Consider the following 57,671-nt stretch of genomic DNA (forward strand, 5'->3'; position numbering starts at 1 on the left):
ACACCAACATACCCAAAAGTCTGATCATGCACATGGGCATCATCAAGATGATCACGCGCATTCTCATGATGAATCACATCAGCACTAATGCTGATGTAATTTAAATGGCCGGCTTAGATTTCCCACTCATGATTACATTCGCGGCATTTCCATTTTTTCTGTGATTGCATAAAACCTTGCATTGAAATTTTGAAATCTGGCAGGTCGCGATAGAACATGAAGCCAGCAATCAAGCAAGCAATAAATACAACAACAGTCGCAGTTTGTAATGTAGTACCTGCACCGTCACCAAAAATCCACATTGCGATGCTGATAATCACCAACAGTAAAAGAATAAATACCGCAGGGATGAGGATAATCAGGCTTTTTGGCACGACAGGACGAGCAACAGGCTGGCCTGCTTGCGCAAGAGGCATAATTTTAGGGCTTTGACATTTTGGGCAACGGTATTGCATTGCAACTCCATAATTTTAATCTATGGTTTATTTTAATCAGAATGACGCAGAAAGCAAAAATACCGTAAATTTAAATCAGATAAAATTTAGGCAATAAAAAACCCAAGTCATAATGCTTGGGTTTTTTATAAGATGATTTGCATCACCTTGAATATGGCGTCCCTACGGGGATTCGAACCCCGGTTACCGCCGTGAAAGGGCGATGTCCTAGGCCTCTAGACGATAGGGACAATTTGAGGCAACTTAGAGTTGGTTGACACCATCTCTCGGTATGGGCGCTATATTAGGGGGATAACGCCCATCCGTCAACTAAAAAATCAATTAAGCTTCATCAACTGCATCATTTTTCGGCAGTTTTAAGCTTTCATTGAGTTTTTCCCATGCTTTTGTTTCTTTTTTACTCGGGCCGCCCACAATTTCAAGTGCATGACGTAAGCGAGCAAAGGTTAAATCAGGACCAATGGTTACCATCGATTGCATAACCGGTGTCGAAGATGTCGAACCAGCAATTGCAATAAAGAAGGTTGGCATGAAGTCACGAAGTTTAATGTCCATTTGATTCGCCAAATCCATAAGCGTTTGGCTGACGGTGTCATTGTTCCAAGTGAACATGCTTTCTAGACGCCAAATGGCAAATTGAAGGCTTTGACGCACTTGTTCTTCAGTCAATTTTTTGCTTTCAAACTGTTCTTTGCTGAGTGTTGGGAATTGGTTGAAATAAAAACCTGCCCAATTCACAGCTTCAGATAATAAATTAATACGCGGTTGAATCGCAGCAGCAATTTCTTCCAAGGTATTACGATCTGATTTCCAAGCCAGTAGGGTATCGAGCAATTGACCCGGTGTTAAACCTTTAATCCATTGACCATTTAACCAGTTTAGCTTTTCAACATCAAAGATTGGACCGCCTAGTGATACACGTTGAATGTCAAAGTGTTCAATCATTTCAGCCAAAGTGAATTTTTCACTTTCATCCGGCATTGACCAGCCCATACGGCCTAAGTAGTTCAATAATGCTTCAGGTAAAACGCCGATGTCTTTGTAGTAGTTAATTGACGTTGGGTTTTTACGTTTAGACAGTTTTGATTTATCTGGGTTACGTAACAGCGGCATGTGGCAAAGTACAGGCATGTCCCAACCAAAATATTTGTACAATAATTGGTGTTTAGGCGCAGATGGAATCCATTCTTCACCACGAATTACGTGAGTGATTTCCATTAAATGGTCATCAACCACGTTTGCCAAGTGATACGTCGGTAAACCATCGGTTTTCAGTAGAATTTGCATGTCAACTTGCGCCCAAGGAATTTCGACTTCACCACGCAGTAAGTCATTAAATTTACAAATCCCTTCTTCAGGTACTTTCATACGAATGACATGCGGTTCACCAGCAGCCAAACGCTGTGCCACTTCTTCTGCAGTGTGTTTTAAGCCACGACCGTCATAACGCGGTGATTCACCACGCGCTTGTTGTTCCGCACGCATTTGATCGAGTTCTTCTGCTGTTGCGAAGCAGTAGAATGCATGACCTTTTTCAACCAGTTCCAAAGCATATTGTTTATAAATGTCCATACGTTCAGATTGGCGGTATGGCGCATGAGGGCCACCCACATCTGGACCTTCTGACCAGTTCAAACCTAACCAACGCAATGAATCTAAAATCATTTTTTCAGATTCTGGGGTAGAGCGTAGTTGGTCTGTATCTTCAATACGAAGAATAAATTCACCGCCATGTTGCTTCGCAAAACATAAGTTAAACAATGCAATATAAGCAGTCCCAACATGCGGGAAACCAGTAGGAGAAGGTGCGATACGAGTACGAACAGTCATAATCAGCTTTTAATCAGAATGTAAATTGGGATCTATTATAACGAAAAAGCCTGATCACTTAATGCTTAATTCAACATTGAATGATCAGGCGTTTTTAGTGTTTTTTAGACGACAGTGGGGGAACTTGTCTAAAACAATAGCTTGGGCAGCATCAATATGCTGATGTCGTTATGAGTTGCTACCAGAGAAAATGGCTTGAACAAAACGAGAAAAACTTTGGTTTTGTGATGCAAAGAAACTTTGAGTCGGTGCAGCTTTAATAGACGTAAGTACTTTTAAATTATCGTCTGTACGGCCTTTGCCTTCAGATTTTTGCTGATTAATCGCTTTTTCGATCAATGATGTACGTTCAGCAGGCATCGTAAGTTTGTTATTCGATGCGGTGCTGGTTGCAGCACAAAAAGCAGTCTGTGCAGTCACGATTAAACTTAAGCCTAGGCATAGTGCGTATGAAAATTTCATGTCCAAATCTCCCCCTAGTTTTGGTGATGGAACTTTTTATTTGCAAAATAGTTTTAATATTTAGACTACGATTTAACCATCTTTCGTAATTAAAAAGTAGAACTACGTCACAATTTTTACAAAAAAACTAAAAAAGTCTGTACTAGGATTACCTAAATAGACTGTTTTCTCCAGATTTTCGGATGTTTTAGCAAACAACTATGAAGATAGCATGGAGATCGCTTCTGATTGTTGCTGTATTAGCAGAATTAAAGCTTTAAATACGTTATTTTTAGATATCTTTAAAACAGAAATAGATTTGAATTTATATTATAGATAGCTGATTGTTAAAGTTATTTTTGATTTATATAGTGCTCTCAAGATCAATTTGAGTTTGAGCAGATGAAAAAAATAATAGCATCGGGTATTTTCGCTTTATTGGGTGGGGTAGCAGTACAGGTATATGCCGCAAAAGATTTCTTAAATGTCTCATATGATCCAACACGTGAGTTTTATCAGGAATATAACCAAGAATTTGGACAATATTGGAAAAAACGTACAGGACAAGAGATTAATTTTAAACAATCTCACGGTGGTTCTGGCAAACAAGCTCGTGCAGTAGCAACGGGTTTACAAGCAGACGTTGTCACTTTGGCATTGGCCAATGATATTGATGAAATTGTGGCGACCGGACAAATCAATAAGAACTGGCAAAAGCAATTTCCACATAATTCTGCACCGTATACCTCAACCATCGTATTTTTGGTGCGCAAAGGTAACCCGAAAAAAATTAAAGATTGGAATGACCTGACCAAACCGGGTGTTGAAATTATTACACCAAATCCAAAAACAGGTGGGGCACCGCGTTGGATCTATTTATCAGCTTGGGGATATGCTTTAAAACAACCGGGTGGCAATGATGCCAAAGCCAAAGAATTGGTGAAAAAACTCTATAGCAATGTCAAAGTTTTGGATTCAGGCGCACGTGGTTCACTCACGACCTTTGCTGAGCGTGGCATTGGAGATGTGTTGCTGTCTTGGGAAAATGAGGCATTGTTGGCGACTCAGGGCTTAGGCAAAGATAAATATGACATTGTTTATCCGTCTATTTCGATTTTAGCTGAACCTTCGGTGGCTGTAGTAGATAAAACCGTCGACAAAAATGGTAATCGAAATTTGGCGAAGGGTTATTTAAACTATCTATATTCACCTAAGGGCCAAGAGCTGGCAGGTAAATATTTCTTCCGCCCTCGCGATGCAAAAGCCACAGCAAAATACGCTGTTCAATTCCCGAAAGTTCAAACCTTTACCATTGATAAAGTGTTTGGAGGTTGGGCAAAAGCGCAAAAGACACATTTTGTGAATGGTGCGATTTTCGATCAAATCTATAGTGAAAAGAATAAAGAGTAAGTCTGCAAATAAAGTTGATTGGTGTAAAAACGGATAATTGGGGTTATCCGTTTTTTTTGCATATGTAATGCATAAAAATCTATACATAGGGAATAAGTAGATTGTTTTTGTGTATTTTAATATGAAAAACAAACAATTAAATTCGTAGCGTTAGCTGTATTCAGCAAAGGGTCTAAACACGCTGCAATTGCGATTTATGACTTTATTTCATATATTTAGCAGTATTGAATATAACTTTATGCTGGCTGTTATGAAAACTCAATTTAAGGCGTGGCTCAGTGCTGCGTTGCTTGCCACTGGTGTTGCTTTCTCAGCGTCTGCTCAGGCCGCTGATCGTGAATTTTTAAACGTTTCTTATGATGCAACGCGTGAATTTTATGACGAATTTAATAAGTCATTTGGTGCATATTGGAAAGAGCGTACCGGTAAAATGGTCGCATTTAAACAATCACATGGTGGTTCCGGCAAACAAGCCCGTTCTGTAGTAGACGGTTTAAAAGGTGATGTCGTGACTTTGGCCTTGGCCAATGACATCGAAGAAATTGTAAAGTCTGGTCAGATTCAGCCGGGTTGGCAAAAAGAGTTTCCACATAACTCAGCGCCATATACTTCAACGATTGTCTTCATGGTGCGTAAGGGCAACCCGAAACATATTAAAGATTGGTCTGATTTAACCAAACCGGGCGTACAAATTATTACCCCGAACCCGAAAACTGGCGGTCTACCACGTTGGGTTTACTTGTCAGCTTGGGGTTATGCTTTGAAACAGCCAGGTGGTAATGAAGCGAAAGCCAAAGATTTCGTGGGTAAAATGTACCATAACGTAAAAGTGATGGACTCTGCGGCACGTGCATCGATGACTACATTTGCAGAACGTGGTATTGGTGATGTGTTATTGACTTGGGAAAACGAAGCTTTAGTTACTCAAAAAACTTTGGGTAAAAATAAATTTGATATCGTATATCCATCGATGTCGATTTTGACTGAGCCTTCAGTGGCGATCGTGGACAAAACTGTCGAAAAAAATGGTAATAAATGGTTAGCTCAAGGCTATATCAATTATCTTTATTCTCCATTAGGTCAAGAGATGGCTGCTCGTCATTTCTATCGTCCACGTAATGCAGCAGTTTTAGCAAAATATAAAACTCAGTTCCCACCTTTAAAAACTTTTACTATTGATGAAGTCTTTGGTGGCTGGGCAAAAGCACAACAAACACATTTTGTGAATGGTGCGATCTTCGATCAGATCTACAATAACAAGCGCTAATACATCGAAATCTATGATTTGAGATGTACAAAGACCTCCTTCGGGAGGTTTTTTAATGGATGGCAAAAAATAAAAACGGTTTTCTCTATGGAAAGTAATATTTCTGTACAAAAAGACGTTTGGAGCTTTGCTAAAACAAGGTAATAATGTGCAGTTACATTTTTAGCTGTGTTGAACGAACCCCTATGTCGCATATTTCTGTATTACTTCATGAAACTGTTGATGCTTTACTGGCAGATCGCAATACAGGAATTTTCGTAGATGGCACATTTGGGCGTGGTGGTCATACGCGTTTATTACTGTCTAAATTAGATGAAAATGCACGTGTTTATGCCTTTGATAAAGACCCACAAGCATTGGCCGTTGCAGCAGAATTAGAACAAGAAGATACGCGTTTTAAAATTATTCACGCCAGTTTTGCCGATTTAAAAGAAGAACTGCGTAGTCGTGGTATCGATTTGGTCGACGGTATTATGGCGGATTTGGGTGTTTCATCTCCGCAGCTAGACCAAGCAGAGCGTGGCTTTAGCTTTATGAAAGATGGCCCACTCGATATGCGTATGGATAACTCACAAGGTCCAACAGCCGCAGAGTGGTTGGTTGATATTGAAGAAGAAGATTTGGCCAATATTATTTTTAAATATGGTGAAGAGCGTTATAGCCGCCGTATTGCTAAAGCAATTAAAGCGGCAGGGTATATTGAAACCACAGCTCAATTGGCCGAAATTGTGAAAGTTGCCCACCCGAAATGGGAAAAAAATAAACATGCAGCGACACGAACTTTCCAAGCAATTCGTATTGCTATTAACAAAGAACTCGACGATATTGATATCTTCTTACCTCAAGCGGTGGATATGCTGAAACCTGAGGGCACTCTTGCAGTGATCAGTTTCCACTCTTTAGAGGATCGTTTAATTAAACAATTTATTCAAAAAGAATCTACACTTGCAGAAGACACCGGCTGGGGTTTACCACAAAAACGCGAAGATACCCGCCGCTTAAAAAAAGTGTCACGAATTAAAGCAAGTGAAGAAGAAGTTAAAGCCAATCCGCGATCTCGTAGTGCTTGGCTTCGTGTGGCAGAGCGTTTAGCTTAAAAGGCAAAGAATGAAAACCGAAGCAATCGAAAAAAACTCTGGTCAATCGCAGTCGAAGAAAATCATTACATACGGCATTTTATTGCTCTTGGTTTTTGTGAGTGCGATTATGGTGGTCTTTCAAGTCTTTGAATATCGCCAAGATTATCGTCAATTGAGTACCTATATGCGTGAAAGGGATGACCTCAACGCAGAATGGGGACGTTTGCTGATCGAACAACAAACTTTCGGTGCAACAGCCCAAATTGGGACACGTGCAGTTACCCAATTACGCATGTATTCGCCTCCTATTGCACAAACCGTTGTTATTTCATTGCCACAAACTCCAGAACAGAAAAAATAGGCTGCCGGTCACATGGTTGAAAAGAGAAACAAACAAACTCCGCGTAAAAAAAAGCAGTCTGTTACTGGTCGTACAGCCATTTCGGTGGAGATGTGGCGCTATCACTTGATGTGGGCAGTGGTTTTACTGTGCTTTATTGCATTGGTCGGTCGGGCTTTTTATGTACAAATCATCAACAAAGACTTTTTACAAAATAAAGCCAATGCCAAAATTTTAAGAACTGAAACCTTAAAAGCCATGCGCGGTGTAATCTATGACCGTCACGGCGTTCCTTTAGCCATTAGTACTCCGATCATGAAAATCGTGATCGATCCACGTGATTATTTTGACAATAAAAAACTCTTTGAAGAAATTACGGCCGAATTGGCTAAAGATCCAAACAATCGTAAGTTAAAACGTCAATTACCAGATAAAAATCTGAATTTAGATGAACTCGCTGATGCTGTAGGGATGGATCGTGCTGAATTGAGACGCAAAATGAATGAGCGTCCACGTTCACGTTATTTAGTTTTAAAGAAAGAAGTGCCACCACAACAAGCTGAATTGATCATGAAACGTGACTTTCAGGGGGTATATACCGAGAAAAACTATAAGCGCTACTATCCACAGCCTCAGCCAAACTCACAAATTATTGGTTTAACCAATAGTGAGGGTATGGGCATCGAAGGTTTAGAGATGCAATTGAATGAACGTCTTGCAGGCGTAGATGGTGCGCAGCAAATTGTCCGTGATAAAAAGGGCAACCGTGTTAAAGACCCTGAGATTGTGAAAGAAGTCGAGTCGGGCGAAAATATCACGCTCAGTATTGATTCACGTTTGCAATACATCATGTACCGTGAGTTGACCGCCGCAGGGGTGGCCAATAATGCACGTTCTGCAACCGCGATTGCCGTGGATGTCAAAACAGGTGAAATTTTGGCGATGACCTCTTGGCCGTCGTACAACCCGAACGATAAAAAAGGTGTTTTAAATAAAGATGCCATGCGTAACCGTGGTGCGATTGACTCTTTTGAGCCAGGTTCAACCATGAAGCCAATGACCGTGGCAATGGCGTTGGAAAGCGGCAAATACACGGCAAATACAGTTGTAAATACCACACCAGGTTCAATGCGCGTTGGGAATCATACTATTCGAGATACGCATAACTATGGCCCTCTGACTTTGGGTGGCATTATTCAAAAATCGTCTAACGTTGGTGTGGCAAAAATCGCTTTATCTCTCCCTTATGAAACATTACCAACGTTCTATCAACGTCTTGGCTTTGGTCAACGTTCAGCGGTGAAATTCCCCGGTGAAAGTGCTGGTCTGATTTTACCGAAGAGCAAATGGAATGTGTCAGAAGTAGCAACCATGGCTTATGGTTATGGTTTGAACGCTACAGTACTCCAACTGGCAGATGCTTATGCCATGATTGCCAACAAGGGCGTCAAAATGCCACTGAGCTTGTATAAGCTTGAGGAACAGCCGAAAGGTGAGCAGATTATTGACGCTAAAATTGCCGATCAAGTGCTTTTAATGATGGAAGCGGTGACTTTGCCAGGTGGTACGGCACGTCAAGCCAATATCCCGGGTTATCGCGTGGCGGGTAAAACTGGTACAGCACATAAATTACGTGCAGACCGTAAAGGCTATTCGACTTCAGAATATCGAGCACTCTTTGCCGGTGTTGCACCAGTGAGTGATCCACGTTTGGCCATGATTGTTGTAGTGGAAAACCCGACAGGTCAGTATTACGGTGGTCTGGTGGCTGCACCAGTTTTCGCTCGTGTAATGCAAGAGTCTTTACGTTTAATGAACGTACCATTAGATAAACCTTTAGACACTCCTAAGATCCAGTAATAGGTGATGAATGAAAATTACGTTTCAAGATCTATACACCGTTGAACAGCCCGCTGAATGGATGTCGCAATCCTTTCAGGGCTTCAATCTGGATAGTCGCAAAGTTACAGCAGGGCAAATATTTATTGCCCTGACTTCGTTTTCGCAACCTGAAAAAACAGCACAATTTGCACGTACAGCGTTAGAAAATGGCGCGCTGGCGGTCATTTCAGAAACTGATTTGGGTTTGGATCAAAGTGTCGTGATCGCGGATGTGCGTCAATTGATGGGGCAGTGGCAAAAGCAATATTTACAGGCGACTCAACCGGTTCAAGCTGCACGAATTTTGGCAGTGACGGGTACCAATGGTAAAACCACGATCTCACGCTTAATCGCTGAATTACTCATGCTGCAAGGCAAAAAATGTGCAGTGATGGGAACCACTGGTAACGGAATTTTACCGAATTTAGAAGCCTCATCTCACACTACTTTAGATGCGTTACATATGCAAAATGCGTTGCATACCTACGCGCTTGAGGGTGCAGAGTTTGCTGCCATTGAGGCAAGTTCGCACGGATTAGAACAAGGTCGATTAAATGGCTGTGCAATTGAAATTGCCGCTTATAGCAATTTAAGTCGTGACCATTTGGATTATCATAAAACTCTTGAAGCCTATGCTGAAGCGAAATCACGTTTATTTCAGTTTCCATCGCTCAAAGTTGCAGTCATCAATCTTGATGATGAACATGCCGAAGTGATGCTGAATGCCGCACGTCAAAATCCGGCTCAGCCAAAAATTTTGACCTATTCGACGCGTCAGGCTGCGGATTATCAAGTGACGGATATTCAATACAGCTTAACGGGCGCACAATTTAAATTGCGTACTGCTCAAGCTGAATTTGTGGTGCAAAGTCCATTATTGGGGCACTTCAATATTGAAAACATCGTGGCGAGCTTAATTTCAGCGGAACAAGCAGGTTTTGAATTATCTACCTTGATCGCAACTGCGCCAGAGTTAAAAGGTGCGCCGGGTCGTATGCAAGTGATCCGTGATGATGAACGCTTGTTTGTGGTGGATTATGCACATACACCAGATGCTTTGATTCAAGTGTTACAGACCTTAAAGCGTCATGTATCGCAACAGTTATGGGCGGTGTTTGGCTGTGGTGGTGATCGTGACCGTGGTAAACGTCCATTGATGACTCAAGCGGCATTAAACCATGCAGATGTTGCATTGATTACCTCGGATAATCCACGTACTGAAAACCCAGAACAAATTTTTGCAGATATGAAGGCTGGTATTGATTTCACTGGAAAAACTGTCCATGAAATCCATGACCGCCGTGAAGCGATTAAATTCGCAGTCAACCATGCGCAAGCGGGTGATATTGTGGTGATTGCTGGTAAAGGCCATGAAAACTATCAAGAAATTGATGGTGTTCGACATTGGTTTGATGATGTGGTGGAAGTGAAATCAGCGATTGATTCCCAGCATCACAACACTGACTCGGCTTATCCAGCGCAATAGGAAACAGATATGCATACTTCAACGACCAGTACGGTTCCGTTAGAACCATGGACTGCCGAACAGTTGGTTCAAGCGACACAAGGTCACTGGCATAACAATCAAGCGCCGACAGGTTCTGTAAAACGAATTTTGACCGACTCACGTCATGCAGAGCAAGGTGACGCTTTTCTTGCCCTGAAAGGTGAACGCTTTGATGCGCATGACTTCCTTGCTCAAGTGGCTGAAAAGGGTTGTGAAATTGCCATTGTGAGTCATCCGGTCGATGTGGATATTTGTCAGTTGGTGGTTGCAGATACACGTTTGGCGCTTGGACATTTGGGTGCATTTCGTCGTGCCCAAAACCCAGCTTTAAAAGTGATTGCCTTGACAGGAAGCAGTGGTAAAACTACGACCAAAGAGATGCTCGGGAGTATCCTTTCTCGTCTTGCACCAACATTAATTACGCGCGGTAATTTAAATAATGACCTTGGCGTACCGATGATGTTACTTGAGTTGCGTCCAGAACATCAGTATGCCGTGATGGAGCTTGGTGCCAGTCATAAGGGTGAAATTGATTACACCTCAAATTTGGTACAGCCTCAGGTTGCCGGTATTTTAAATATTGGTACTGCTCATATGGGGGAGTTTGGTGGGCGTGATGGCATTTGTCGTGCCAAGTCTGAAATTTATGCACATATAGCGAAAACAGGAACTTCGATTGTGCCTGCGGCAGATGATTTTACAGATGCCATTCGTCAAGCGGTGCAAACTGAGCAAGTAATGAGTTTTGGTCAGGGTGGGGATGTCTTTGCGACTGAGACGGAGCTTCAGGCTCAATCTTCACGTTTTATCTTAAATACGCCACAAGGTGCACGCCCTGTTCAACTGCCATTTGCTGGTGAACATAATGTGCAAAATGCCACTGCAGCCGCAGCTTTCGCATTATCGATTGGTGTGAGTTTAGATGATATCGTTGTGGGGCTTGAACATGCGACAGGTGCCAAAGGCCGTCTAAACTTTATTCAGCATAAAGATTATTTGTTTATTGATGATACTTACAATGCAAATCCAACCTCAATGCGTGCTGCTGCTGATGTACTTGCGCAGCAAGATGGCATCAAAGTGATGGTCATTGGGGATATTGGTGAGTTAGGTTCATCTGCTGCACAGCAGCACTACATGTTGGGACGTGATCTTGTCTCACACTCTGGTCTTCAATTTGTCGTTGCTGTCGGTGAGTTTTCACCTGCTGTGCAAGAAGGCGCGCGCAGTACACAATATGGTAAAAAATTACAGGCCTTTCTTACTCAAGAACAGGCTTTACCGTTATTAATTAGTCTAGTCAAAACACATCAGCCTCAGTCCATGAGTTTCCTGTTTAAAGGTTCTCGTTATACCCACATGGAAACTTTGATGGCTGAATTGATGGAGAAACTTTAATGCTGTTATGGTTATTTGAGCAGCTTGCGGGTTATCACAGCTCGTTTCAGGTTGTTCGTTATTTAACGCTTCGTTCGCTACTCAGTGTCTTAACGGCATTGGCCATTGGTCTGTTGCTTGGACCTGTGATGATTCGCAAATTGCAAGCTCTCAAATATGGTCAGGCAGTCAGTTCATTTGCACCTGAAAATCATGCCAAAAAAATGGGCACACCAACTATGGGTGGTGTGTTGATTTTACTGTCTATTGGTATTTCAACCTTACTTTGGGCCGATCTTTCAAACCCTTATGTATGGATTGTACTTGGGGTGATGGTGATTTTTGGTGCTGTGGGTTGGGCAGATGACTGGATTAAAATCCGTTATAAAGACAATGCAGGTCTGCCTGCGAAGAAGAAATTCTTTTGGACTTCTGTGGCATCTTTAGGTGCTGGTATTGCACTCTATGTGATTGCGACACAGCAAGCAAACCCAGTACATACCTCAAATATGTTGGATCTGTTGATTCCATTCTTTAAAGAAATTAGCATTCCGCTGTCCATTATTCCACTCGGTATTGGCTTTATTGTCTTTACTTATTTGGTGATTAACGGTGCATCTAATGCTGTGAACTTAACTGATGGTTTGGATGGTTTGGCAATTATGCCAATCGTTCTGGTTGCCGCAGGTTTAGGTGTATTTGCTTATCTGGCTGGTGATGTCCGTTTTGCTGATTATTTGCATATTCCTTATGTGAAATACGCATCTGAACTTGTCGTGATCTGTGCGGCGATGATCGGTGCTGGTTTAGCATTCTTATGGTTTAATGCGCATCCTGCTCAAGTCTTTATGGGTGATGTCGGTGCCTTATCTCTAGGTGCGATGCTCGGTACGATTGCAGTCATGGTTCGTCAAGAAATCGTTTTTGCCATTATGGGCGGTGTTTTCGTGGTTGAAGCTATTTCTGTCTTCTTGCAAATTGGCTCGCTGCGTATGCGGAATAAGCGCGTATTCTTAATGGCACCGCTGCACCATCATTATGAGAAAAAGGGATGGCGTGAAACGCAGGTGGTGATTCGTTTCTGGATTATTACAATTATGCTGGTAGTTTTAGGTCTAATGACTTTAAAATTACGTTAAGCAAATAAATAAACGAAACCGGCATTTGCTCCCACAGATGCCGGTTTTTTTATTTCAAAATATAGTGGAGTAAATGATGAACCTGTTGATGTGTCCTGTATGCCGTGAAGCATTAAAACTCACAGAGCGGACATGGCGCTGTGAAAATAATCATAGCTATGATGTTGCAAAACAAGGCTATGTCAATTTACATGTGGTTCAGCATAAACACAGTAAAAACCCAGGCGATACGCCAGAATCTGTACAGGCGCGTCGTGCGTTTTTGAGTGCCGGTCACTATGCACCTCTGCAACAGGCAGTGGTGGCTTTGATTCAAAAATTACGGGTTGAAAACTTGTTGGATATTGGCTGTGGTGAAGGCTATTACACCGATGCGATGCAAGCTGAAGTACTACAATGTGTGGGTGTCGATATTGCTAAAAATGCTGTGCAAGTCGCCGCTAAACTGAATAAAGAGGTGACTTGGGTGGTAGGAACAGGGGCGACCTTACCTGTGTTAGATCAATCGATTGACTTGTGTACGAGTTTATTTAGTCCTATTCCTAAAGAAGAAATCCTTCGTGTTTTAAAACCTGAGGGGCACTTGATGGTGGTCACACCTGCGCCAGAGCATCTTTATGCTATGCGTGAAGCCTTATTTGAAGAAGTAAAACCCCATGAACCGCATAAATTTGTGGAACAACTGGCGAATGACTTTGAATTGGAAAGTGAGCAAGTAGTACAGGCGAAAATGTCACTTTCTCAGCAGGATCTCAAAAACTTAGTTGCAATGACGCCTTATGCTTATAAAGTGAAAGCTGAGCGTCGAGAAGCTCTAGAAAAAAATGAACAATTTGAGTTGCAAGCGCAGTATCAAATTTATCTCTTTAAAAAGAAATAATGTATTTGAAGTGAAAAAAAAGCCCTCGTTTGAGGGCTTTTTTTATGCAGTATTTACTGAACTTGATCGATGAGATGATCAAGTGCGTCAGTTTTATGCTCTGCACCTTGTGGTTTAGGCTGCATTGGCGGAGGCGCAGTTCGAGTCGGTGCAAGATTGGTTTCAGTAGACCCAGGAAGGTCGTCAAAATCATTTTGCGAAGCCTGTGGCTTCGGTGCAACAGGTGCAGGACGATACAGCGGTTGAGCCATTGGCGGCGTTGCTGCATCTTGTTCAGGTTGACCTTGAGTCGCTTTAGCTGAATTACGGTTGATTGGATTCTTGGCATGGGTGTCTAAACGCACCCAAGCTTCAGGTGTACCTTTAAGTGATTTTGCCATAAAATCTGACCAAATCGGCAGTGCTGCAACACCACCATATTCACGTCGACCTAAGGTAGAAGGTTGGTCAAAACCGACCCAAGCTACAGTGACTAATTTTCCATTAAATCCAGCAAACCATGCGTCTTTTGCATCATTAGTTGTACCGGTTTTACCACCTAAATCTCCGCGACCAATTTTTAATGCCGCACGACCTGTACCGTGTTGGATCACGTCACGCAAGATGTTCGCCATATCAAAGGCCGAACTCGACTTCAAAATTCGCTGAGCTTGTTTATAGTTTGCTGCTTCAGTATCTGAAATTTTCGATTCAGCAGGTTTATTATCCTGATTAGTGACTTCAATCACTTCATCATCCGGCGTGGTCGGATCTGCTGATTCAACTTCGTCTTTTTGATTGATACATTGAATACATGCATATTCAGGATTGGCTTGATAAATCACTTTGCCATAAGCATCTTCAATACGGCTAATAAAGTGCGGTTGAATACGATATCCACCGTTGGCAAATGTCGCATAACCTGTCGCCATTTGAATCGGCAACACCTGTGGGGTACCTAAAGCAATGGTGTAGTTACGTGGAATTTGGTTTTCTTGTAAGCCAAAATCCATAAATAATTGGCGAGTACGTTCAATTCCGACGACTTGTAATAAGCGAACTGAAACTGTGTTACGTGATAAATAGAGGGCACGGCGTAGAGGTATCATCCCTAAATAGCGACCGTCAGAGTTTTTAGGCGTCCACTTGCCAATCGTAATTGGATTGTCATTGACCATGGAATACGGAGTCATGCCACGTTCAAGTGCTAAAGCATAAACAAAGGGTTTAATGGTTGAACCCGGCTGACGCCAGCCTTGTAGAGCACGGTTAAATTTAGATTGATAAAAATTATAACCACCCACAATGGCTTCAATACCACCATTATTGGGATTAAGTGCAATTAATTGACCTTGCGCTTTGGGAATTTGCACCAAAGCCCATGAGCTTTTGTCCGCATTCGGACGTAGGCGAATAATATCTTTTACTTTTACAATTTGAGAGGCTTTGCTAGGCGCATTGCCTACACTATTGGCATTGCGATAGGGGCGTGCCCAAGATAAACCTGACCATGGAACTGTCACACTACTGCCGTCTTGCATCAACACTACGATACTGGTGTTGTTGACTTTGGTTACTTCGGCAGGATAGGTGTTGGCATATGGAATAAAGTTTTTTAACGGCTCATCATGTGCTTCTGCACCACGCCAACCATGTCGTCTATCGTAAGCTTCGAGACCTTCTTGTACAGCCTGCTCAGCATAGGCTTGGCGTTGGCTGTTGATGGTGGTGTAGACTTTATAGCCTGAATCAGTCGCCTGTTCACCAAACTTTTCGACTAATTCTGAGCGAACCATTTCGCCTACATAGGGAAATTTATTGCTGACCCCACGGTCAGGCATATCGAGATTAATTGGTTCAGCAATCGCTTTTTGATATTCAGATTGATTGATATAACCCAATTGCAACATACGTCCTAAAATCCAATTACGACGCTCTAAAGCACGTTTTGGATTGGCTACAGGATTATATTTTGATGGTGCTTTGGGTAGACCTGAAATCATTGCCATTTGAGCCAAGCTCAAATCTTGCAAGCTCTTGTTATAATAAATTTTTGCAGCTGCAGCGATCCCGTAAGCATTTTTGCCCAAAAAGATTTTGTTGACATACAGCGTTAAAATTTCTTCTTTGCTTAGATTCTGTTCAATTTTTCGAGCAAGGAAAACTTCAGTCAGTTTACGTTTTAAAGTACGTTCTGGAGTCAGATAATAGTTTTTTGCAACCTGCATGGTAATGGTTGAACCACCGGTTTGCACATCTGAACCCGTAATACTTTCACTGACAGCACGTCCCAATCCTTTGAAACTAATTCCGCTGTGCTCAAAAAACGAAGAATCTTCCGCAGCTAAAAAGCCATGAATGAAATGAGACGGGATTTGGTCGTACTCTACAGGGACCGAAAGTTTGCCACCATATTCTGCAATCAGCTCATTATCAGCACTATAAACCTGTAATGGTTTTAATAATGGAGCCTTTTTTAAGATGGACATTTCAGGCAAAGACGGGGCAATATAGAGATACATGCCATAGAAACCCATTGGAATTGCGACCAAAATAATAATAATGGCCAAAAAAAATGGATGAACAAGGCCTGAACAAGATAGCTTTTTCATAACAAGTAAGTTTTAATAAGAGCTAATGGCAAACTAATTGGTGGTCAGTATATCCTTTCGATATACGGATTGTTAGATGAGTTATTGTATCTGTATAAAATTATAGACCAATGCTAATTAGTGGGTTAATTTTTTTGGGGATAAAAAAATAATAGGAATTATATTGTGCTCAGGTTATATCGTAAGCCAAATAAGGGGTTAATAGGAGTAGATATTAGTTCGACTTCTGTTAAGGTTTTGGAACTTTCTGTAAAGAGTGGGCGGTATTGGGTAGAAAGCTATGCTTTGGTGCCATTACCAGAAGGAAGTGTTGTTGAAAAGAACATATTGAATCCGGAAGCTGTCGGTGACTGTTTAGAGCGCGCAATTAATTTGGCCAATACGCAGACCACTAATGCAGCTTTGGCGGTTCCAACGTCGATGGTGATTACAAAAATCATCGAAATGGACGCAGATATGAACGATGATGAACGTGAAATTCAGATTCGTGATGATGCTGAGCAATATATTCCGTTCCCACTTGATGAAGCGAGCCTTGATTTTGAGGTCTTGCCAGATCGTCTGTCCAACCCAAATCGTGTCAATGTTTTGCTTGTCGCTACGCGTATTGAAAATGTTGAAGCGCGTGCGGAAGTCATTCAGCTTGCTGGTCTTACACCAAAAATTGGTGATGTAGAAAGCTTTGCAATTGAAAATGCATTTAAAGTTTTCTCAGATACTTTGCCAATGGGTGTAAATACCGTGGGTATTTTAGATATTGGTCATAGTATGACGACCTTATCTGTTATGCAGAATAACAAAGTGATTTATACCCGTGAGCAAGTGTTTGGTGGCAAACAATTGACACAGGAAATTCAAAATCGCTATGCATTGTCTTTCGAAGAAGCGGGTCGTGCGAAAAAAACACGTGCCTTGCCAGATGACTATGATGTTGAAGTCTTAGAACCCTTCTTAGAAGCTGTCGTTCAACAAGCAGCGCGTTCTTTACAGTTCTTCTTTTCATCTTCACAGTTCAACGAAATTGACCATATTTTATTGGCAGGGGGGAATGCCAATATTCCGGGGCTTGCAAAACTACTTCAACAAAAATTGGGTTACCGCGTCACGATTGCCAATCCATTCTTACAAATGGGTTTTTCACCTCAAATTGATATTAAAAAAATTGAAAATGATGCCTCATCACTCATGGTGGCATGCGGTCTAGCATTGAGGAGTTTTGATTAATGGCAAAAATTAACTTGCTCCCTTGGCGTGATGAGCTAAGAGAGAAACGAAAAAAAGAATTTATTGCACTTTGTATTGGGGCTTTCTTAATTGGGGTAATTGGAGTTGGTTTAACATGGTTGTACTTTGATCACAAATTAAAAGATCAAGAACAAGCGAACCAATTGATTATCAGTCATAACCAAAATTTAGATGTTCAATTAAAGTCTTTGGATGGTTTGCAAGAACAGCGTAATGCCATTATTGAGCGCATGAAGTTGATTCAAGGCTTACAAGGTCAACGTCCAATCGCGGTACATCTTGTAGATGAATTGGTTCGTGTGACACCTGCCAATATGTACATCACAAAATTTGAGCGTAATGGCGACAAATTTATGATCGAAGGGCGTGCGGAAAGTCCAAATACTGTTGCAGATTTATTGCGTAATTTGGAAGCATCACCTTGGTATCGTAATGCCTTCATGAGCTCATTCCTTGTGGCGGAAGAGAAAAAAGACAAAGCGCCGACGTCAGTGGTTCCTCGCGTAGAAGAATCTTATGGTGCATTTACTGTGACTGCTGATTTGGAGCAAATTGCGCAGCCGACCATTAATGATCCAGCAGCAAATGCAGGACAGTCAGCTTCATCGGCGCAAACATCTGACGCACAAACTGCAGCAAAACCAACTCCGGAGGCTGCAAAATGAGTCGTGATGAATTTGAACAATTGAATCAAGATGCTGTGGTCATTCCGAAAAAGAAAATGACTTTTGATAAGTTTGTACAGCAGTTCAATACGCTAGATCCGAATAACTATGGTAGTTGGCCAATTTCAGTCAAAATTACATGTTGGATTTTTATCATTATCCTTGTGGCAATTTTGGGCTATTTCTTGGCGATTAAAGGCAAAATTGAAGCCATTTCAAGTGGCAATGCACAAGAACAAAATTTGTTGAATGAGTTTCGTGAAAAAGATTCAAAACTACGTAATTTGCAACAATATCAATTGCAGTTGCAGGATATGGAAGCACGTTTTAATCAACAATTAGAACAATTGCCGAAAGAAACTGAAATTCCAGGTTTGGTTGAAGATATCAACTTAACAGGCGTGAATTCTGGACTGAAATTTAAAATTATTCGTCTTGAGCCTGAAGTGAAGCAAGAGTTCTTTACGGAACAGCCAATTCGTATTGAAGCAACGGGTGATTACCATGCCTTTGGTTCATTTGTTAGTGGCATTGCCGGGCTTTCACGGATTGTGACTTTGCATAATTTAACGATTACAGCAACTGAAAATAAAGAAAAGAACTCAGATATTCCAAAAATTGATTATGTCATTTCTGCGAAAACATATCGTTACGAAGGAAATACTGAAAGTGCTGCGAAAGCTGCAGATTCAGCAAGTACACAGGAGGCTCCAAAATGAAAATGAATAAATTGGCACTTTCTGTGATGGTTGGATTGGTATTAGCAGGTTGTGAATCACGAATTGATGTGGTTAATCAAGAGATGGCAAATATACGCAATCAAGCGCCACTAGCGATTGAGCCTGCGCCAGATTTTGTGCCTGTCGAGACTTTTAATTATGCAGCGCATTCATTAAAAAGTCCGTTCTTGCCAAGTTCATTGGCAGCAGAACTTAAAATCATGGCGGGTAAGCGTGTTTATCCAAACTTGAGTCGTCAGCCTCAACCTTTGGAAAGTTATGCACTCGAAACCCTGAATATGAAGGGTAGTATGCGTAACCAATCTGGGCAAATATTAGCCTTGATTCAGACACCTGATGGTGAAGTTGAGCGTATTCAACGTGGAAGTTATATGGGGCTCAATCATGGTCGAGTGGTAAATATTACCCCGACTCAAATTGATTTGATTGAGATTATTCCGGATGGGCGAGAAGGATATGTAGAGCGTCCTAGAAGTCTCATATTAATTGGACCAGCACCTTAAGCTTAAAGGAATAAAAATGAAGAATAGTGTACAAGATTTTATTTTTGGGGATGGCAATACAATGAATCATGTGTTTCGTCAGTTTTCGATGGGGGCTGTTGCAATGGCGATGATGCAAGTTGCCAATGCTCAGGTGAGTGTAACCAATGTGGTACCAATGCAAATTCCAGGTCAAGGGACTGAAATTCGCGTGATGTTTAATGGCTTGCCGCCACAACCACAAGCTTATCAACTCGATCAACCATCACGACTGGTTTTAGACTTTGATAAAGCACAGCAAAATTTAAAACAAAGTTCAATTCCTGTGGCAACGGCTGAAGCGAGCACTGTGGATGTGAGTTCGGATGCACAACGTGCGCGCTTAACTGTGAATTTAGCCAATGCTGGTGCTTTTACCACGCGTGTTGAAGGTAATACCTTTATTTTAAAAATCAACTCTGCACAAGCTGCAAATTATGTACAGCCTGTAGCACAACGTCAGCAACAGGGCATCTCAAATATTGGTTTCCACCGTGGTTCTAATGGTGAAGGTCAAGTTGTTGTTGATTTACTGGGTGGAAATACTCCCGTTGATGTTCAACAGCAAGGCAGTAAAGTGGTGATCCGTACTTTAGGCAATAAAGTACCTGCACATTTGACTCGCCGTTTAAATGTCAATGATTTTGCAACACCTGTTGCAACGGTGGATGCACATAATGATGGCGGTAATGGTGTGATTACCATTCAGTCGACGGGCAGCTATGAATATATGGCGTACCAAACTGATAATAAATTAACGGTAAGTTTGAAACGTCCGGAAGATAAGAATCCATTACGTCCTAAAGCTGCCAATCATTATACCGGTAAGAAGATTTCATTAGACTTCCAAGATATTGAAGTACGTCGTGTGCTGCAACTTTTGGCTGATTTCACTGAAATCAATATGGTTGCTGCTGATACGGTTCAAGGAAATATTACACTTCGCTTAAAAGATGTGCCTTGGGATCAAGCGCTAGATATCGTGTTGAAAACCAAGAATTTAGATAAACGTCGTAATGGTAATGTGATTTGGATCGCACCTGTATCTGAGTTGATTAAAGCGGAAGATGATGAAGCAAAAGCACTTGCACAGCGAATAAAATTAGCGCCGATTCAAACTGAATATATTCAGCTGAGCTATGCGAAATCTTCAGATATTTTAAAATTATTAGAAGATTCCCGAGATGGAAAAGGAGCCGAGTCGAATGGCACAGCAGGAGGTACATCACTTGCATTAGAAAGTATGCTGAGCCCAAGAGGTAGTGTAGTTTCTGATAACCGGACCAATACACTTATTGTTAATGATACATCTGAGAATATTGATAAAGTTCGTAAGATGATTGATCTATTAGATGTTGCTGTCAAACAAGTCATGGTTGAAACAAGAATTGTGACCGCTCAAACAGAATTTTCGAGAGAACTCGGTGTTAACTGGGGTATACAGCGTAATAATCCGAGTTTAAGTGGTGGTGCTAATGGATCAAATGTTTGGGGTGGAGATTATTCTCCAAAGTTAGATTTAGCGGTAGATTTAGGGACGGCATCAGCAGGAAATTTTAGTTTTGGGTTGCTTAAAATTTCAGACTTTATGCTTGATCTACAACTTACAGCTTTACAATCGGATGGTCACGGTGAAGTTTTAGCAGCACCAAAAGTTTTAACGGGTGATAAGCAAAAAGCAACAATCTTAAGAGGCGATCAAATTCCGTATCAAAGTTGGAGTGCTGAAGGTGGTACGACAACTAGTTTTGTTGATGCAAACTTGAAACTGGAAGTGACCCCAAGTATTACGCCAGATGGGAGGGTACAGATGGATTTAAAAGTTAACAAGGATACTGTTGGTCGATTAACCGCGGCTGGTTATTTAATTAATACCAATAAACTTGAGACTAATGTTTTAGTCGGTGATGGTGAAACAGTGGTCCTAGGTGGTATTTTTGATGACATTCAACAAAATCAATATACCAAAGTACCTTTTTTGGGGGATTTGCCGGTTTTCGGAAACTTATTTAAAAATAATGTGAAAACTAGCGCACAGACAGAGCTCCTGATTTTTGTTACTCCGCGAATTGTTAATGACAGTGTTACCAGAAATCATTAATATATTTTCAATTTAACAAAAGAAATAGGTGACTCCTTGCCAAGCAAAGAGTTTGAAACCCTACCAAATATCTATTTGGTAGGGCCAATGGGGGCAGGAAAAACAACCGTAGGGCGACATTTAGCAGAATTGTTAGGACGTGAATTTCTAGACAGTGATCATGAAATTGAACGTAAAACAGGTGCGACCATTCCTTGGATTTTTGAAAAGGAAGGGGAAAAAGGCTTTAGAAGTCGTGAAACGAATGTCATTGATGAGTTAACTGCAAAGAAACAACTGGTCTTAGCGACTGGCGGTGGTGCTGTGACTCAGCCCCCAAATCGTGAATTTTTAAAACAACGTGGTATTGTTGTTTATCTATATACTCCGGTGGAAATTCAGTTACAACGAACCTACCGCGACAAAAATCGCCCACTTCTTCAAGTGGAAAATCCAGAGCAAAAGCTACGAGATTTATTGGCTGCCCGTGATCCGCTTTATCGTGAAGTCGCGCACTATATTATTGAAACCAATCAAGGTGCCGCGCGAGATCTAGCGCAAAAAATTTTTAATTTAATTGTTTCACAAAATATATCTCGTTAGAAAAAGGTTAAATTCATGCAAACCTTACATGTTGAACTTGGTGATCGTCGCTACCCTATTTTTATTGGGAGTGACCTCGATCCACAAACTTTACTTGAGCCTTATATTCAGGGTAAACAAGTGATGATTGTCTCTAATACCACAGTTGCTCCGCTCTATTTAAAACATTATGTGGATGCAATTGAGGCATTAGGGAAAGCTGTTGCAACATGTATTTTGCCTGATGGTGAAAAGTATAAAAATTTAGACCATTTGAATTTAATTTTTGATGCCTTGCTCGAAGCAGGCTTTAACCGCGATTGTACGGTTTTGGCATTAGGTGGTGGTGTCATTGGGGATATGACCGGTTTTGCTTCTGCATGCTATCAACGTGGTGTATATTTTATTCAAGTGCCGACGACGTTACTTTCTCAAGTGGATTCAAGTGTCGGTGGAAAAACCGGGATTAACCATCCACTGGGTAAAAACATGATTGGCGCTTTCCAGCAACCCCAAGTGGTCCTTGCTGATATGGCGCAATTAAAAACTTTGCCGGCGCGTGAACTTTCTGCAGGTTTGGCTGAAGTGATCAAATATGCATTGTTAGGTGATGTTGAATTCTTAGCTTGGCTTGAACAGCACATGGATGCTTTAGTTGCAGGTGATGCAACTTTGTTGGCTGAAGCGGTATATCGTTCATGTGCCCATAAAGCGCGTATTGTTGCCAATGATGAAAAAGAACAAGGCGAACGTGCGCTATTAAACTTGGGTCATACCTTTGGTCATGTGATTGAATCATACTTAGGATATGGTGAATGGCTACATGGTGAAGCCGTTGCAACTGGTATGGTGATGGCTGCAGATTTGTCCCGTCGTATGGGCTGGATCACTGCTGAAGATTTAGAACGTACAAAAAAAATCATTTTACGTGCACAATTACCGATAGTTTGCCCTAAAATTCCGCTAGAAGAATTTTTGGCGTATATGTCCCACGATAAAAAAGTATTGAATGGGCAATTACGACTTATTTTACTGAAATCATTAGGTCAGGCCATCATCACCAAAGAGTTTGATGTTGAGTTAATGAAACAGGCAATTTTGGCAAATCAGGCAGAGTAGGTACATCATGGCAGCGCGGCAGTCTCAATGGCAAAAAGTTCATCACTACACATGGTTGGTGGGTGGGGCTGTGTGTCTGTTCGCTGCATTGGTTTTTTGGGCGATTACAGATACCAAAGAATTGGTTGAAGTTGAAAAACAAGCGGAAACCGAAGTCGATTTACAAATTCAGCCAGAGAAAGTGGCAGCAATGTCCCATCTTGGTGCATTAAATGACGAAGTGCGTCCGCTTGATATGACGACCCGTGTGGTTGCTACAGCTCAACATGAACCAGAATTCCGCGGCACTAAATTTATTAATGATTCTGCCAAGCTTTATGGTATTGAATTATTTAGGGTTTCTGAAGAAGATATTTTAAAAAGCTTTTTACGCAAGCAGCCTGAGCGTCACAAATTTATTTATCTACGTCTTTCTGGTGAAGACCATCCTGAGCAATACGTCATTTTAACAGGACCATATTCCTCGCAAAATGATGCGAAAACTGCAATGTCGAGCCTCAATATTGCTTTGCCTGCATCAATTAAACCTAAGGTTGTGGAATTTAAACAATATCAAGCATATGTGAATGATTTGGGCACGGAAGAAATGTCGTCGAGTCAAAAGTTATATGCTGTTAAATTAAAATCTGTGCCTTTACCGAAAATTGACGAAGCTCAAATTGCCGCACGAAAAGCGGCGGCTGCAGCGACGGTAACAACACCAACTAATGCAACGACAAGTACTACGGTGACTCGTCGTGATGCTGAAGGAAATGTGATTGATGTGCAAAAATCACAAAGTAGTGTAGATGCACCACGTCCAAAACCTGCACCGGTAGAACAAGAAGTAACCGATCCATTTAATTAGTTCTAAAATAGCGCAAGACATCTTAGGAAAAGTCTAAACTGCACAGAAAAAGTGCATAAAATAAAAAAAGAACAATTTGAATTATTTGTTATAACTAAAAAATGCTTGTAATCAGCCATCTTAGGAGAAAATGCATCAAGTTGGCATATAAATTGCTTAATTGGTGCGTAAATTGAACTTTTCTCCCTGTTTTGGCGCGAAAATGATTCGATAAAAGTGCGAAGTCATTAATCCAGTCGTTATCCCTGATCTGAACTGCAAAAGCAGAAAATTTGACTTTTATTCATGCATCTAAGATGAATTCGGTTTATCTTAAGGGTGTGAATAAGAAATAATTTTGCTCGACAGAACAATTCATGTGAGTAAGTTAAGACGAATCGCAACAAGAAATTAGTTTGTTAAGTGCTCGAAAGAGCTGTAAAGAAAAGAAGGGTACGCTATGCACATGCCATCGCCTAATACTGTAGCTCCCGCTCAAGGTTTATACCAACCGGATGAGTTTAAAGATAACTGTGGTTTCGGTTTAATCGCCCATATGCAGGGTGATGCAAGCCATGATCTCGTCACAACCGCAATGCATAGTTTAAGTTGTATGACCCACCGTGGTGGTATTGCCGCAGATGGTAAAACCGGTGACGGCTGTGGTCTACTCCTTGCTATGCCAAAAGAATTTTTCCGTGAAGAAGCGAAAAAACTCAGTGACATTACATTGAGTGAAATCTTTGCTGTGGGTACGGTATTTCTAAATCTAGACCCTGCATTAGCCGCACATGCAAAACAAATTTTAACCAAAGAAATCGAAGACGAAGGTTGTAAAGTCATCGCTTGGCGTGTTGTGCCAACCAATAACGATGCGTTGGGTTCAATCGCGATGCAGTCATTGCCTGCATTTGAACAAATTATCGTGAATTGCCCAATGGGTGTTTCAGAGGTTGAATTCAACCGTAAGTTGGTGATGGCACGTCGTCGTGCAGAACAACAACTGACTGCTGACCCATACTTCTATGTAACCACTTTATGCTCAACTGTGATCAGCTATAAAGGTTTGATGATGCCAGCAGCCATTGCTGACTTCTATACCGATCTTGCTGATGAGCGTTTAAAGTCACACATTGTTGTATTCCATCAGCGTTTCTCAACTAATACTTTGCCTCGTTGGCCATTGGCTCAGCCGTTCCGTTACTTAGCACACAATGGTGAAATTAACACCATTACCGCAAACCGTAACTGGGCGATGGCGCGTACACCAAAATTTGAAAACCCATTATTGCCAGGTTTAACTGAGCTGAACCCAATTGTAAACCGTACAGGTTCGGATTCTTCAAGCTTAGATAATATGTTGGAAATCCTTGTCGGCGGCGGTATGGACTTGTTCCGTGCGCTACGTATGTTGGTTCCACCAGCGTGGCAAAACGTTGAAACTTTAGATGCGGACTTACGTGCATTCTATGAATTCAACTCGAAACATATGGAAGCTTGGGATGGTCCAGCAGGTCTGGTAATTCAAGATGGTCGTCATGCGATTTGTATGCTTGACCGTAATGGTTTACGTCCAGCACGTTGGGTAATTACTAAAAATGGTTACATCACCTTGGCATCAGAAATTGGTGTTTGGGGTTATGAACCTGAAGACGTTGTGTCTAAAGGTCGTGTCGGTCCGGGTCAAATCTTGGTGATCGATACCTTTACCGGCAAAATGCTCGATACTCAAGATGTGAGTAATCACCTCAAACGTATGCGTCCGTACCGTCAGTGGTTACGTGAAAACTCAGTACGTGTACAAGGCAGTCCAGAGCTGGAAGAATATTTATGTGATCAAGGCTTAAAAGGTGATGACCTGAAAGCTTCACAAAAGATGTTCATGGTGACATTTGAAGAACGTGACCAATTGCTTCGTCCAATCGCTGAAAGTGGTCAGGAAGCCGTGGGCTCAATGGGTGACGATACGCCAATGGCAGTATTGTCTTGTCAGGTGCGCCATGTGTCTGACTATTTCCGTCAGCAGTTCGCTCAGGTTACGAATCCGCCAATCGATCCATTACGTGAATCGATCGTAATGTCATTAGAGACATGTCTTGGCCGTGAACAAAATGTATTTGAACAAGGTCCAGAGCATGCAGATCGTCTGATCATTTCAAGCCCAGTACTGTCAAATTCGAAAATGCATCAAATTCGTACTCTTGGTCGTAAAGGTTACGAAATTGCAGACATCGACCTGAACTATGCAGAAGCTGAAGGCTTAGAAGCTGCTATCGCGCGTATTTGTGAAGAATCTGCACAAGCGATTCGCGACGGAAAAACATTGCTTGTATTGTCTGATAAGAAAATCCGTCAAGGTTTCTTACCTGCAAATGCATTGATGGCAACTGGCGCGGTTCACCACTATTTAATCAATGTGGGTCTTCGTACAGATGCCAACATCATTGTCGAAACTGGTTTAGCACGTGATGCACACCAGTTTGCGGTGATTCTTGGTTTCGGTGCGACAGCGATCTATCCTTACCTTGCATATGACGTGATTAATGACTTGATCGCGAAAGGCGAATTGTTGGGTGACCCAATCCATGCGCAAGCTAACTTCCGTAAAGGTATTGAGAAAGGCTTATTGAAAGTACTTTCTAAGATGGGTATTTCTACTGTTGCCTCTTACCGTGGCGGTCAGTTGTTTGAAGCGGTCGGCCTTTCTGATGAAGTGGTTGCAAAATGCTTTACTGGCGTACCGAGCCGTATTAAAGGCGCAACATTCTCTGATCTAGAAAATGACTTGAAAAAATTGGCAGATTTGGCATGGAAATCACGTAAGCCAATCGATCAAGGCGGTATGCTGAAATTTGTATTCGGTAAGGAATATCACGCATTTAACCCAGACGTGATCAATGCGCTGCATAAATCTGTGCGTTCTGGTAATTATGCGGACTTTAAAGAATACGCAGAGCTAGTGAATAACCGTCCAATCGCAACGATTCGCGACTTATTCAAACTTAAAACTGATAATTCAATTGCGCTTGATCAAGTTGAATCCGTGGAAGAAATTCTACCACGTTTTGACTCGGCTGGGATGTCTTTAGGCGCATTATCGCCTGAAGCACACGAAGCCATTGCAATCGCTATGAATACCATTGGTGGTCGTTCGAACTCGGGTGAGGGCGGCGAAGACCCAGCGCGTTATGGCACTATTCGTAACTCGAAAATCAAACAAATTGCATCTGGCCGTTTTGGTGTGACCCCTGCATATCTAACTTCTGCAGAAGTCCTTCAAATTAAAGTGGCGCAAGGTGCAAAACCAGGTGAAGGTGGTCAGTTGCCGGGCGGTAAAGTGAATGGCTTAATTGCACGTTTACGTTACTCAGTACCAGGTGTGACTTTAATTTCTCCACCGCCGCATCACGACATCTACTCAATCGAAGATTTATCACAGTTAATTTTCGATTTAAAACAAGTTAACCCACAGGCGATGGTGTCCGTTAAGCTGGTTTCTGAGCCGGGTGTTGGTACGATTGCGGCTGGTGTAGCAAAAGCATACGCAGACTTCATTACCATTTCTGGTTATGACGGTGGTACAGCGGCTTCTCCACTTTCTTCAATTCACCATGCAGGTTCACCATGGGAACTTGGTCTATCTGAGGCGCATCAGGCGCTTCGTGTGAATGACCTGCGTGGCAAGGTCCGTGTACAAACTGATGGCGGCTTGAAAACGGGTCTAGACGTTGTGAAAGCAGCGATTCTTGGGGCAGAAAGTTTCGGTTTCGGTTCTACACCGATGATCGCATTGGGTTGTAAATACCTACGTATTTGCCACTTAAACAACTGTGCGACCGGTGTTGCAACACAACAAGATCATTTACGTCAGGAACACTATATCGGTGAGCCTGAAATGCTGATCAACTTCTTCCACTTTATTGCGGAAGAAACGCGTGAATGGCTGGCAGCGCTTGGTGTAGCAAGCTTGAAAGACTTGATTGGCCGTACAGATTTACTGGAAATGCTTCCAGGTGAAACTGAAAAACATGCACACCTTGATTTGAGCGCATTACTCCAATCGCATCCTGCGGCTGAAGGCAAAGCACAGTACTGTGAAGTACAAGGTAATGCACCATTTGATAAAGGCTTATTGGCTGAGAAAATGGTAGCTGAAATGCTGCCAGCGATTGAAGCAGGTACAGGCGGTGAATATAGCTTCACAATTGGTAACTGTGATCGCTCAATAGGCGCGCGTATTTCGGGTGAGATTGCAAAACGTTATGGCAACCTCAGTATGGAAGCGCATCCTGTTAAAGTTAAATTAACAGGGACTGCAGGTCAGTCATTGGGTGTTTGGAACGCCGGTGGTTTACACATCAGCCTAGAAGGCGATGCGAACGACTACGTGGGTAAAGGTATGGCTGGCGGTCGTATCTCAATCTTCCCACCGAAAGGTTCACCGTTCCAAACGCAAAACACGGCGATCATTGGTAACACCTGTTTATATGGTGCAACAGGTGGTAAATTGTTTGCTGCAGGTACAGCAGGCGAGCGTTTTGCAGTACGTAACTCAGGTGCGTTTGCTGTGATTGAAGGTGCAGGTGACCACTGCTGTGAATACATGACAGGTGGTATCGTGACTGTATTGGGTAAAGTGGGTCATAACTTTGGTGCGGGTATGACAGGCGGTTTCGCTTATGTGCTCGACCTTGATAATGACTTTGTTGACCATTACAACCACGAACTGATTGAATTGAACCGTATCTCTACAGAATCGATGGAAGAACACAAAGAGTTCTTGTGCCGTATCTTAGATGAACATATTAAAGAAACAGGTAGTGCTTGGGCGTATAAGATCCGCAACGAGTTTGACTTCTATAGCCGTAAATTCTGGCTTGTGAAACCAAAAGCTGCTAATTTGCAGACTTTGTTGAAAACAACTCAAGCTGATCCACAATAATTCCACTACTGCAGATTTGATAGGCAGGTGTAAGTCCAAACATGCTTACACCTACCCACGGAGAGAGACATGGCAGAGCGCCTAAATAATGACTTTCAGTTCCTGGATGTAGCACGCCAAGATCCAGAGAAAAAAGATCTAGTTGTCCGCAAAGCAGAATTTGTGGAAATCTATAAACCGTTTACAGCTGAAGTTGCAAAAAACCAAACACACCGCTGCTTAGGTTGCGGTAACCCGTATTGTGAATGGAAATGTCCAGTACATAACTACATTCCAAACTGGTTAAAACTGATTGCAGAAGGTCGCATTTTCCAAGCGGCAGAATTGTGTCATCAAACCAACACCTTGCCTGAAGTTTGTGGTCGTGTGTGCCCGCAAGACCGTTTATGTGAAGGCGCGTGTACGCTAAATGACGGCTTTGGTGCAGTCACCATTGGTAATGCTGAAAAATACATTAACGATACAGCCTTTGCATTGGGCTGGCGCCCAGATATGTCACACGTTAAGTGGACAGACAAAAAAGTTGCGATTATTGGTGCGGGCCCTGCTGGTCTTGGCTGTGCCGATATTCTTGTACGTAATGGTGTGAAGCCAGTTGTATTCGACAAACGTCCTGAAATTGGTGGTTTGCTGACATTTGGTATTCCAGAATTCAAAATGGAAAAAGATGTGATGAAACGTCGCCGTGAGATTTTCTCTGGCATGGGCGTTGAATTCCGTCTCAATACTGAAATTGGTACAGATGTGACCATTGATCAGCTATTGGCTGATTACGACGCTGTATTCATGGGTATGGGAACCTATACCTACATGAAGGGCGGTTTCGCTGGTGAAGACCTTGTTGGTGTGCATGATGCACTGGATTTCTTGATTGCCAATGTCAACCGTACGCAAGGTTGGGAAAAAGATCCATCTGAATACATCAGCATGGAAGGCAAAAAAGTGATTGTTCTGGGTGGTGGTGATACTGCAATGGACTGTAACCGTACCTCGATCCGTCAAGGTGCCGAATCGGTTGTTTGTGCCTACCGTCGTGACGAAGAAAACATGCCGGGTTCACGTCGTGAAGTGAAAAATGCGCGCGAAGAAGGTGTGGATTTCCAATTTAATCGTCAGCCGATTGAAATTGTGGGTGAAAATGGCAAAGTGACGGGTGTTAAAGTTGTGACTACACAGCTTGGCGCACCTGATAGTCGCGGTCGTCGTAGCCCTGAACCAGTTCCGGGTTCAGAAGAAATTTTACCAGCAGACGCGGTATTGCTTGCCTTCGGTTTCCGTACCAGCCCTGCAGATTGGTTTACAACATCAAACATCGGTATGGATGGTTCAGGCCGCGTCATTGCTGCTGAACAGCAAGAATTTAAGTTCCAAACATCGAATCCGAAAATTTTTGCCGGCGGTGATATGGTACGTGGATCGGACCTTGTGGTAACCGCAATCTGGGAAGGTCGCCAAGCTGCTGAAGGTATTCTTGACTACTTAGATGTTTAAGTCATGACATGCCAGTGATTGTACTGGATTCATTCAAAAAACCCGCTTCGGCGGGTTTTTTATTTTTTGGAATTTACCTCAAATAACACGTAAATGGATTTTGCAGATATATACGCTGAAAAGTTGTCAGACAGCGCTTTAGAATGGTGAATTATGCAAGTGTGCTAGCACATTTTGCCATGTGTGAAAGAGCTTAGGAATTACATACTGCGATCATGATCTAAATCTTAGGAAGCGACCATGACGCAAGTGACGACACAAAAAACATATCTAAATCGTCCTAAAGCTATTGGCATAACGGTACGTCGAGCACAATTCAATCCTAAAGCGATTCGCCGGCATTATTTTGCCAACTCACCGGTGATGTCGCATTTGTTGACGGCATTGTCATCGACCTTTCCCATTGGTGAGCAATTCTTTGTGCATAGCGTGCGCAATGTACGCGATAAAGTCAGTGATGAAAAATTGCAAGCTGAGATCGCAGCATTCATTGGACAAGAAGCGATGCATTCCAAAGCCTATGCTGAATTTAACGATGCTTGGCGCAGTGAAAGCTATAATTTAGATCGTTTCCAAGCATGGCTGGCACGTAAAGACAGCTATGTAAAAAATTTACATCCAAAAATACAGTTGGCAATTACCTGTGCATTTGAACATTTTACCGCTTTGCTTGGTGGCTATATTTTAAGACATCCTGAAGTGCTCAGTACTTTAGATGATGATGCAGTGAAACTTTGGGTGTGGCATGCGATTGAAGAGATTGAGCATCGTGCGGTAGCATTCGATGTATACCAGCATGTCTATGGTGATGACAAAATACGTCGCATGATTATGCGCAGTGTGACCACGGGTTTTGCAAGTCTTACGTTTTATTCTGCAACGAAGCTATTTATGCAGGATAAGAAAAAAAGTTTGCCGAAGGTTGGTGGAAATATATTCGGGGCGTATTTATTGGCAAAAATGTTTATTCAATTGACGCCAGAATATTTGTCATATTACAAAGCAGAATTCCATCCGAGCGAAATTGATTACAGTCAGATCGTGAAATATTGGAAAGAACGCCTTGCTGATGAATATCAAATGGAAAGTTTTCAGACTGAAATTACACCGCAATTGTATAGTTAATTCAAAATGTAAAAAAAAAGCCCAAGTTGTGGGCTTTTTTTAATGCTGAATATTTTAGGAGTAGATGAATTTAATCACAAAGAAAATACATAATTCATTCGAAAAATAGGGTTAGAATGAATTTATTTAAACAATTACAAATAAATACTTGAGGTTAAGGGTTATGAATTCAATGAAAAAAAGCATGCTCGCAATCGCATTAGTCAGTACATTGACCCTCAGTGGTTGTGGCTATAACACATTACAAGTTAAAGACGAAGCCGTTACAGCAGCATGGTCTGAAGTGCAAAACCAATATCAACGCCGTGCAGATTTGGTACCTAACCTTGTGAATGTGGTAAAAGGCTACGCGAAACATGAGGAACAAGTACTGACTGAAGTGACTCAAGCACGTGCCAATGTTGCAGGCTTAAAAGTGGATAAGGAAGTTTTGGAAGATCCAGCACTGTTCCAAAAATATCAAGAAGCTCAAGCGCAGATGACCAGCGCACTTTCACGTTTAATTGCTGTTTCGGAAAATTATCCAGACTTAAAAGCCAATGAGCAATTCCGTGATTTACAGGTACAGCTTGAAGGCACTGAAAACCGGATCGCTGTCGCACGTAATCGCTACATTACTACGGTACAAGACTTTAACGGCTATGCACGCCAGTTCCCGCAAGTGATGACAGCTAAAGTCATTGGTATGGATACCAAGCCTAACTTTAGCGCAGAGCAAAGTGCGCAAACTGCACCGAAAGTTGATTTTAATTAATTGGCGTCACTGCATTGTGAGGTGGGCTGATGGTGGATTTTGAGCTAAAACATACAGGTTTGTTGTGGTTGCAGCGCATGGTTTTAGCATGCTTATTGTGTGTGGTGGGTTTCACACATGCAGAAACTGCCACCGCTACAGATATGGATACTGAAACTGTTGTTGTCGGTAAAATATTAAAAGATCAGCAGTCAGCTACGCAAAAAGAAACAACAACACAGCCTGAAATCAAAATTCAGCAGCCGAATATTGCCAATGATATGGCAGATGGCGAGTCGATTCGTGGCTTGCCGACGCTAAATGAACCTGTGGTTGATCAGGCAAATTTACTTTCTGCTGCTGAAAAGCAAGCCATTAGTCAGAAAATTCTACAGTTACACGAACAAGGCAAGGCACAAGTTGGTATCGTGATTGTACCAACCACGGGTCAAGAAGATATTTTTGATTATGCCATGCGTGTTGCAGAAAAATGGCAACTCGGTTCAGCAAAACGTGACAACGGGATATTGATGGCGATCGCTGTGAATGATCGTCGCATACAAATATTAACGGGTTATGGGTTAGAAGGAATCATGCCCGATATCATCGTTAGTCGAATTATCCGTAATCAAATCACGCCGTATTTTAAGCAAGCTCAGTATGCTCAAGGCATAGATGCTGGCTTAACAGAAATAACCCATATTTTAAATCAAGACCCTGAAGTTGCCGCTCTAGCGGCCCAAGAGCTGAAAGAACGTCAGGAACAAGCCTTACACGAGCAACAAGCCAAAGAGAAAACGTTTACAACGGTTCTCATCATTTTGGTGATTGGTATTTTTGCATCCTTTATTGTGGGTAAGCGCTTAAGTGCATCAACTGCTGCTGTTGCAGGTACCGTTGCGGGTTTGGTCAATGGTGCAGGTCTACTCACCAGTCTGTTGATGGGTGGAGCAATTTTCTTTTTACTGATTACGGCTATTGCTCAAACCATTTTTCAAATGTTTCTTGCTGGTGGTGGGGGCGGTGGAGGCCGTAGTGGAGGTGGTGGTTTTGGTGGTGGAGGCTATAGCGGAGGCGGTGGTGGTTTTGGCGGTGGGGGAGCATCAGGTTCATGGTAACGAAAACAGAAACAACAGAAATTGTCACCTGTCCTAAAACACAGGAAATACAACAACCAAGTTTTAAACGCTGGTTGAAGCACTTCTTTTATATGCCTGCAGCAAACCGGTTTTTTAATAAGCAAGATCAACAGGCTATTGCGCAAGCGGTGACAGAAGCTGAACATGGGCATGTAGGTGAAATACAGGTGGTGATCGAAGGGCATATTCCGTCAAACCAAGCCTATTATCAAAATACCCGTGCACGTGCTGAACAGCTCTTTGCTGAACTGGGTGTGTGGGATACGGAATTTAATAGTGGTGTTTTGCTTTATTTAAACTTGTGTGAACGTCAGGTGGAAATTGTGATTGATCGTGGAATGAGGCAGGCAACTGATGCCCAAGTGTGGCAGGATATTTGCGCGCGAATTATCCAAAACATGCAAAATAAACAATACCGAACAGCTTTGACGGCAGGTGTAAAAGAGATTGGTGAAGTGATGGATCACTTTTATGCAGGGAAGTCAGTAGATAGAACGAATGAAATTGCAAATGAGCCCATTATTTTGCGCTAAAAAACGGTGATAAAGTGACACAAATCGTCACTTTTAAACACAAAAAGAGACGTAATGATTACAAAAAATAAAAATATTTTTTTAAAGTGCTGTTTTTTCTGTCATTTTCACTATAATAAATCTTGGCACGCTCTGTGCTATTTATAAAACAAGCTACATAGCTTTATTAAATAATTAAATTAAAAAACATTTGTGGAGAATGTTATGAAATCAGTTCAAAAGGGTTTCACCCTTATCGAATTAATGATCGTTGTTGCAATTATCGGTATTCTTGCTGCGATTGCGATTCCTCAGTACCAAAACTACATTGCTAAATCACAAGTTAGCCGTGTGATGTCTGAAACTAGTAGTTTAAAAACAGCGATTGAAAGCTGTTTACTTGATGGAAAAACAACATTGCCTACTGCTGGCCAAGCTGCTACTGCAGCTCAGTGTGATCTTGGCTGGACAAACAGTAACTTGTTAGGGGAAGCAGTAGCTATACAGGGGACTGAGGCTTTAAAAGTGACTTTAGGAGCTGGTGTAGAAGATAGTAAAATTGAAGCTCGTTTCGGTGGCAGCGCAGCACAAGCATTACAGGCAGAGAATAAACGTAATTTAAGTTGGACACGTGATGGTGATACAGGCGCTTGGACATGTTCAACTACAGTTGAACCGAAATATCGTCCATCAGGTTGTGCTGGTTCAGGTTCTTAATTTTTAAGAATTGAAAAAAGAGGGGGAAACCCTCTTTTTTTGGTTTCAATTATGAAATACGTTTATAATATTTTAATTGTAATCAGCCCAAATTTATTTTGGGGGATATTGTCATTTATATTAAATACAAATAGAATTTATATTAATATTGATTACTTTTTTCCTGTACTTCTTTATATTTATGGACGTAAAACATGGGCTATTGTTTTTTTTATTTTTTTAAATTTTTTTGATTTTGTTAATATATTCTCACAAATTTTTCCTTTTATCCGTTTCGGGGATTTAATCTATTTAGTTAAGTTTTCATTGCTTTCATCTTGGATTAATTTTTTAATTCCTGTGTTTTTTCTGTTTTTTATATGTACTTATTTTGCATTACTAAATATGCTTACTTTGAAAATAAAAAAAGTGTTTATATTTTTAATATTTAATATATTATTATTTTTATTGGTTATACAAAATTATTTTTTTGATATTGAAAGTAATAGATTGTGGAAAAATGATTCAAAATATATAGTTCAGTCCCAATTGCTGAATGCTTATGAGTTGCGAAGCGATGGTTTTATACAAGGATTTAGCATTGAAGGTGATGCATTTAATGATATAAAATTAAAATCTGCATCAGAAGATCTGTTTCAAGTTGATGATAAAAGAAATAAAATACTATTAATTGTTAATGAATCATGGGGGCGTGCATTAGATAGTTCAATAAATATTGATATAGTTAGCGATATAATAAAAAATAATTTAGTCGAATATTACGCCTTGAGCGCTATGAATGTGAATGGATTTACGATTAATGCTGAAATTAGAGAGTTATGTCAAAAAGATTTAAAACATTTTAATTTAAAAAATCAAATAAAAGGTTTTGAAAATTGTTTACCAAATATATATAAAAAAAAGGGTTACCACACCTATGCAATGCATGGGGCTACTGGAGCTATGTATGATCGTAAATATTGGTACCCAAAAGCAGGGTTTGATGCATTAATATTTAGAGATACAGTAAACAATCTAAATTCAAGATGTTATTCATTTCCAGGTTTTTGTGATAGAGATTTAAATCAGTTTGTTGCAAATGCATTTAGAGAGAAAAATGTTTTCTTTTATTGGTTAACTTTAAACACGCACGTAAATTATGATTTAAATGACCTAAAGAAAGATCATTTTAATTGTGCTAAGTACAATATAGAAAATAACTCTTCAAGTTGCCGTAATTTGAAATTGCAAAAACAGTTTTTTTACTATTTGGGGGAGCTAATAGTAAAACCGGAAATGAAGGGTGTAGATGTAATTGTTGTTGGAGATCATGAGGCGCCAACATATGGTGAAAATAAGACAGTTTTTTTTGAAAATCAGGTTTCCATTTTGAAGTTTAAGGTTAAGTAATGCTTGAGTTGATAAATATAAAAAAATATTTAACGATTATATTTTTTTATCTCACAATTATATATATAGGAGTGGGGAGTACAGGGGCTGGAATACAAAATAACAAGGATATTTCATATGGATTTCTGTATTTATTTATATTGATGTTTTTTTTCTTTCGTAAAGAGATGATATCTAATATTAATAAGGAGGTTCTTTATCCGATTTTGATTATGATGATTAGTTTTTTTATCTCATGTTTTTATACTGAATTTAAAAATAATGCGGATGTATGGCTAAGATATTATGCCATAGCGGCATGTTTATTATTTTCATATTTATCTTATATTGTTATTGTTAATAGAATTGTTAATATTAGAAGTGTTATTGCTGTTATTGCTGCGCTCGGTCTATTTCATACAATAATTTTGCTGAATATCTGGTTTTCTGAGGAGATTCCTGCGAAATATAACTGGATAAATGGGATTCCTTTTTTTAGCAATATTAGGCATTTAGCTGATTATATATCTATTTCTTTTCTTTGTGCGCTTTTTCTTTTTTTAACTGCAATCGGAAAGAAAGCCAAACTGTTTTGGCTTTTAATTAGTATAATTATTTTAACTTGCGTATTTTGGACTGGATCTAGGGCTGCCTATATTGGTATTTTCCCTTCAATTTTATTTTTATTTTTTTTGTTAAGAAAAAGAGTCAGTAATTTAATTTATATAGTTTTTATATGTGTAATTTCTGCGGTGTTAACTTTATTTTTTCAAACTACACAATTTAATGTAGGTTTTTTTAGTGCTTTTAGCCGTTCTGCGGGTAATAGTTTAAATAGTATTTCTTCAAATAGGGTCGAATTATATAAAACAATTTTTGAATGGTTTAGTTATCATCCTCTTTGGGGGCTTGGAGCAGAGTCTGTAAAAGAATTAGGATTTTATCAAGGAGACAATAGATTGACAGCGCAAGCTCATAATTCAATTTTACAAATTTTGGTTGAGTTTGGGCTTATGGGTTTAATATTTTTGAGTATGCTTTTATATAAAATTTTTAAAAAATTTCGTTATGAGAAAACTAATGCTATCTATGCTATATGCGTAGCTGTAACTATAAATATTTTTGTTGCATCATTGTTTAATGGTGGAGCATATTACGTTGTTACGATCAGTACATTTTGTTTATTTGTGGCTATAGCATTCGCATATAAAAAGTTAAATTATGAAAATTAGAAAACTGAAATTTTATGAATTTGTATTTATTATATTTACTTTAATATTAGTAGGTATTTCTGCACATTTTATATTGATTGATCGAAATAGTTTCTGGCGGTTGATTTACCCTGTACAGGCCCGTTTATCAATAATGACCATTCAATGTTCAGATGAATCTCCAGAATGGATGCGCAGCTTATTAAGTGAAATTATTTTGGAACAGAAAAATCTATCTAATCAATTGGCATATATAAATGATTATAATCAATTATTTGCATGTCAAAGTGGATGGGTCGGAACAACCGGGTTTTCTAAATTAGTGACAGAGAACACACGATTTCGCTATGCCAGTATGACGAAAATTTTAACGAATGATGCTGTTATTAACTTGCTTAATCAAGAAAAAATTAATTTAAATGACCCCTTTGTGAGTATATTTGATGAGTTGCAGAATCAAAATTTTAAAGATGAGCGTATAAAAAATATAACGATTGGTGATTTACTGCAGCAAAGAAGTGGGTTTGACCGCTTAAGAAGTGAAGACATCATGTTCTCTACAAGAGAAACACCTTGGTGTCCAAGAAATTTAAATAAATTGCTGGCAATAAAATTAGATTCAGATCCAAATGAATATTATGCATATGATAACCGTAATAGCTGTCTATTAGGTGCCGTGATAGAGCGTGTATCAGCCATGAGTTACCGTGAGTATATGGCACAGAAATATAATTTCATTCAAAATAATATTAAATTCATTGATTCAGATTATTTTGCCGATGAGGTGAAATACGACTTTAGAAATAATGATTTTTGGATGGAGTCAGATGATAATTCTTTTCACTTTAATGAACTTTCCTCATCTGCTGGCTTAACTGGCAGCGCCAGTGCGTTAGCTCAGCTGATTAAGCCAATGTTAAATAGGAAGCCCTATAATATATTGAATATTAGTGATGAAAGTTTAAAGAGTTGTAATATAAATACTTTTAAATCTTGTAATGGCTTTGCTATGTGGGTATATCAACGTGACAGCAAATCTAAAAAGGTTTTTTTTAGAAATGGCGGGTTGCCCGCCGCAACCTCTTTGACTACGATTAGTGAGGCGGGTGAGGTGGTAGTGTGGGTTGGAAATGGAGCTTCACTTTTAGATAAAAAATTTGATGAAAATTTGCTGGAAAAAAAGTTTTATCAAATTTTAGATAAATAGTTCACCTTTGTGACAAAAAATGTAAATTATTGACGTGAAATAATTTATTTTGGTCTTATGTTATTGAAATATATAAAAATAAATTTTGGCATACTTTTTGTATTGTTGCTGTTATTTAGAGGGTAATCTAATGCAAAAAGGTTTTACGCTTATTGAGCTCATGATTGTTATAGCAATTATTGGTGTGTTGGCAGCAATAGCTATTCCTATGTATCAAAATTACGTTGCTAAATCTCAGATAACAGTGGCTATTGCTGAATTAAACGGTGCAAAACCTCAATATGAGTTGATTCTTAATAATGGTTCTGCTTCTGGAAGCAGTGATTTTAATGTTCCTAATATGTTTTTTTCTGGTGCTGAATCGAGTACGTGTATATATGCCGTAAACTCGCCTAATAACACAGGTAATGCGCCTCAAGCCTTGGTATGTCAATTACAAAACTCAGCGACGGTTATTAATGGATCTTCAATTTATTTAAGCCGTGATCTGAATGGTACCTGGCGTTGCAGCACGTCTAGCGGAATTGCGGCTAAACTAAAACCTGTTGACTGTGTTTGAAATTTGCGTAGATTAGGTTTACCTATGTGTTAAGAGTTGGCCTATGTCCAAGCGGCAAAAATTTTTTCTAAGCCATTTATTGATTTCTGTATTTGCAGCATTGCTAGTGATGAGCTTTGTTTTTTTTGTATGGTATCCATCACCGTTAGCCAAGGCAGTTGGTGTTACTCATATTTTTCTGATGCTGCTGATCATTGATGTGATTTTGGGGCCATTGTTGGGGGTTTTAGTCTTTAAAGAAGGGAAAAAGACATTAAAATTTGATTTGACGTTCATTATATTGATACAAATCTCTGCTCTTTGTTATGGTGTTTATAGTATTGCGCAAGCCCGTCCCGTATGGATTGCTTTTAATGCAGATAAATTTGAGCTGGTTCGTAATAATGAAATGCAAACTAATGCTGATACAGCGGTCGAACATGAATTTTCCAGGCCATCGTTGCTTTACCCGCAATTTGTGGGTGTAAAACAAGCTGAAAATGCTGAACAGCGGCAAGTTGAGCAAATGTCATCACTATTAAATGGAACGTCATTGGCGCAATTTCCAGAACGCTACACGCCGCTTAAGCGGCTGAGTCATGATTTGCGTCAAGAAGCCAGGAATATATCTGAACTTTATGAGGTAAACTCTAAATTAGAGGTTGAAAAAATTTTAAAGGAAAACCCCCATGCGACAGCGTGGTTACCGTTAGAAACATATGCTTTACCTTTAGTTGTTTTAATTGATAAAGATAAGGCGGAAATTGTAAAAATTGTAGACTTGCGGTATTCAAAATAAGTATAAAAAACCTGCTTAAGCAGGTTTTTTATACTTATGAATTAAGTTTAAATCTGACTCTGAATATAATTTTCAGTACCAACAGATTCAACCAAATCTAGCTGAGTCGTCGTCCAATCCAACCATTCTTCTTCTTTTTCTAAAATCTCTTGAACTAGATCTCGAGTGACATAATCTAACTGCTCTTCTGCTAGTTTCACTGCTGCTTGAATGGCTTCAATGTTCTCTTTGACTTTGCGCACATCACAATTTAAGACTTCAACCGTATGTTGGCCGATATACAGCTTACCTAGGTGTTGTAAGTTTGGCAGACCTTCTAAAAACAAAATGCGCTCAATAATTTTATCGGCATGCTTCATTTGACGAATTGATTCTTTATATTCTGCAGAACCCAGTTGCTCAATGCCCCAATCGTTAAACATACGTGAATGAAGAAAATATTGGTTAATTGCAGTTAAATGATGATAAAGCACCTGATTTAACTGATTAATTACATCACGATTGCCTTTCATGTCTGACTCCTTAACTGCAATAAAGCTCGAATTAAGCAATATAAATTCGATATTAGAATAGAAATATCTTAAACAACAAAGTGTAATTTAGCGAGTGTTTTATAGAACAGCAAATGAAAATCACAATCAAAACAAGGCACTAATTTTCAGGTTTTAACAAATAAAAACCCGCTTAGAGTCAGAAGCGGGGGAGGAGGAATGGTCTGAGACCATTGGTTTTATAATTATGATTGTTGAGAAAATTTAAAAGCTTGGTTTATGCAGCAATTGCGATACAGGCTGCAATTTGTGCAACTTCATCACTGATGATCATACGTGCTTCAGGAGCACAGCGACCACAACAGGTGCCTAAATCGAGCATATCGCGAACTTCACGATAGCTTTCTGCGCCATTGGCAATTGCATCTTTAATGTCTTGATCAGTAATACCACGGCACAAACAAACGTACATGAAATCAAACCAAGTGAATAAATGGGATAAGTAATATTATTGATAATTATTATTGTTTGTCAATAAAAATCATTTAAAAATGCTTTTAAGGTGATTGAGTTTTTGAATAAAAACTGCCATTTAAGTGGAAATCTGAGTAATGCTCAGATTTCCATGTGAGGCTTTTGTTCTTTTGGAATGTGATATTTCGTGAAGGGCTTATGCGATGTTTACTAACTTATTGATTAATAATCACCACACCATCCATTTCTACTAAAGCACCTTTTGGTAGGCTGGCTACACCGAGTGCAGCACGTGCAGGGTAGGGTTGAGCAAAATATTCGCCCATAATTTGGTTGACCAATTGGAAGTTAGAAAGGTCAGTGAGGAAAATATTCAGCTTAGCGATATCTGCTAGCGTACCACCTGCAGCTTCACATACCGCTTTTAAGTTGTCGAATACACGGCGAATTTGAGCTTCAATGCCTTCTACCAGCTCCATGCTATATGGATCTAAGCCAATTTGACCTGATAAATACAAAGTGTCGCCCACTAAAATGGCTTGTGAGTAAGTACCAATTGCAGCGGGTGCATTTTCAGTATGGATTACCTGGCGGGACATCTATTTCTCCTATTATCATCACAGACACAGCACATATAAATATGCGGTGTCAGGTTAGCTGGCAACTTTCGCAGGCTCAGCAATGGCAACAGGTTGTGCCAAACGACTGATGCGTGGGAAGCCAAAATGCATTCTTAAATTACGGATAATTTCGGCAATTTGTTTACGGTTGTGTACAACAATATTCACATAGGTTTTTTCTTCATGTGAGCGGACAGTTTCTACACCTATTTTTTCTTTTCGGCATAGATAGATCAGTTCTGAAATTTGCTCATCATTTAACAGCATGTTTAAGCATAAATAGGCTGTAAAACTAATGTCTTCACTGTCTTCTGTTGTCCAGTGTAAAGGCATGATATTTTCAGGATGTAAATGCTGTTCATGCAATAAATTATGACAACGTGAACGGTGCACAATCAAACCACGACGTGATAAATGCCCTTGTATTGGATCACCTAAAACCGGGTTACAGCAGTGCGCATATTTAACGTCGACACCATCAGTGCCCAAGATCAAGCGTGCAGAGTTTGAAGTCTGAATGGTGTCTTGAGCATATAAATGATTGGCAACCAATTGAGGTAGTAAGTCACCGACTGCAATCTGTTCAAACAATTGTTCTTTATCATTTAAATGACGCCAATTCAGCACATTTTCCCAATCAGCTAATGTCAAATCACTCACAGAACGGTTAAAGAGTTTTAATGCGCGATTTAAAGCTTGTTGACCAACTAAGCGTTGTTCATCTTGATCTTGGTCACGGAGGATATTTTGTAATGCGCGGCGGGCTTTTTGGGTATTAATAAAGCTTAGCCAGTCAGGGTTTGGTGTTGCAAGAACATCGGTGATGATTTCTACTACTTGACCACTCAGTAATGGTGTTGAGAGAGGTTTGGTTTCACCATTAATTTTCGCACCAACAGCATGGTTGCCCAAAAATAAGCTTGCTGAATAAGCAAAATCAACCGCCGTGGCACCCTGAGGGAGTTCATGCAAATGACCGTGTGGGGTGTAAACCCAAATTTTCTCTTGATGTAGATAATCGAGTAATTCACTAAATGTGGTCTTGGCACATGCGCCATCGACTAACACGTTTAAATTTTGCATGGAGGCTTGGATCGCTGAACGACAAGCTTGCGGTGCATTTTCACCAAGGACCACACCAAATCGCGCCGCTTTACGCATCAGTTCTGTTTGGATGGTCAGAGATAAAATAGTCTTTTCGCCTTTTAAGCGCATCATCAATGACTGGTTGCCACCAGGGAGTGGGCGACGGATATGATCGGCGTAATTAAGGACTTTAAAACTTTCTTTGAGGATATCAGCAAGTCGGTCACAGTCTGCGATGCTTTGTAAAATAATTTCAAAGGCATGACTATGGGTAAGCTCTTGCAGATCGATATCGTTTTTTACAAAGTGACGAAGTAATTCAATATTATTATTCTTCTTTTTAATTCGACCTGAAATATGGTGTTGTTCTAGTAAGGCGGTGAGGTTATTTTCCCACTTGGTTTGGTATTCGCAGCGTTTCGGTTTGGTTTGTAATAAAGCTTCTTGAACATTGTTATACATATCTAAGTCGAGATTTTGATAACACAAATGTTCAAGGTTGTCGGCCATTTCATTCATACCGACAAGGCGTGCCATTGGTACAAAAATTTCAAAGGTTTCTTGGGCAATACGAGCACGCTTATCGGGGCGTAAAGCACCTAGTGTGGTCATATTGTGATAACGATCTGCCAATTTAATAATAATGACACGTGGGTCTTGTAGGGTGGCTTGCAGAATTTTACGGAAGGATGCAGCTTTATTATATTCTTTATCGCTAGAATGGCTGAGTTTGGTGACGCCGTCGACGAGTTCAGCAACGGTCAGACCAAATTTTTCAGTAATATCTTGTTTAGTAAATTCAGTATCTTCGATGACATCATGCAGTAAAGCGGCCATTAACGTTTCCGCATCAAGACGCATATGCGCCAAAATACAGCTCACCGCAATCGGATGAAGGATGTAGGGTTCGCCACTTTTACGGGTAATACCATCATGGGCAATATCCGCATAGTCGCAAGCTTCAAGCACGCGTTCGACATCACTTACTGAAAGGTAAGCGTCGATTATCACATTTAACTGTTGCTTGGCTTGGCTGACCATTGGGCCTGGCATAGAACACCCTTTTACTACTGATTTACAAATGAAACGGTTAATACTTTAATGAAATGCATATTGCATGACTTGTCAATTTTTTAGTTTAAAAAAATGAAAATCTTTTTCGCTTGCTTTGCACTTCTTAAGCTTATGTTATAACTGTTCTGAGTAAAATATTAAAGAGAATCCATAAAAAAAGCCTAGTTAAAAACTAGGCTTTTAAGGTCAGGTTTATCTTATTGGAAAGAAAAACCGTCTAAGTTTAGGTTATTTGCAGAAAGTGCAAGGTCTAAACTTGAAGTTTGGTAGTCTTGTTCACGTTGTTTCAAAATGTCTTTAGAAACGTGACCCGCTGCGATTTCACGAAGAGCAACAACGGTTGGTTTGTCATTGTCCCACTCAACAGTAGGTTCGATACCTTGACGTGCCAATTGACGCGCGCGTTTGCTTGCCACTAGTACAAGCTCAAAGCGGTTGTCTACATGGTCTAAACAATCTTCAACGGTTACGCGTGCCATAAGAATTCTCGTTTGAATATAAATTTTTAACAGACTGTGCAGTATAAGGTGCTTTGTCTATAGACTCAAGTTTTAATCACTGTTCCGTAGGGGTGATTAATTTCTCAATCAGTTTTTCATGGCGCATGGCTTGTTGTTTTAAAACAAGACGATTGGCAATAATCACAGACTCTAAGTCATGCAGTGCTTTATTAAAGTCATCATTAATAATGACATAGTCAAAATTAACGTATTGCTGCATATCTTCTACGGCACAGCTGAGACGATGTTCAATCACTTCAACAGAGTCTGTACCACGATTGGATAAACGTTGACGTAAATCGAACTGACTCGGAGGGAGAATAAAAATTTGTCTAGATTCAGGAAAAAGTTTACGAACCTGTTCAGCACCTTGCCAGTCAATTTCAAGTAAAACGTCATGACCTTTGGCCAATTGTTCTTTTACTGTGCGCTGTGCAGTACCGTAATAATTACCAAAAACTTCTGCATATTCAATGAAGCCGCCTTCATTTACCAAAGATAGAAAATCTTCTTTTTTTGCAAAATGGTAATGTACGCCGTCTAATTCGCCAGGACGCTGACCACGAGTGGTATGAGAAACAGAGACATGTAAATTGTTTACACGTTCAAGCAGGGCTTTAACGAGGGATGTTTTGCCCGTTCCCGAAGCAGCAGAAACGACAAACAAGAGACCCGACATGATATTTTTCCTGATATGATAAAATATCTTCTCTATTTTAGAGTAGACGCGCGCCAAACAAAATAGTCAGACGTCTATTGTTTACATTTATTTCAAGTGATACCCGTAAAATTGAGTGGGCATTGAGGATTCTATGGAAATTGTTTTAGCTAATCCACGCGGTTTCTGTGCAGGTGTTGATCGCGCCATCGCGATTGTGAACCGTGCACTGGAATGCTTTAATCCCCCAATATATGTGCGTCATGAAGTAGTACATAATAAATTTGTGGTGGACGACTTACGTCAACGCGGTGCGATATTTGTGGATGAACTGGATGAAGTACCTGATGACAATATTGTGATCTTCAGTGCGCATGGTGTATCTAAAGCGGTACAACAAGAAGCTGAACGCCGTGGGCTAAAAGTTTTTGATGCGACCTGCCCTTTGGTGACCAAGGTGCATATAGAAGTGACCAAGTACGCTCGTGAAGGTGTGGAAGCGATTTTGATTGGTCATGAAGGTCACCCAGAAGTTGAAGGGACAATGGGTCAATATGACACCAAAAATGGTGGTTCGATTTATTTGGTTGAAGATGAACAAGATGTTGCTGATCTAAAAGTGGTGCATCCTGAAAAAGTAGCGTTTGTAACTCAGACAACGCTTTCTATAGATGACACAGCAAAAGTTATTGATGCCCTACGTCAGAAGTTCCCAAAAATTCAGGGGCCGCGTAAAGATGATATTTGTTATGCCACTCAAAACCGCCAAGATGCCGTACGTGATCTTGCCGAGCAATGTGATGTTGTACTGGTTGTGGGTTCACCGAACTCTTCGAACTCGAACCGATTACGTGAATTGGCTGAACGGATGGGTAAGCATGCCTATTTGGTAGACAATGCGGATCAATTACAGCAAGAATGGTTTAATGAACACACTAAAATTGGTGTAACGGCGGGGGCTTCTGCACCTGAAATCTTAATTAAACAAGTAATTCAGCGTTTACAAGATTGGGGGGCAAAAGCACCTCAAGAGCTTGATGGTCGTGAAGAAAATATTACATTTAGTTTGCCAAAAGAGTTACGTATTCCTGTAACTCAGGCATAAAGTGTTAATGACTTAACATTCTGAATTTTTTAAGAATTGACAGATAATTGCTTTTTGGCAATTATCTGTTTTTTTATGCCTTTTATCCTAATTTGTGTTTGTTTTGTAATTTAATTGGATATTATTTTTAATAGGGTAAAGTTTGGCGCGCCTTGGGGGGAGTATGCAGAAAAATAATGGATTTACGTTAATAGAGCTGATGGTGACGATTGCTGTGATGGCGATTATTGCCATGATGGCTGCGCCTTCTTTTCAATCTATGATTTATGATTATGAATTAAAAAAAGAATTCAAAGAGCTTGGATATGTGCTGGGTGATGGCAAAACTACATCCCGAGTGTCTAACCAATCTGTCCCTATATATTTCAGGGAGCCTGAGACGGGTGATCCCGATCAGTCTTTATATTTGCATGTTAATGAAGATAAATATGATTTTAATATGAATGGTGAAGAGATTTTATTTAGAAATAATGGTGTGATAGATCCGGCTGCAGGGGATTTTCCGTTATGTTTCGAGCTGACGCATATTAAAAGCGGACAAACAAAAAAAATAGAACTGTCGCAGTTGGGGATGCAGCAGGCTTCTAATGGAGCCTGTGGAGAGGTGGAGCCATGAATTATCAGAAAGGTGTTGGAATGATTGAGATCATAGTCTCAATTTTAGTGTTGGCAATTGCTGTTTTAGGGTTTATGGCTTTGCAGTATCGTTCTGTTGAGCTAGCAGCAGAGGCAATGCAAAGAGTTGAGGCAGTCAATCTAGCTCGTAATCTATCTGAACGTATTTATGTAAATAGAATTGTATATGCGGATGCTTCGGGGTTGTTAGCTGAGGGGGATGTTTCTGATTGTCTAAGTACAGATAATACGGTCGTTGAGTGTGATCCTGCTGATTTTATGGCTAAAGATATTGCAGACGTTAAGTCTATTGCAGAATCTAAAGCGATGGATATTAACTTGTTGACTTGTCCAGATACTGCCAATAACAGAGCATGTATTTATGTTGCTTGGGATGAAACTAAAGCTGAACAAGGTGATGAGGATGATAATGCTTGTACATCATCAGATAATTTTGCCTACTATCCAGAATCTAAATGTATTGTCATTGAGGCCTTCTAATGAATAAAAAGAATTTAGGCTTCACGCTTGTAGAGTTAATGATTTCGCTTGCATTGGGTCTAATTATTGTCTTGGTTGCTGTGCAAATGCTGTTGTCAGGTCAAAAAAGTTTAGCTTTCCAAACAGCAATGGTTGATGTGCAGGATAATGCGAACATTGGCTTGAATTATGTTGTCAGTGATTTGAAATTAACGAATTTGAATATTATTAATCGCGATATGAAGAGCACGGGTATTTCAGGCCTTGTTGTAAATGCTTCAAATTATCCATCGTTAATTACGGCAAATAGAAGCGTGAGTTCTACTGGGGTGGCTAGTGCCAGTACTCAAGTGGAGAAAAGTGATGTACTGGTGATTCAATACCGTCCGAATGTTACGGGAGGATACGATTGCGAAGGTACATTAATTGAAAGTACTCAAGAAGTTGTGGTTCAGCGTTATTTTTTAAGACCAGATGAAAATGGAGCTGCACATGATTTGGCTTTGGCGTGTGATGCTGGAAGATATACAGCTGCATCAACTACTGTTAGCGGATTGAATGCTGATAGTACCAAAGGCGGTCAAATAATTATGCCCCGAATTGACCATTTTAAGGTGTTGGTTGGGGTTCAAGATATTGAAACAAATAAACTTAGTTATATGACTTTAGCTCAGTTTGCGGCAGTGCCTGCAGCAGTGAGTGCTGACAAAGGGAAGCGTGCAGTTTCTCTGCAGGTTGGATTATTGGCACGTTCGATTGACAGTTCTGGAACGAATACACCAGAACAAACGCAATACTCTTTATTGAATGAATCGTACAGTGTGTATAAGCCAGATACGATGACAACGAAATTTATTCGAATACCTGTAGAGCAAACGATTGCGTTAAAAAATGGTTTAGGGGAGCGCTGATGATTAAAAATAAGCAAACGGGTTCAGCGTTAATCGTCATTTTGGTTGTTGTGCTGCTGCTGACCATTATTGGTGTTATGGCGGTACGTTCAGGCATATTTGGCTTGAATGTGGCGACGAGCAGCCAAGTTTCCAGAATTATGGATCAAAATAATGATGCAGCCTTATTTAAGATTGAAGACAGTGCACAATTTCCTGAGTTCTTAGTGGGTACGGGGTTATTTGGCTATCCTAAAATGGATACAAACCGAGATAAAGAATTGGTGATCTGCTATAGAGGCAAGAGTACTGAGTTTTATCAATTCTACCGTGCAAGCTTGGCTTATATTGAGAAAACTGACGGTGTTGATGAAGTAAAAATAGAGAATATTGGCGGTGATGCCCGTCCTGGTTTTTGTCAAGTGTCGAATGATAATGCTGATTTTGTCAGCGGGCGTGCAGCTGCAATGACCCAGATTGCGGTAAGAGTTTCAGGGGATACTGGAGCGGATAGTGATCCTTTCGCGTTTTATCAAGAAGGAACGGATACGGAAACAGGCAAGTTGGATGAGGCTGTACGGTTAATTATTACAGCTACGACGGTTATGCCTGCATTAAGTTCTGAGACAAATGCGACAATTAATGCTTGCCTAAGAGGGATGAGCTATTTAGATGCATCTGTAAGTGCGGAAACGGTTGCTGAGTGTTTAAGTAAGCATTCGGTTCCATTTAAAACCCAAGTCTCTGAATACAGTTTGGGACAATTTATTAAAAAAGTTGCAGTTTAGGAGAGTCGTTATGAAAAATGGCACATACATTAAGAAAAAATGGATGCAATTTAAAGTATCGGCTTTATCTACATCTATTACGGCGCTAATTGTCAGCAGTATTCCTACCCAAATTTCTGCTTCAGATATTGATATTTATCAATCTGGCGGTACAGGCGCAATTAATATTTATTTTATGCTGGACGTGTCTGGCAGTATGGGGAGTACTAGCCTGCCAGATGATTATGGGTATACTGCTACAAAAGAGGTTTGTAATAGCAGTAAAGGGATTACGTATACGCAATCTAAAGCGGGAACTCACTATATAACTTTTGAAGATAAAGGCAATAATAACGGAAACTATAAAAAAGAGGGAAATAACTATGTGTTTGTTGGAGAGAAGAAGGGTAAATACATTATAAAAAAAATCGACATAAAAAATTTTACTGGTGCTTCTAGGTATAATGCGACAGAAGTAACGGTTGAAAGCTGTAATAATGTAAGTACTGATATTTGTCCGGCATCTTGGTCATCTTGGCATAATAAAAAAGGGTGGGTTTGGAGCGGTACTACATTGTCGAAAACCTTATCTAAACATGAGTATGATTATGCGCAAAGTGGTGAAGCCTATTGCTTAGTCAAAGAGGCGGATTTAAATGCATCAAATGCTGCCGACCAAAATTATTTGACAAGAATTAAGAAAATCTGTGAACCTGTGGAGGGTCAGGCTGGAGAATATAACTGTCTTACTAGATTAGCTAACTTAAAAAAAGGCTTTTATCAATTAATTAATTCTTCTGATATCACAAAAGATCATAATTTTGCGATTGGAAAATATTCCAGTACTAATCTTTCTACTGAAATATCTTTTACAAGTATGACGGATGAGGGGAAAGCTAAGGTCGCGGCAATAGTGCAGGGCTTAACAGCCAATGGTGGTACACCTATTGCATCGGCTTATAGAGAAGCCAGCTCGATAATTACAACTGGTAATTCTGTAAGTAATGCTAAGCCATCCTGCAGTGGTAATGGTATTTACTTTTTAACGGATGGACAGCCTGATCCAGCAACAACAGATTTTTTTGAAGATGAAAAAGTTGCCGATTCAGCGCTTGATTATGTTTATGGCAGGGATTGGTACGGTAATGATCTCACAACAGATCATTGGCGTAGAGTTGCTGGTAAAGCTAAAACTTTATATGACGGTTCAAAATTAATTAAAACAGCAACTGTAGGTTTTGGTGGTGGGTATTACTTAACTTCTGATTATGCCAAAAATGGTGAGTTTGAATGTTCTGTGTATAGCCACCCTGAAAAAGGTCTGTGCTTATGGGGCACTAAAAACCAAAAATATGGTCAAGGTGGATTTTACAATGCACAGTCGGCTGAGGATATTGTAGGCAGCATTAAGCAATTTGTTAGTGATGTATCAGTTCCTGTTGAAGGCTCAACAATGGGCACAAGTACAATTCCAGTTGATGCATTAAATTCAACGCAGTTGCAGCCTTATTCGTATTTCCCAATGTTTAAGCCGCTTATTGGCACAAAAGCTCAACTATGGGTGGGCAATTTAAAGAAATTTAAAGTTAGTAATGGTTCTATTTACGACACCTCAGATGCGACTGTTTTTGATCAAGACCAAATTCGCGCAAAATTAAGAGATTTTTGGTTTAGTGAAGCTGGCAGCAGTGATGATGACCCTTCAGTGGGCTGGGGCGGGCATCTAAGTCGTTTAAAAGCTAATAATTTACCAAAAATGGATGGAGCACCAGACTTTAATCGTAAATTGTTTATAGACAGAGATGGCGAGCTTGTAGAAGCATCGGTTGTTTTATCTGATGCAAATAAACTTCCGAATAGTGAATATTTATATGGTCTTTTAGGATTTTCGAAACTGACACTGGCTGATTTTGAAGCATTGGGTGCAATGGATCAGACACAGCAATTAGAATATTTGAAGACTAAAACAGATGCTAGAGGTCATCAGCTAGGTTCTGTTATTCACTCTACACCAGTGCTTTTAACACAAAAAGGCGCAGTCAATGTTGTCAACGGCGTTCAGTCCTCTAAAAACCGTGAAGATTATATTATGTTTGGCACCACGCAAGGTGTGCTGCATATTGTAAAAGCAGGCCAGCAGGACACAAGTGCTATTGATGCTAATGGCGGTACAGATGTATTTAGCTTTGTGCCTCAAGAGTTTATTGCAAATCAAGCGAAAGGTTTTGCTGAATCTTTAGCTATGGAACGCACTGATTCTGTAGATACATTCTTCTATGGCGTGGATGGCCCTTGGGTAGCGCATACTGTATATGAGCCACAGGTGACTGATAATTATAAAGAAGTAGATGGTAAAAAAGTTTTAGAAAGTACAAGCGGGTCGTTGGTTGTAAAGGCAAATAGTTCTAAAAGTCATCAATATGTCTATGGCGGTTTACGTATGGGCGGCCGCAGCTATTATGCTTTGAATCTTTCGGATATGGCGGAACCAAAATTGATGTTCCATATTAATCCAGATGCGGTTGAGTCTGGTCCGTTATCGCATATGGGGCAAAGCTGGTCAAAACCATCGTTAGCTTATATCCGTTGGAATGGTGAAAAGAAACTTGCGATGATTGTCGGTGGCGGTTATGACAAGGAATATGAGGATCCAGCTTTTACCAATAATGATGGTTCAAAATCGGTCAAAGGTAATGGTATTTACATTTTTGATGCTAAAAATGGCCAACTGTTGTGGTGGGCGAGTAAAGGTACAAATACAACTGCGGACGAGTCATCGGATGCTGTTTTAGATAGTGATGGTGCTGTCACTACACCTGCCTTTAATGAAATTGGAACAATGTATAATAGTATTCCATCACGAATTAAAGTAATTGATCGTGATGGTGATGGTATTGCAGATCATTTGTATACAGGTGATTTAGGTGGAAAAGTCTTTAGAATTGATTTAAATCCTAAACATTTTATTAGTGATGATGAAGATAAGAACCAGCCATTTACGTTAAATGCTTTTGAGTTTGCTGATTTGGGACAGCGCCGTTTTTATGAGCCGCCTACATTCACAATTCATAAGTCAGGAATGACACGATACGCAGTCCTGTCGATGGGGTCTGGTGATAGAAGCAGTCCTTTAAGATCTTCTCAAGTGAATGACTTATTGGTTGGATTGTATGACTATGGTGTGACTCAACGAACGCCAAGTGCTCAAGCTACAATTCTTGAGGGGAATTTAAGAGAAATTTATAAGAGCCAAAAGCAGACAGCTGACCATAAAGGCTGGTATTACGTGTTACCAAAACAAAGTGTCGAAAGTGAGACATATCAAAGCCGAATTATTGAAGAGGGTGTTGCGTTAGATAATGATCTGTATATGGCTATTTTTGATCCGCGAAATAGTACAGCTGGCGAGAATGCTACCTCTTGTACAGGCGGCATTACGGGTGAGAGCACTTTGTATAAGTTTTGCTTGCCTGATGGTGATTGTGGTGCCAGCAAAACAAGTGTCGATAAGGTGGGTAAATTAGGTGCAGGTATTCTTGGGCTTACAGTTGGTCCAGGGTCAAAAGATGACCATCGAACATTTATTTTTAATCAGCCGCCAAATCCTAAGCCAGATGAATACGTAACAGCGAATAAGCTTTTGCCGAAGAAATGGTTTGAGTATTCGCCATACAAAGCAAAGAGTAATAAATAATGAAAATTATGAAAGGCTTTACTTTGATTGAGCTTATGGTTGTGGTAATTGTAATAGCAGTAATAGCTGCTATTGCATTACCCAGCTATGCGGCTTACGTTAGAAAAAATCATGAAAAATTAGTCGTACAAAAGATGGGTGATATTGCACTGAAACTTGAAAAAGAGAAGTCACGTAATTTCAGTTACAATAATTTTCCTGATGCAGATATTGAAATTATGAAAAATCCATCTTCCAGTGAGGTGGTTTATACGGTTTCTATAGATCCTCAAGTCCAAACATGGACGATGAAGGGGTGTGTAAATAGTGCGTTAGATAATGCCAGCCGTTATAAAAACTTTGCGCAGAATAGTAAAGGCGCTCATTGTGAATGGTCTGATACCAGTTGTAATGTTCCAGATGAATGTAAATAGGAGGGCTGAAGTTGATTAAGTCTAAAGGATTTACATTTATCGAAATGATTATCGTTGTTGCAATCGTTGCAATTTTAGCGGCAATAGCAATTCCGTCATATCAACAGCATGTACGTAAAACAAAGCGAGTTGAAATGCAAAGTGAGCTTTTAGAAATTGCATCTAAACTGCAGCAGTTTAAGGCAGTACATCATACTTTTACACCAAATGGTACAGCTATTACTTTTTCTGATTTGGGATATGCTGCTGATTATTCGGGTATTGCGAATTTTCCAAAGAGCGGTACAGCTACGTATAAGGTTTCTATTGAAAATGTAACGCAAAACAGTTGGCTTTTAGTTGCCATCACCGATAATAACCAAAAGGGGGATGGAGCCTTAGGTTTAGATAGTCAAGGGCAGAAATGCTGGACACCTAATAATGATTTAACACGCTGTATACCTGATGGCACATCTAATTGGGATTGAGATTAAATTCAAAGCTGTGGATAAGTAAATATTAATCTTTCCCTTTGAATGAATTTAACGTAAAATATTGCCCTCTATGAAAGGGGTTTGAAATGTATCGATGGTCGGTACAGGGATAATCCGTAAAAACTATAAGGTTCTATCATGGTTGTTATTCGTCTTGCACGCGGTGGTGCTAAAAAACGTCCGTTCTATCAAATCATTGTGACTGATAGCCGTAATGCACGTGACGGTCGTTTCATCGAACGTATCGGTTTCTTCAACCCTACAGCTCAAGGTAAAGCAGAAAAACTTCGTTTAGATGCTGACCGTTTTGCTCACTGGGTTTCACAAGGTGCTCAACCTTCAGAACGTGTTGCTTCTTTAGCTGCTGAAGCTAAGAAAGCTGCAGCTACTGCTTAATTAGTAGTAGGTTACCCATGACACCAACACAGAATGTTCCCGAAGATCGTATTCAGATTGGACAGCTACGTTCAGCATATGGATTAAATGGGTGGCTCTGGGTCTATTCCAATACAGAACCTATGAGCAATATTTTTGACTACCTCCCTTGGTACATTGAGACCAAAGCAGGTTGGCAAACAGTAGATGTAAAACGTTGGAAACCACATGGCAAAGGCTTGGTTGTTTCGCTAAAAGGTGTGAGTGATCGTACCGCGGCAGATAACTTGGTTGGCGCAAATATCTGGATTTCTAAATCGCAACTGCCTCAAGCAGGCGTGGACGAGTATTACTGGTCAGATTTGAAGGGCTTAACAGTGTTAGGTCTTGGAGAAGATGAACAAGAAGTCAACCTCGGTCAAATCCACGAATTGTTTGAAACAGGTGCTAACGACGTGATGGTAGTTCGCGCTACTGCTGACAGTGTCGATAGCGAAGAGCGAATGATTCCATGGCATAAAGATGTAGTACAGCGTGTTGATCTCGAAGCTGGTCGTATCTACGTAAATTGGGGCGTAGATTATTAATCCTTTAAGGATTGACGCAGCAGGAAAATAGAGGAGTCTGCGATGTTTTTTGCAGTCATTACGCTTTTTCCTGAAATGTTTGAAGCGATTACAGCCTACGGTATTAGCGGGCGCGCAGCAAAACGTGACATTGTGCAAGTTCATTGTATCAATCCACGCGAATTTGCTGAGGGCAACTACAAAAGAGTGGATGAACGTCCATTTGGTGGTGGTCCAGGTATGGTGATGATGGCTGAGCCATTAGCGAAAGCAATTCATCGTGCCAAACAGCTTGCCAAGCAAGCGGGTGCTGTTCATGTCCCTGTGGTGTATATGTCGCCGCAAGGAAAAACCTTAAATGAACCTTCGGTACAAGATTTCGTCAAATATGATGGATTGATTGTATTGTGTGGTCGTTATGAAGGTGTAGATGAGCGTTTGATCCAACAATATGTTGATCAGGAATGGTCAATAGGCGATTACGTTTTATCTGGTGGTGAACTCCCTGCGATGGTTTTATTGGATAGTGTGATTCGGAGACTTCCGGGTGCAATGTCTGATGAGCAATCACATGTGCAAGACTCATTTGTGGATGGTCTTTTAGATTGCCCACAATATACCAAGCCAGACCATTTTGAAGGTTTAGATGTTCCTGAAGTATTAAAATCGGGACATCATGCCAATATTGAGAAGTGGCGGTTTTTGCAGCGATATCAACGCACTTTAGAACGCCGACCTGAGTTGGTTGAAAAAGTTGAATTGACCAAGCAGCAAAAGAAATGGCTAAAAGATTCCAAGGTTTAATTTTTTAAATCTTATATTAGGCTCTTTATGCATTGAAGCGGTCAAGCATAAAGGGAAAGTCAATCGGGTCTATGCGCTTTAGCCTCTAGCCCCAGCGATGATTAGACCTCTTCTAACTCGCATAATCGGAGATACCCCATGAGCGGTAAACATCCTTTAGTACAAGCTGTTGAAAATGCACAGTTGAAACAAGACATCCCTGCTTTTGCTCCTGGTGACACAGTAGTTGTTCAAGTTAAAGTAAAAGAAGGTGAGCGTGAACGTCTTCAGGCATTTGAAGGTGTTGTAATTGCTAAGAAAAATCGTGGTTTGAACTCTGCGTTCACAGTACGTAAAATTTCTAGCGGTTTCGGTGTTGAGCGTGTATTCCAAACTCACTCACCAATCGTTGCTGGTATCGAAGTGAAACGTCGAGGTGACGTTCGTCGTGCTAAACTTTACTACCTACGTGAATTGTCTGGTAAAGCTGCACGTATTCGTGAAAAATTACCAGCTCGTAAAGCAAAATAATTTGTTTTACAACGCTGTAAAAAAATGCGCCTTTAGGCGCATTTTTTTATGCATGAAAGAAAGTTATAAAACTTCAAGTTTCAAACGGTTGGCATGTTGACGGTGGACTGAAACAGGGTCTGGTGCAAATAGTCCTTTCAAGCCCAATACTTGATTGACTTCATCGAAATGGTTCCACTTATAATTATCACGGACGGTTTTACCCAATTTACTGCTACATTGGCTCACTAAGCCGTCGTTCGGTTGTCCGCTAAATGCAATTGGCTCCATTGCAGTAAAGATCGTATCTGGATCAAGTAAGTTGGTGGTGTTAGATATACCTGTCCATGAATAGAAGCTAATGCCATTGGCAACACTTGAGCCATCAGCACATTTGGTTGCAGGCATACCGAGTGGAAATTTTGCGTTAAAGGCTTTCACACCCGGTTGAGACATACTGTAGATCGAAGCTTTAAAATTTGAAGGGAGGTTAGACTGCTGGGCGAAGTTAATCACTGGGGTCATTAAGGCATCCATAACAGTCGCTAATACGCCATTTAAAATCGGGACACTCTGTACTAAATCTGCCACAGGTGAACCGTCATTGGTTCCTGCGACCGTACTGACAGAGGCAACCAAATCAGGTCGTACACCCGCAATATATCGAGCCGTAGGGCCACCATGTGAGTGACCAATTAAATTCACTTTAGGTTTGCCAGTAATCGCAACCACTTGTTCAACTTGGTCTAACAGTTGTTCACCGCGAACTTCAATGGACTCCAACGGGGAGATTTGTGTAGCAAAGGCCGTAGCCTTATGGCTTGCTAAATCAGGGAGAACTTGATACCAATAATCTAGACCAAAAACGGCACCGCCTAAGCGATTAAAACCAAACATCCCGTGTACAAACACTAGGGGGGTATTTGGTTTCAGCATAATTGTCGATGACTTTTTTAGTGGTCGCTTGCTGTATACCCAATGCAGCATGCGTTTGGGTCACTGCCATACTTGCAAGGAGCGTGGCACAGAGCAATTTTTCATTCCTTTCTTTTTGTTTTGGTTTTCAAACTTTGATTCAGTTTAGTTTGGAAATAGACAAAATTGCCTATCTGACAATTTTTATTGTCATTAAGGATTATAAAAAAGGAAAGAAAAATGTGAGAACTAATCGATAGAATGAAAGATATTTTGTATATTGATTAATGAAAATATCATTAAACCCTGAATTTACAGGGTTTAATGTATAGCTTTACTAAATTATAAACCTTGAAGTTTTAAACGATTGGCATGTTGACGATAAACATCGACAGGATCTGGTGCGAACAACGCTTTGAGACCAAGCACTTGGTTGACTTCATCTAAATGGTTCCAGTTGTAGTTATCACGAATGGTTTTACCAAATTTGGCACTACAGCGTGATACGAGGCCATCATTGTCTTTTCCGCCATCGATCAGTAATGCGGTCACTTTTAGGGCTGAGTCTAAATCTAAAATATTGGTGATTTGGCCAACGCCTGTAAATGAATAGTTGTAAATGCCTTTTTCCACGCTATTGCCATCAGCACAATTGGATTTAGGCAAGCCCAGAGGGAATGCGGCGTTATACTTTGCAGAACCCGCTAGCGTTAAACTTGAACCACCTGCCAATGCGTCATGAGGATAAGTCGTTGGATCTAGACCTTGCGCCCAAACAATGGCTTTAGAGACAAAATTCACAGCTCCGACTAAGGGTGCTTCGACAGCGGTGCCTTCAGCTTTTAAAATTAAGTCTGCTACAGGGGAGCCTTGATGAGGTCCTGCAACACTGGTTAATGAAGCCACCACATCTGGGCGCACACCGGCAACATAACGAATTGTTGGCCCACCATGGCTGTGTCCAATCAAATTCACCTTATCCGCACCTGTGAGTGCTTGGATTTCAAGAACTTGTTGTAGAAGCTGTTCGCCACGCACTTCGGTAGAGTTAAAAGGCGATACGCGAGTTGCCCAAACATTTGCACCATTTCGGGCAAGATCAGGAAGGATTTGATACCAATAGTCGAGTCCAAATGAGTCCGTACCAACGGTAATAAAACCACCCATACCATGGTTAAATACGATTGGATATTTGGTCTTTGCATAGCTAGAACTAGTTTTGGCGGTGACTTGGGTTGCTTGCGATGCAGATACATTACCGATGAACGTAGCTGCAATTAAACCTGCTAAAAATGGTCCGTATTTCATGAGCGATCCTCAATGTATTATTGTTTTATGACAATATTTATTGTCACTTCTAATAAAGCAATAAAGATCACCTGTTGCAAATTGAAAAAGATTAACTGTGACGCTAAATGTAACAAA

General features: G+C 40.4%; 53 protein-coding genes, 1 tRNA gene and 1 pseudogene (1 of these 55 cut by a window edge). 42 read left to right on the forward strand and 13 right to left on the reverse strand.

The genetic code is table 11. The features are described 5' to 3' along the window. Positions 1-88 carry the end of a zinc transporter gene (locus tag FTV04_RS04980; RefSeq protein ID WP_180088903.1) on the forward strand. It extends 884 nt beyond the left edge of the window, so 88 of the gene's 972 nt are visible here — the last part of the coding sequence; its start codon lies off the left edge, out of view; its stop codon occupies positions 86-88. A gap of 25 nt (positions 89-113) precedes the next feature. Here the strand turns inward: FTV04_RS04980 and FTV04_RS04985 are convergent, their stop codons facing one another. The 4 genes from FTV04_RS04985 to FTV04_RS05000 form a co-directional block, all read right to left on the reverse strand. Next, entirely contained in the window at positions 114-455 is a 342-nt protein-coding gene (locus tag FTV04_RS04985; protein WP_078189395.1) for a hypothetical protein, read from the reverse strand. A 154-nt stretch (positions 456-609) separates the two neighbouring features. Then, a tRNA-Glu gene (locus FTV04_RS04990) sits at positions 610-685 on the reverse strand. Positions 686-776: 91 nt separating this feature from the next. Then, positions 777-2,285 carry a glutamate--tRNA ligase gene (gene gltX / locus FTV04_RS04995; protein ID WP_168378189.1) on the reverse strand — a complete coding sequence of 503 codons (1,509 nt, stop codon included), beginning with the start codon at positions 2,283-2,285 and terminating at the stop codon, positions 777-779. Positions 2,286-2,453: 168 nt separating this feature from the next. Next, complete coding sequence (locus FTV04_RS05000; protein ID WP_180088905.1) at positions 2,454-2,747, reverse strand: hypothetical protein; 294 nt, start codon at positions 2,745-2,747, stop codon at positions 2,454-2,456. A gap of 381 nt (positions 2,748-3,128) precedes the next feature. Between FTV04_RS05000 and FTV04_RS05005 the strand changes: the two genes are divergently transcribed. The 9 genes from FTV04_RS05005 to FTV04_RS05045 all read left to right on the forward strand — a co-directional run bounded on the left by FTV04_RS05005 (position 3,129) and on the right by FTV04_RS05045 (position 13,606). After that, positions 3,129-4,136: a sulfate ABC transporter substrate-binding protein gene (locus FTV04_RS05005; RefSeq protein WP_180026115.1), complete on the forward strand. Its 1,008-nt coding sequence runs from the start codon at positions 3,129-3,131 to the stop codon at positions 4,134-4,136. Between the two features lie 250 nt (positions 4,137-4,386). Next, a complete protein-coding gene (locus FTV04_RS05010) occupies positions 4,387-5,403 on the forward strand; it encodes a sulfate ABC transporter substrate-binding protein (RefSeq protein ID WP_180026114.1) in 1,017 nt (338 codons plus the stop codon). 185 nt (positions 5,404-5,588) lie between these two features. Continuing rightward, positions 5,589-6,500: a 16S rRNA (cytosine(1402)-N(4))-methyltransferase RsmH gene (gene rsmH / locus FTV04_RS05015; RefSeq protein WP_180021502.1), complete on the forward strand. Its 912-nt coding sequence runs from the start codon at positions 5,589-5,591 to the stop codon at positions 6,498-6,500. A gap of 10 nt (positions 6,501-6,510) precedes the next feature. Beyond that, positions 6,511-6,843, forward strand: a complete 333-nt coding sequence (gene ftsL / locus FTV04_RS05020; RefSeq protein WP_180088907.1) for a cell division protein FtsL — start codon at positions 6,511-6,513, stop codon at positions 6,841-6,843. A 12-nt stretch (positions 6,844-6,855) separates the two neighbouring features. Continuing rightward, positions 6,856-8,682, forward strand: a complete 1,827-nt coding sequence (gene ftsI / locus FTV04_RS05025) for a penicillin-binding protein PBP3 (protein WP_180088909.1) — start codon at positions 6,856-6,858, stop codon at positions 8,680-8,682. A gap of 10 nt (positions 8,683-8,692) precedes the next feature. Continuing rightward, a complete protein-coding gene (locus FTV04_RS05030; RefSeq protein WP_180088911.1) occupies positions 8,693-10,189 on the forward strand; it encodes a UDP-N-acetylmuramoyl-L-alanyl-D-glutamate--2,6-diaminopimelate ligase in 1,497 nt (498 codons plus the stop codon). Positions 10,190-10,198: 9 nt separating this feature from the next. Next, positions 10,199-11,608 carry a UDP-N-acetylmuramoyl-tripeptide--D-alanyl-D-alanine ligase gene (murF, locus tag FTV04_RS05035; protein WP_078192536.1) on the forward strand — a complete coding sequence of 470 codons (1,410 nt, stop codon included), beginning with the start codon at positions 10,199-10,201 and terminating at the stop codon, positions 11,606-11,608. Next, on the forward strand, positions 11,608-12,726 hold the full coding sequence (mraY, locus tag FTV04_RS05040; protein ID WP_078189386.1) for a phospho-N-acetylmuramoyl-pentapeptide-transferase: 1,119 nt from the start codon (positions 11,608-11,610) through the stop codon (positions 12,724-12,726). The genes murF and mraY overlap by 1 nt, the downstream gene beginning before the upstream one ends. Positions 12,727-12,802: 76 nt before the next feature. Continuing rightward, positions 12,803-13,606 carry a putative RNA methyltransferase gene (locus tag FTV04_RS05045; protein WP_180088972.1) on the forward strand — a complete coding sequence of 268 codons (804 nt, stop codon included), beginning with the start codon at positions 12,803-12,805 and terminating at the stop codon, positions 13,604-13,606. Positions 13,607-13,659: 53 nt separating this feature from the next. On the opposite strand, the gene ponA is transcribed toward FTV04_RS05045, so the two are convergent. Next, positions 13,660-16,197 carry a penicillin-binding protein PBP1a gene (gene ponA / locus FTV04_RS05050; RefSeq protein ID WP_180088913.1) on the reverse strand — a complete coding sequence of 846 codons (2,538 nt, stop codon included), beginning with the start codon at positions 16,195-16,197 and terminating at the stop codon, positions 13,660-13,662. 165 nt (positions 16,198-16,362) lie between these two features. On the opposite strand from ponA, the gene FTV04_RS05055 reads away from it, so the two are divergent. The 20 genes from FTV04_RS05055 to tfpZ all read left to right on the forward strand — a co-directional run bounded on the left by FTV04_RS05055 (position 16,363) and on the right by tfpZ (position 39,757). Continuing rightward, positions 16,363-17,421 carry a pilus assembly protein PilM gene (locus FTV04_RS05055; protein WP_078189383.1) on the forward strand — a complete coding sequence of 353 codons (1,059 nt, stop codon included), beginning with the start codon at positions 16,363-16,365 and terminating at the stop codon, positions 17,419-17,421. Further along, on the forward strand, positions 17,421-18,107 hold the full coding sequence (locus tag FTV04_RS05060) for a PilN domain-containing protein (RefSeq protein WP_180088915.1): 687 nt from the start codon (positions 17,421-17,423) through the stop codon (positions 18,105-18,107). The genes FTV04_RS05055 and FTV04_RS05060 overlap by 1 nt, the downstream gene beginning before the upstream one ends. Further along, positions 18,104-18,826 (forward strand): type 4a pilus biogenesis protein PilO, encoded by a 723-nt coding sequence (locus FTV04_RS05065; protein WP_180088917.1) that lies wholly within the window; start codon positions 18,104-18,106, stop codon positions 18,824-18,826. The genes FTV04_RS05060 and FTV04_RS05065 overlap by 4 nt, the downstream gene beginning before the upstream one ends. After that, entirely contained in the window at positions 18,823-19,350 is a 528-nt protein-coding gene (locus FTV04_RS05070; protein WP_180088919.1) for a pilus assembly protein PilP, read from the forward strand. Before FTV04_RS05065 ends, FTV04_RS05070 begins: the two co-directional genes overlap by 4 nt. Before the next feature lie 16 nt (positions 19,351-19,366). Beyond that, complete coding sequence (gene pilQ, locus FTV04_RS05075; RefSeq protein ID WP_180088921.1) at positions 19,367-21,469, forward strand: type IV pilus secretin PilQ; 2,103 nt, start codon at positions 19,367-19,369, stop codon at positions 21,467-21,469. Between the two features lie 36 nt (positions 21,470-21,505). After that, a complete protein-coding gene (gene aroK / locus FTV04_RS05080) occupies positions 21,506-22,051 on the forward strand; it encodes a shikimate kinase AroK (protein ID WP_078189378.1) in 546 nt (181 codons plus the stop codon). Positions 22,052-22,066: 15 nt separating this feature from the next. Further along, positions 22,067-23,149, forward strand: coding sequence for a 3-dehydroquinate synthase (gene aroB, locus FTV04_RS05085; protein WP_180088923.1), 1,083 nt, complete (start codon positions 22,067-22,069; stop codon positions 23,147-23,149). A gap of 7 nt (positions 23,150-23,156) precedes the next feature. Beyond that, positions 23,157-23,996: a hypothetical protein gene (locus tag FTV04_RS05090; RefSeq protein ID WP_180088925.1), complete on the forward strand. Its 840-nt coding sequence runs from the start codon at positions 23,157-23,159 to the stop codon at positions 23,994-23,996. A gap of 445 nt (positions 23,997-24,441) precedes the next feature. Then, on the forward strand, positions 24,442-28,917 hold the full coding sequence (gltB, locus tag FTV04_RS05095) for a glutamate synthase large subunit (RefSeq protein ID WP_180088973.1): 4,476 nt from the start codon (positions 24,442-24,444) through the stop codon (positions 28,915-28,917). A 69-nt stretch (positions 28,918-28,986) separates the two neighbouring features. Continuing rightward, on the forward strand, positions 28,987-30,408 hold the full coding sequence (locus FTV04_RS05100) for an FAD-dependent oxidoreductase (protein WP_180088927.1): 1,422 nt from the start codon (positions 28,987-28,989) through the stop codon (positions 30,406-30,408). A gap of 240 nt (positions 30,409-30,648) precedes the next feature. Beyond that, complete coding sequence (locus FTV04_RS05105) at positions 30,649-31,533, forward strand: metal-dependent hydrolase (protein WP_180088929.1); 885 nt, start codon at positions 30,649-30,651, stop codon at positions 31,531-31,533. Positions 31,534-31,696: 163 nt separating this feature from the next. After that, on the forward strand, positions 31,697-32,287 hold the full coding sequence (locus FTV04_RS05110; protein WP_078189372.1) for a LemA family protein: 591 nt from the start codon (positions 31,697-31,699) through the stop codon (positions 32,285-32,287). Positions 32,288-32,316: 29 nt separating this feature from the next. Continuing rightward, the gene (locus tag FTV04_RS05115; protein ID WP_180088931.1) at positions 32,317-33,384 is read left to right on the forward strand and encodes a YgcG family protein; all 1,068 of its coding nucleotides are present in this window, start codon (positions 32,317-32,319) and stop codon (positions 33,382-33,384) included. Then, positions 33,378-33,938 (forward strand): TPM domain-containing protein, encoded by a 561-nt coding sequence (locus FTV04_RS05120; RefSeq protein ID WP_180088934.1) that lies wholly within the window; start codon positions 33,378-33,380, stop codon positions 33,936-33,938. Before FTV04_RS05115 ends, FTV04_RS05120 begins: the two co-directional genes overlap by 7 nt. A 204-nt stretch (positions 33,939-34,142) precedes the next feature. Beyond that, positions 34,143-34,634 carry a pilin gene (locus FTV04_RS05125; RefSeq protein WP_180088936.1) on the forward strand — a complete coding sequence of 164 codons (492 nt, stop codon included), beginning with the start codon at positions 34,143-34,145 and terminating at the stop codon, positions 34,632-34,634. Between the two features lie 51 nt (positions 34,635-34,685). Beyond that, positions 34,686-36,023 (forward strand): sulfatase-like hydrolase/transferase, encoded by a 1,338-nt coding sequence (locus tag FTV04_RS05130; protein WP_180088938.1) that lies wholly within the window; start codon positions 34,686-34,688, stop codon positions 36,021-36,023. Then, positions 36,023-37,234 carry an O-antigen ligase gene (locus FTV04_RS05135; RefSeq protein ID WP_180088940.1) on the forward strand — a complete coding sequence of 404 codons (1,212 nt, stop codon included), beginning with the start codon at positions 36,023-36,025 and terminating at the stop codon, positions 37,232-37,234. The genes FTV04_RS05130 and FTV04_RS05135 overlap by 1 nt, the downstream gene beginning before the upstream one ends. Continuing rightward, positions 37,224-38,420 carry a serine hydrolase gene (locus FTV04_RS05140; protein ID WP_180088942.1) on the forward strand — a complete coding sequence of 399 codons (1,197 nt, stop codon included), beginning with the start codon at positions 37,224-37,226 and terminating at the stop codon, positions 38,418-38,420. The genes FTV04_RS05135 and FTV04_RS05140 overlap by 11 nt, the downstream gene beginning before the upstream one ends. A 130-nt stretch (positions 38,421-38,550) precedes the next feature. After that, positions 38,551-38,979: a pilin gene (locus FTV04_RS05145; protein ID WP_180088944.1), complete on the forward strand. Its 429-nt coding sequence runs from the start codon at positions 38,551-38,553 to the stop codon at positions 38,977-38,979. A 43-nt stretch (positions 38,980-39,022) separates the two neighbouring features. Further along, complete coding sequence (tfpZ, locus tag FTV04_RS05150; protein ID WP_180088946.1) at positions 39,023-39,757, forward strand: TfpX/TfpZ family type IV pilin accessory protein; 735 nt, start codon at positions 39,023-39,025, stop codon at positions 39,755-39,757. A 47-nt stretch (positions 39,758-39,804) separates the two neighbouring features. On the opposite strand, the gene bfr is transcribed toward tfpZ, so the two are convergent. The 6 genes from bfr to gmk all read right to left on the reverse strand — a co-directional run bounded on the left by bfr (position 39,805) and on the right by gmk (position 44,681). After that, positions 39,805-40,269, reverse strand: coding sequence for a bacterioferritin (gene bfr / locus FTV04_RS05155; RefSeq protein ID WP_180088948.1), 465 nt, complete (start codon positions 40,267-40,269; stop codon positions 39,805-39,807). Positions 40,270-40,525: 256 nt separating this feature from the next. After that, a complete protein-coding gene (locus FTV04_RS05160) occupies positions 40,526-40,720 on the reverse strand; it encodes a bacterioferritin-associated ferredoxin (RefSeq protein ID WP_218949892.1) in 195 nt (64 codons plus the stop codon). 217 nt (positions 40,721-40,937) lie between these two features. Beyond that, positions 40,938-41,321 (reverse strand): RidA family protein, encoded by a 384-nt coding sequence (locus tag FTV04_RS05165; RefSeq protein ID WP_078189365.1) that lies wholly within the window; start codon positions 41,319-41,321, stop codon positions 40,938-40,940. 54 nt (positions 41,322-41,375) lie between these two features. Then, entirely contained in the window at positions 41,376-43,481 is a 2,106-nt protein-coding gene (locus tag FTV04_RS05170; RefSeq protein ID WP_180088950.1) for a bifunctional (p)ppGpp synthetase/guanosine-3',5'-bis(diphosphate) 3'-pyrophosphohydrolase, read from the reverse strand. Between the two features lie 218 nt (positions 43,482-43,699). Further along, positions 43,700-43,981, reverse strand: a complete 282-nt coding sequence (gene rpoZ, locus FTV04_RS05175; RefSeq protein WP_067762989.1) for a DNA-directed RNA polymerase subunit omega — start codon at positions 43,979-43,981, stop codon at positions 43,700-43,702. A gap of 76 nt (positions 43,982-44,057) precedes the next feature. Next, the gene (gmk, locus tag FTV04_RS05180; protein ID WP_078189363.1) at positions 44,058-44,681 is read right to left on the reverse strand and encodes a guanylate kinase; all 624 of its coding nucleotides are present in this window, start codon (positions 44,679-44,681) and stop codon (positions 44,058-44,060) included. A 133-nt stretch (positions 44,682-44,814) separates the two neighbouring features. Here gmk and ispH point away from each other — a divergent pair, with 133 nt between their 5' ends. The 12 genes from ispH (at position 44,815) to rplS (ending at position 55,352) form a co-directional block, all read left to right on the forward strand. After that, positions 44,815-45,765, forward strand: a complete 951-nt coding sequence (gene ispH / locus FTV04_RS05185; RefSeq protein ID WP_180088952.1) for a 4-hydroxy-3-methylbut-2-enyl diphosphate reductase — start codon at positions 44,815-44,817, stop codon at positions 45,763-45,765. A 163-nt stretch (positions 45,766-45,928) separates the two neighbouring features. Next, positions 45,929-46,381: a Tfp pilus assembly protein FimT/FimU gene (locus FTV04_RS05190; RefSeq protein WP_180088954.1), complete on the forward strand. Its 453-nt coding sequence runs from the start codon at positions 45,929-45,931 to the stop codon at positions 46,379-46,381. Then, positions 46,378-46,881 (forward strand): type IV pilus modification protein PilV, encoded by a 504-nt coding sequence (pilV, locus tag FTV04_RS05195; RefSeq protein WP_180088956.1) that lies wholly within the window; start codon positions 46,378-46,380, stop codon positions 46,879-46,881. Before FTV04_RS05190 ends, pilV begins: the two co-directional genes overlap by 4 nt. Further along, the gene (locus tag FTV04_RS05200) at positions 46,881-47,771 is read left to right on the forward strand and encodes a PilW family protein (RefSeq protein ID WP_180088959.1); all 891 of its coding nucleotides are present in this window, start codon (positions 46,881-46,883) and stop codon (positions 47,769-47,771) included. Before pilV ends, FTV04_RS05200 begins: the two co-directional genes overlap by 1 nt. Continuing rightward, positions 47,771-48,538, forward strand: a complete 768-nt coding sequence (locus FTV04_RS05205) for a hypothetical protein (RefSeq protein ID WP_257220965.1) — start codon at positions 47,771-47,773, stop codon at positions 48,536-48,538. Before FTV04_RS05200 ends, FTV04_RS05205 begins: the two co-directional genes overlap by 1 nt. 10 nt (positions 48,539-48,548) lie before the next feature. Then, a complete protein-coding gene (locus tag FTV04_RS05210) occupies positions 48,549-52,211 on the forward strand; it encodes a pilus assembly protein (RefSeq protein WP_180088961.1) in 3,663 nt (1,220 codons plus the stop codon). After that, entirely contained in the window at positions 52,211-52,624 is a 414-nt protein-coding gene (locus tag FTV04_RS16945) for a type IV pilin protein (RefSeq protein ID WP_180088962.1), read from the forward strand. The genes FTV04_RS05210 and FTV04_RS16945 overlap by 1 nt, the downstream gene beginning before the upstream one ends. Before the next feature lie 14 nt (positions 52,625-52,638). Further along, on the forward strand, positions 52,639-53,091 hold the full coding sequence (locus FTV04_RS05220) for a type IV pilin protein (protein ID WP_373688119.1): 453 nt from the start codon (positions 52,639-52,641) through the stop codon (positions 53,089-53,091). Between the two features lie 144 nt (positions 53,092-53,235). Further along, positions 53,236-53,493, forward strand: a complete 258-nt coding sequence (gene rpsP / locus FTV04_RS05225) for a 30S ribosomal protein S16 (RefSeq protein ID WP_078189354.1) — start codon at positions 53,236-53,238, stop codon at positions 53,491-53,493. Positions 53,494-53,510: 17 nt separating this feature from the next. Further along, complete coding sequence (gene rimM, locus FTV04_RS05230) at positions 53,511-54,059, forward strand: ribosome maturation factor RimM (protein ID WP_078189353.1); 549 nt, start codon at positions 53,511-53,513, stop codon at positions 54,057-54,059. Positions 54,060-54,101: 42 nt separating this feature from the next. Next, the gene (trmD, locus tag FTV04_RS05235) at positions 54,102-54,842 is read left to right on the forward strand and encodes a tRNA (guanosine(37)-N1)-methyltransferase TrmD (protein WP_180064838.1); all 741 of its coding nucleotides are present in this window, start codon (positions 54,102-54,104) and stop codon (positions 54,840-54,842) included. A gap of 138 nt (positions 54,843-54,980) precedes the next feature. Further along, the gene (gene rplS / locus FTV04_RS05240; protein WP_078189351.1) at positions 54,981-55,352 is read left to right on the forward strand and encodes a 50S ribosomal protein L19; all 372 of its coding nucleotides are present in this window, start codon (positions 54,981-54,983) and stop codon (positions 55,350-55,352) included. Between the two features lie 63 nt (positions 55,353-55,415). On the opposite strand, the pseudogene FTV04_RS05245 reads toward rplS, so the two are convergent. Then, positions 55,416-56,337, reverse strand: a pseudogene (locus FTV04_RS05245) (esterase/lipase family protein). A 251-nt stretch (positions 56,338-56,588) separates the two neighbouring features. Continuing rightward, positions 56,589-57,554: a triacylglycerol lipase gene (locus FTV04_RS05250; RefSeq protein ID WP_180062828.1), complete on the reverse strand. Its 966-nt coding sequence runs from the start codon at positions 57,552-57,554 to the stop codon at positions 56,589-56,591. Positions 57,555-57,671 lie beyond the last annotated feature (117 nt).

It is taken from the genome of Acinetobacter sp. YH12219 (genome assembly GCF_013417875.1).
GTDB classification, from domain to species: domain Bacteria; phylum Pseudomonadota; class Gammaproteobacteria; order Pseudomonadales; family Moraxellaceae; genus Acinetobacter; species Acinetobacter amyesii.

Coding starts and splice junctions, on each gene's coding strand:
- FTV04_RS04985 (WP_078189395.1), bottom strand. CDS start 455: ATGCAATACCGTTGCCCAAAATGTCAAAGCCCTAAAATTATGCCTCTT.
- gltX (WP_168378189.1), bottom strand. CDS start 2,285: ATGACTGTTCGTACTCGTATCGCACCTTCTCCTACTGGTTTCCCGCAT.
- FTV04_RS05000 (WP_180088905.1), bottom strand. CDS start 2,747: ATGAAATTTTCATACGCACTATGCCTAGGCTTAAGTTTAATCGTGACT.
- FTV04_RS05005 (WP_180026115.1), top strand. CDS start 3,129: ATGAAAAAAATAATAGCATCGGGTATTTTCGCTTTATTGGGTGGGGTA.
- FTV04_RS05010 (WP_180026114.1), top strand. CDS start 4,387: ATGAAAACTCAATTTAAGGCGTGGCTCAGTGCTGCGTTGCTTGCCACT.
- rsmH (WP_180021502.1), top strand. CDS start 5,589: ATGTCGCATATTTCTGTATTACTTCATGAAACTGTTGATGCTTTACTG.
- ftsL (WP_180088907.1), top strand. CDS start 6,511: ATGAAAACCGAAGCAATCGAAAAAAACTCTGGTCAATCGCAGTCGAAG.
- ftsI (WP_180088909.1), top strand. CDS start 6,856: ATGGTTGAAAAGAGAAACAAACAAACTCCGCGTAAAAAAAAGCAGTCT.
- FTV04_RS05030 (WP_180088911.1), top strand. CDS start 8,693: ATGAAAATTACGTTTCAAGATCTATACACCGTTGAACAGCCCGCTGAA.
- murF (WP_078192536.1), top strand. CDS start 10,199: ATGCATACTTCAACGACCAGTACGGTTCCGTTAGAACCATGGACTGCC.
- mraY (WP_078189386.1), top strand. CDS start 11,608: ATGCTGTTATGGTTATTTGAGCAGCTTGCGGGTTATCACAGCTCGTTT.
- FTV04_RS05045 (WP_180088972.1), top strand. CDS start 12,803: ATGAACCTGTTGATGTGTCCTGTATGCCGTGAAGCATTAAAACTCACA.
- ponA (WP_180088913.1), bottom strand. CDS start 16,197: ATGAAAAAGCTATCTTGTTCAGGCCTTGTTCATCCATTTTTTTTGGCC.
- FTV04_RS05060 (WP_180088915.1), top strand. CDS start 17,421: ATGGCAAAAATTAACTTGCTCCCTTGGCGTGATGAGCTAAGAGAGAAA.
- FTV04_RS05065 (WP_180088917.1), top strand. CDS start 18,104: ATGAGTCGTGATGAATTTGAACAATTGAATCAAGATGCTGTGGTCATT.
- FTV04_RS05070 (WP_180088919.1), top strand. CDS start 18,823: ATGAAAATGAATAAATTGGCACTTTCTGTGATGGTTGGATTGGTATTA.
- pilQ (WP_180088921.1), top strand. CDS start 19,367: ATGAAGAATAGTGTACAAGATTTTATTTTTGGGGATGGCAATACAATG.
- aroB (WP_180088923.1), top strand. CDS start 22,067: ATGCAAACCTTACATGTTGAACTTGGTGATCGTCGCTACCCTATTTTT.
- FTV04_RS05090 (WP_180088925.1), top strand. CDS start 23,157: ATGGCAGCGCGGCAGTCTCAATGGCAAAAAGTTCATCACTACACATGG.
- gltB (WP_180088973.1), top strand. CDS start 24,442: ATGCCATCGCCTAATACTGTAGCTCCCGCTCAAGGTTTATACCAACCG.
- FTV04_RS05100 (WP_180088927.1), top strand. CDS start 28,987: ATGGCAGAGCGCCTAAATAATGACTTTCAGTTCCTGGATGTAGCACGC.
- FTV04_RS05105 (WP_180088929.1), top strand. CDS start 30,649: ATGACGCAAGTGACGACACAAAAAACATATCTAAATCGTCCTAAAGCT.
- FTV04_RS05110 (WP_078189372.1), top strand. CDS start 31,697: ATGAATTCAATGAAAAAAAGCATGCTCGCAATCGCATTAGTCAGTACA.
- FTV04_RS05115 (WP_180088931.1), top strand. CDS start 32,317: ATGGTGGATTTTGAGCTAAAACATACAGGTTTGTTGTGGTTGCAGCGC.
- FTV04_RS05120 (WP_180088934.1), top strand. CDS start 33,378: ATGGTAACGAAAACAGAAACAACAGAAATTGTCACCTGTCCTAAAACA.
- FTV04_RS05125 (WP_180088936.1), top strand. CDS start 34,143: ATGAAATCAGTTCAAAAGGGTTTCACCCTTATCGAATTAATGATCGTT.
- FTV04_RS05130 (WP_180088938.1), top strand. CDS start 34,686: ATGAAATACGTTTATAATATTTTAATTGTAATCAGCCCAAATTTATTT.
- FTV04_RS05135 (WP_180088940.1), top strand. CDS start 36,023: ATGCTTGAGTTGATAAATATAAAAAAATATTTAACGATTATATTTTTT.
- FTV04_RS05140 (WP_180088942.1), top strand. CDS start 37,224: ATGAAAATTAGAAAACTGAAATTTTATGAATTTGTATTTATTATATTT.
- FTV04_RS05145 (WP_180088944.1), top strand. CDS start 38,551: ATGCAAAAAGGTTTTACGCTTATTGAGCTCATGATTGTTATAGCAATT.
- tfpZ (WP_180088946.1), top strand. CDS start 39,023: ATGTCCAAGCGGCAAAAATTTTTTCTAAGCCATTTATTGATTTCTGTA.
- bfr (WP_180088948.1), bottom strand. CDS start 40,269: ATGAAAGGCAATCGTGATGTAATTAATCAGTTAAATCAGGTGCTTTAT.
- FTV04_RS05160 (WP_218949892.1), bottom strand. CDS start 40,720: ATGTACGTTTGTTTGTGCCGTGGTATTACTGATCAAGACATTAAAGAT.
- FTV04_RS05165 (WP_078189365.1), bottom strand. CDS start 41,321: ATGTCCCGCCAGGTAATCCATACTGAAAATGCACCCGCTGCAATTGGT.
- FTV04_RS05170 (WP_180088950.1), bottom strand. CDS start 43,481: ATGCCAGGCCCAATGGTCAGCCAAGCCAAGCAACAGTTAAATGTGATA.
- rpoZ (WP_067762989.1), bottom strand. CDS start 43,981: ATGGCACGCGTAACCGTTGAAGATTGTTTAGACCATGTAGACAACCGC.
- gmk (WP_078189363.1), bottom strand. CDS start 44,681: ATGTCGGGTCTCTTGTTTGTCGTTTCTGCTGCTTCGGGAACGGGCAAA.
- ispH (WP_180088952.1), top strand. CDS start 44,815: ATGGAAATTGTTTTAGCTAATCCACGCGGTTTCTGTGCAGGTGTTGAT.
- FTV04_RS05190 (WP_180088954.1), top strand. CDS start 45,929: ATGCAGAAAAATAATGGATTTACGTTAATAGAGCTGATGGTGACGATT.
- pilV (WP_180088956.1), top strand. CDS start 46,378: ATGAATTATCAGAAAGGTGTTGGAATGATTGAGATCATAGTCTCAATT.
- FTV04_RS05200 (WP_180088959.1), top strand. CDS start 46,881: ATGAATAAAAAGAATTTAGGCTTCACGCTTGTAGAGTTAATGATTTCG.
- FTV04_RS05205 (WP_257220965.1), top strand. CDS start 47,771: ATGATTAAAAATAAGCAAACGGGTTCAGCGTTAATCGTCATTTTGGTT.
- FTV04_RS05210 (WP_180088961.1), top strand. CDS start 48,549: ATGAAAAATGGCACATACATTAAGAAAAAATGGATGCAATTTAAAGTA.
- FTV04_RS16945 (WP_180088962.1), top strand. CDS start 52,211: ATGAAAATTATGAAAGGCTTTACTTTGATTGAGCTTATGGTTGTGGTA.
- rpsP (WP_078189354.1), top strand. CDS start 53,236: ATGGTTGTTATTCGTCTTGCACGCGGTGGTGCTAAAAAACGTCCGTTC.
- rimM (WP_078189353.1), top strand. CDS start 53,511: ATGACACCAACACAGAATGTTCCCGAAGATCGTATTCAGATTGGACAG.
- trmD (WP_180064838.1), top strand. CDS start 54,102: ATGTTTTTTGCAGTCATTACGCTTTTTCCTGAAATGTTTGAAGCGATT.
- rplS (WP_078189351.1), top strand. CDS start 54,981: ATGAGCGGTAAACATCCTTTAGTACAAGCTGTTGAAAATGCACAGTTG.
- FTV04_RS05250 (WP_180062828.1), bottom strand. CDS start 57,554: ATGAAATACGGACCATTTTTAGCAGGTTTAATTGCAGCTACGTTCATC.